The 57671-nt window shown below is 55.6% G+C and carries 50 protein-coding genes (2 of these 50 cut by a window edge); 23 read left to right on the top strand and 27 right to left on the bottom strand.

Going from position 1 to position 57671, the window contains the following annotated elements; genetic code table 11:
• Window positions 1-258, top strand: the 3' end of a protein-coding gene (gene rnr, locus ACR0J4_RS11305) for a ribonuclease R (RefSeq protein ID WP_170642576.1). It extends 2001 nt beyond the left edge of the window; 258 of the gene's 2259 nt are visible here — the last part of the coding sequence; the start codon falls outside the window, past its left edge; its stop codon occupies window positions 256-258.
• On the opposite strand, the gene ACR0J4_RS11300 is transcribed toward rnr, so the two are convergent.
• The 4 genes from ACR0J4_RS11300 to ACR0J4_RS11285 form a co-directional block, all read right to left on the bottom strand.
• Window positions 255-1367: a TfuA-like protein gene (locus ACR0J4_RS11300; RefSeq protein ID WP_170642575.1), complete on the bottom strand. Its 1113-nt coding sequence runs from the start codon at window positions 1365-1367 to the stop codon at window positions 255-257. The genes rnr and ACR0J4_RS11300 overlap by 4 nt on opposite strands.
• Window positions 1364-2572 carry a YcaO-like family protein gene (locus tag ACR0J4_RS11295; RefSeq protein ID WP_170642574.1) on the bottom strand — a complete coding sequence of 403 codons (1209 nt, stop codon included), beginning with the start codon at window positions 2570-2572 and terminating at the stop codon, window positions 1364-1366. Before ACR0J4_RS11295 ends, ACR0J4_RS11300 begins: the two co-directional genes overlap by 4 nt.
• 20 nt (window positions 2573-2592) lie before the next feature.
• Complete coding sequence (locus ACR0J4_RS11290; RefSeq protein ID WP_419739375.1) at window positions 2593-2889, bottom strand: hypothetical protein; 297 nt, start codon at window positions 2887-2889, stop codon at window positions 2593-2595.
• Between the two features lie 102 nt (window positions 2890-2991).
• Window positions 2992-6282 carry an adenylate/guanylate cyclase domain-containing protein gene (locus ACR0J4_RS11285; RefSeq protein ID WP_170642573.1) on the bottom strand — a complete coding sequence of 1097 codons (3291 nt, stop codon included), beginning with the start codon at window positions 6280-6282 and terminating at the stop codon, window positions 2992-2994.
• Between the two features lie 172 nt (window positions 6283-6454).
• On the opposite strand from ACR0J4_RS11285, the gene ACR0J4_RS11280 reads away from it, so the two are divergent.
• The 8 genes from ACR0J4_RS11280 to ACR0J4_RS11245 all read left to right on the top strand — a co-directional run bounded on the left by ACR0J4_RS11280 (window position 6455) and on the right by ACR0J4_RS11245 (window position 15891).
• Complete coding sequence (locus ACR0J4_RS11280; protein WP_480668577.1) at window positions 6455-7096, top strand: NADPH-dependent F420 reductase; 642 nt, start codon at window positions 6455-6457, stop codon at window positions 7094-7096.
• Between the two features lie 1273 nt (window positions 7097-8369).
• A complete protein-coding gene (locus tag ACR0J4_RS11275) occupies window positions 8370-9395 on the top strand; it encodes a LacI family DNA-binding transcriptional regulator (protein WP_170552113.1) in 1026 nt (341 codons plus the stop codon).
• 94 nt (window positions 9396-9489) lie between these two features.
• Window positions 9490-10791 (top strand): ABC transporter substrate-binding protein, encoded by a 1302-nt coding sequence (locus ACR0J4_RS11270; RefSeq protein ID WP_170471559.1) that lies wholly within the window; start codon window positions 9490-9492, stop codon window positions 10789-10791.
• 107 nt (window positions 10792-10898) lie between these two features.
• Window positions 10899-11765, top strand: a complete 867-nt coding sequence (locus ACR0J4_RS11265) for a carbohydrate ABC transporter permease (protein ID WP_170429079.1) — start codon at window positions 10899-10901, stop codon at window positions 11763-11765.
• A 12-nt stretch (window positions 11766-11777) separates the two neighbouring features.
• The gene (locus ACR0J4_RS11260) at window positions 11778-12608 is read left to right on the top strand and encodes a carbohydrate ABC transporter permease (protein ID WP_068333782.1); all 831 of its coding nucleotides are present in this window, start codon (window positions 11778-11780) and stop codon (window positions 12606-12608) included.
• A gap of 12 nt (window positions 12609-12620) precedes the next feature.
• Window positions 12621-13625, top strand: coding sequence for an ABC transporter ATP-binding protein (locus ACR0J4_RS11255; RefSeq protein ID WP_170642572.1), 1005 nt, complete (start codon window positions 12621-12623; stop codon window positions 13623-13625).
• Window positions 13622-14395 (top strand): L-iditol 2-dehydrogenase, encoded by a 774-nt coding sequence (locus ACR0J4_RS11250; RefSeq protein ID WP_170642571.1) that lies wholly within the window; start codon window positions 13622-13624, stop codon window positions 14393-14395. The genes ACR0J4_RS11255 and ACR0J4_RS11250 overlap by 4 nt, the downstream gene beginning before the upstream one ends.
• Window positions 14395-15891, top strand: a complete 1497-nt coding sequence (locus tag ACR0J4_RS11245) for a mannitol dehydrogenase family protein (RefSeq protein ID WP_170642570.1) — start codon at window positions 14395-14397, stop codon at window positions 15889-15891. The genes ACR0J4_RS11250 and ACR0J4_RS11245 overlap by 1 nt, the downstream gene beginning before the upstream one ends.
• A gap of 75 nt (window positions 15892-15966) precedes the next feature.
• Here the strand turns inward: ACR0J4_RS11245 and ACR0J4_RS11240 are convergent, their stop codons facing one another.
• The 5 genes from ACR0J4_RS11240 to ACR0J4_RS11220 all read right to left on the bottom strand — a co-directional run bounded on the left by ACR0J4_RS11240 (window position 15967) and on the right by ACR0J4_RS11220 (window position 21169).
• Window positions 15967-17460 carry a cryptochrome/photolyase family protein gene (locus tag ACR0J4_RS11240; RefSeq protein ID WP_170642569.1) on the bottom strand — a complete coding sequence of 498 codons (1494 nt, stop codon included), beginning with the start codon at window positions 17458-17460 and terminating at the stop codon, window positions 15967-15969.
• Between the two features lie 27 nt (window positions 17461-17487).
• The gene (locus ACR0J4_RS11235) at window positions 17488-18723 is read right to left on the bottom strand and encodes an FAD-binding domain-containing protein (protein WP_170642568.1); all 1236 of its coding nucleotides are present in this window, start codon (window positions 18721-18723) and stop codon (window positions 17488-17490) included.
• On the bottom strand, window positions 18720-18851 hold the full coding sequence (locus ACR0J4_RS11230; protein WP_170552600.1) for a DUF2256 domain-containing protein: 132 nt from the start codon (window positions 18849-18851) through the stop codon (window positions 18720-18722). Before ACR0J4_RS11230 ends, ACR0J4_RS11235 begins: the two co-directional genes overlap by 4 nt.
• A 2-nt stretch (window positions 18852-18853) precedes the next feature.
• Window positions 18854-20332 (bottom strand): cryptochrome/deoxyribodipyrimidine photo-lyase family protein, encoded by a 1479-nt coding sequence (locus tag ACR0J4_RS11225; RefSeq protein ID WP_480668572.1) that lies wholly within the window; start codon window positions 20330-20332, stop codon window positions 18854-18856.
• A gap of 417 nt (window positions 20333-20749) precedes the next feature.
• Window positions 20750-21169 carry a hypothetical protein gene (locus tag ACR0J4_RS11220; RefSeq protein WP_480668570.1) on the bottom strand — a complete coding sequence of 140 codons (420 nt, stop codon included), beginning with the start codon at window positions 21167-21169 and terminating at the stop codon, window positions 20750-20752.
• A 302-nt stretch (window positions 21170-21471) separates the two neighbouring features.
• On the opposite strand from ACR0J4_RS11220, the gene ACR0J4_RS11215 reads away from it, so the two are divergent.
• Window positions 21472-21660 carry a hypothetical protein gene (locus ACR0J4_RS11215; protein WP_170638051.1) on the top strand — a complete coding sequence of 63 codons (189 nt, stop codon included), beginning with the start codon at window positions 21472-21474 and terminating at the stop codon, window positions 21658-21660.
• Between the two features lie 239 nt (window positions 21661-21899).
• Here ACR0J4_RS11215 and ACR0J4_RS11210 read toward each other — a convergent pair whose 3' ends face one another.
• Window positions 21900-23039 (bottom strand): hypothetical protein, encoded by a 1140-nt coding sequence (locus ACR0J4_RS11210; protein WP_480668568.1) that lies wholly within the window; start codon window positions 23037-23039, stop codon window positions 21900-21902.
• Window positions 23040-23218: 179 nt separating this feature from the next.
• Between ACR0J4_RS11210 and ACR0J4_RS11205 the strand changes: the two genes are divergently transcribed.
• The 3 genes from ACR0J4_RS11205 to ACR0J4_RS11195 all read left to right on the top strand — a co-directional run bounded on the left by ACR0J4_RS11205 (window position 23219) and on the right by ACR0J4_RS11195 (window position 25840).
• Complete coding sequence (locus ACR0J4_RS11205; RefSeq protein WP_480668566.1) at window positions 23219-23800, top strand: PepSY domain-containing protein; 582 nt, start codon at window positions 23219-23221, stop codon at window positions 23798-23800.
• 37 nt (window positions 23801-23837) lie between these two features.
• Window positions 23838-24497, top strand: coding sequence for a response regulator transcription factor (locus ACR0J4_RS11200; protein WP_170642565.1), 660 nt, complete (start codon window positions 23838-23840; stop codon window positions 24495-24497).
• A gap of 74 nt (window positions 24498-24571) precedes the next feature.
• Entirely contained in the window at window positions 24572-25840 is a 1269-nt protein-coding gene (locus ACR0J4_RS11195; protein WP_170552088.1) for a sensor histidine kinase, read from the top strand.
• Window positions 25841-25983: 143 nt separating this feature from the next.
• Here the strand turns inward: ACR0J4_RS11195 and ACR0J4_RS11190 are convergent, their stop codons facing one another.
• The 10 genes from ACR0J4_RS11190 to dctP all read right to left on the bottom strand — a co-directional run bounded on the left by ACR0J4_RS11190 (window position 25984) and on the right by dctP (window position 34735).
• The gene (locus ACR0J4_RS11190; RefSeq protein ID WP_170552085.1) at window positions 25984-26595 is read right to left on the bottom strand and encodes a transmembrane anchor protein; all 612 of its coding nucleotides are present in this window, start codon (window positions 26593-26595) and stop codon (window positions 25984-25986) included.
• 13 nt (window positions 26596-26608) lie between these two features.
• On the bottom strand, window positions 26609-27325 hold the full coding sequence (locus ACR0J4_RS11185) for a HupE/UreJ family protein (protein ID WP_170552083.1): 717 nt from the start codon (window positions 27323-27325) through the stop codon (window positions 26609-26611).
• Between the two features lie 49 nt (window positions 27326-27374).
• Window positions 27375-27695: a hypothetical protein gene (locus tag ACR0J4_RS11180; protein WP_170552080.1), complete on the bottom strand. Its 321-nt coding sequence runs from the start codon at window positions 27693-27695 to the stop codon at window positions 27375-27377.
• 198 nt (window positions 27696-27893) lie between these two features.
• Window positions 27894-28703, bottom strand: coding sequence for a PhzF family phenazine biosynthesis protein (locus ACR0J4_RS11175; protein WP_170642564.1), 810 nt, complete (start codon window positions 28701-28703; stop codon window positions 27894-27896).
• 2 nt (window positions 28704-28705) lie between these two features.
• Window positions 28706-30112 (bottom strand): amidase, encoded by a 1407-nt coding sequence (locus tag ACR0J4_RS11170; protein ID WP_170642563.1) that lies wholly within the window; start codon window positions 30110-30112, stop codon window positions 28706-28708.
• A gap of 4 nt (window positions 30113-30116) precedes the next feature.
• Window positions 30117-30320 (bottom strand): hypothetical protein, encoded by a 204-nt coding sequence (locus tag ACR0J4_RS11165; protein WP_170552071.1) that lies wholly within the window; start codon window positions 30318-30320, stop codon window positions 30117-30119.
• 130 nt (window positions 30321-30450) lie between these two features.
• A complete protein-coding gene (locus tag ACR0J4_RS11160) occupies window positions 30451-31605 on the bottom strand; it encodes a M24 family metallopeptidase (protein ID WP_170552068.1) in 1155 nt (384 codons plus the stop codon).
• A gap of 152 nt (window positions 31606-31757) precedes the next feature.
• Window positions 31758-33053, bottom strand: coding sequence for a TRAP transporter large permease (locus ACR0J4_RS11155; RefSeq protein ID WP_170642562.1), 1296 nt, complete (start codon window positions 33051-33053; stop codon window positions 31758-31760).
• A gap of 1 nt (window position 33054) precedes the next feature.
• Window positions 33055-33666 (bottom strand): TRAP transporter small permease, encoded by a 612-nt coding sequence (locus ACR0J4_RS11150; RefSeq protein ID WP_170642561.1) that lies wholly within the window; start codon window positions 33664-33666, stop codon window positions 33055-33057.
• A gap of 64 nt (window positions 33667-33730) precedes the next feature.
• A complete protein-coding gene (gene dctP, locus ACR0J4_RS11145; RefSeq protein WP_170552059.1) occupies window positions 33731-34735 on the bottom strand; it encodes a TRAP transporter substrate-binding protein DctP in 1005 nt (334 codons plus the stop codon).
• Window positions 34736-34886: 151 nt separating this feature from the next.
• Between dctP and ACR0J4_RS11140 the strand changes: the two genes are divergently transcribed.
• From ACR0J4_RS11140 to ACR0J4_RS11130, 3 genes are all read left to right on the top strand, one after another.
• The gene (locus ACR0J4_RS11140) at window positions 34887-35633 is read left to right on the top strand and encodes a maleate cis-trans isomerase family protein (RefSeq protein WP_480668561.1); all 747 of its coding nucleotides are present in this window, start codon (window positions 34887-34889) and stop codon (window positions 35631-35633) included.
• 44 nt (window positions 35634-35677) lie between these two features.
• Window positions 35678-36373, top strand: a complete 696-nt coding sequence (locus ACR0J4_RS11135; protein ID WP_480668559.1) for a GntR family transcriptional regulator — start codon at window positions 35678-35680, stop codon at window positions 36371-36373.
• Between the two features lie 518 nt (window positions 36374-36891).
• Window positions 36892-38523, top strand: coding sequence for a bifunctional aspartate transaminase/aspartate 4-decarboxylase (locus ACR0J4_RS11130; RefSeq protein WP_170642559.1), 1632 nt, complete (start codon window positions 36892-36894; stop codon window positions 38521-38523).
• Between the two features lie 99 nt (window positions 38524-38622).
• Here ACR0J4_RS11130 and aspT read toward each other — a convergent pair whose 3' ends face one another.
• The 7 genes from aspT to ACR0J4_RS11095 all read right to left on the bottom strand — a co-directional run bounded on the left by aspT (window position 38623) and on the right by ACR0J4_RS11095 (window position 49368).
• Window positions 38623-40323, bottom strand: coding sequence for an aspartate-alanine antiporter (gene aspT, locus ACR0J4_RS11125; RefSeq protein WP_170642558.1), 1701 nt, complete (start codon window positions 40321-40323; stop codon window positions 38623-38625).
• Between the two features lie 181 nt (window positions 40324-40504).
• Window positions 40505-40966, bottom strand: a complete 462-nt coding sequence (locus ACR0J4_RS11120; protein WP_170642557.1) for a hypothetical protein — start codon at window positions 40964-40966, stop codon at window positions 40505-40507.
• Between the two features lie 232 nt (window positions 40967-41198).
• Entirely contained in the window at window positions 41199-44771 is a 3573-nt protein-coding gene (locus tag ACR0J4_RS11115; protein WP_480668556.1) for a hypothetical protein, read from the bottom strand.
• Window positions 44772-45431: 660 nt separating this feature from the next.
• Window positions 45432-46193 carry a proteasome-type protease gene (locus ACR0J4_RS11110; RefSeq protein WP_170642554.1) on the bottom strand — a complete coding sequence of 254 codons (762 nt, stop codon included), beginning with the start codon at window positions 46191-46193 and terminating at the stop codon, window positions 45432-45434.
• Window positions 46194-46204: 11 nt separating this feature from the next.
• Window positions 46205-47002 (bottom strand): transglutaminase-like domain-containing protein, encoded by a 798-nt coding sequence (locus tag ACR0J4_RS11105; protein ID WP_170642553.1) that lies wholly within the window; start codon window positions 47000-47002, stop codon window positions 46205-46207.
• Window positions 47003-47005: 3 nt separating this feature from the next.
• Window positions 47006-47947, bottom strand: coding sequence for an alpha-E domain-containing protein (locus ACR0J4_RS11100; RefSeq protein ID WP_170642552.1), 942 nt, complete (start codon window positions 47945-47947; stop codon window positions 47006-47008).
• A 2-nt stretch (window positions 47948-47949) separates the two neighbouring features.
• Window positions 47950-49368 carry a circularly permuted type 2 ATP-grasp protein gene (locus ACR0J4_RS11095; protein ID WP_170642551.1) on the bottom strand — a complete coding sequence of 473 codons (1419 nt, stop codon included), beginning with the start codon at window positions 49366-49368 and terminating at the stop codon, window positions 47950-47952.
• A 434-nt stretch (window positions 49369-49802) separates the two neighbouring features.
• Between ACR0J4_RS11095 and ACR0J4_RS11090 the strand changes: the two genes are divergently transcribed.
• The 7 genes in view from ACR0J4_RS11090 to ACR0J4_RS11060 are tightly spaced (each overlapping or abutting the next) and all read left to right on the top strand, a layout consistent with a single transcriptional unit that may run on beyond the window.
• The gene (locus tag ACR0J4_RS11090; RefSeq protein ID WP_480668553.1) at window positions 49803-50990 is read left to right on the top strand and encodes a hydroxymethylglutaryl-CoA reductase; all 1188 of its coding nucleotides are present in this window, start codon (window positions 49803-49805) and stop codon (window positions 50988-50990) included.
• On the top strand, window positions 50987-51898 hold the full coding sequence (locus ACR0J4_RS11085; RefSeq protein ID WP_170642550.1) for a UbiA family prenyltransferase: 912 nt from the start codon (window positions 50987-50989) through the stop codon (window positions 51896-51898). The genes ACR0J4_RS11090 and ACR0J4_RS11085 overlap by 4 nt, the downstream gene beginning before the upstream one ends.
• Window positions 51895-54351, top strand: coding sequence for a PEP/pyruvate-binding domain-containing protein (locus ACR0J4_RS11080; RefSeq protein WP_170642549.1), 2457 nt, complete (start codon window positions 51895-51897; stop codon window positions 54349-54351). Before ACR0J4_RS11085 ends, ACR0J4_RS11080 begins: the two co-directional genes overlap by 4 nt.
• Window positions 54344-55444, top strand: coding sequence for a DUF3419 family protein (locus ACR0J4_RS11075; protein ID WP_170552022.1), 1101 nt, complete (start codon window positions 54344-54346; stop codon window positions 55442-55444). Before ACR0J4_RS11080 ends, ACR0J4_RS11075 begins: the two co-directional genes overlap by 8 nt.
• Entirely contained in the window at window positions 55441-56760 is a 1320-nt protein-coding gene (locus tag ACR0J4_RS11070; RefSeq protein WP_170642548.1) for a hypothetical protein, read from the top strand. The genes ACR0J4_RS11075 and ACR0J4_RS11070 overlap by 4 nt, the downstream gene beginning before the upstream one ends.
• Window positions 56757-57602 (top strand): hypothetical protein, encoded by an 846-nt coding sequence (locus ACR0J4_RS11065; protein WP_170642547.1) that lies wholly within the window; start codon window positions 56757-56759, stop codon window positions 57600-57602. The genes ACR0J4_RS11070 and ACR0J4_RS11065 overlap by 4 nt, the downstream gene beginning before the upstream one ends.
• Window positions 57595-57671, top strand: partial view of an AMP-binding protein gene (locus ACR0J4_RS11060; protein WP_170642546.1) — the beginning only. The gene runs 1345 nt beyond the window's last position; 77 of the gene's 1422 nt are visible here — the first part of the coding sequence; the start codon lies at window positions 57595-57597; the stop codon falls past the right edge of the window. The genes ACR0J4_RS11065 and ACR0J4_RS11060 overlap by 8 nt, the downstream gene beginning before the upstream one ends.

Raw genomic sequence — 57671 nt, 5'->3', positions numbered from 1 at the left:
TTCGACCGCGAAGCGGGAACCCTCATGGGCTCGGATACCGGTCTGATCATAGCAATAGGCCAACGTGTCACTGTGCGATTGACCGAGGCGACACCGGTCACGGGCGGCTTGGAATTGGAGTTACTCTCCATTGACGATCAGGCCCTGCCCCGAGGACGCGGGCCGAAGGGACGCGCAACCAGACGCAAGTCGGTCAGCACCAAGCGCAAGAAGGACAAGATCAAGCGTAAGGTCGAACGAAAACGGCGTCAGCGCTAGCCTTTGTCCGCAGGTTGTGACGACCCCTGTGCAAAGACGAGCAAGTCTCGCATACGGTCGTTCAGGTGGGGCTCAATCTGTTGCCGCGCACGGGCGATCCGCGCGCTTTCCTCCAACTTGCGGGACAGGGCGTCGATATCCACGCCGTTTCGACTCAGCCAGTGCTGCAGCGCCTGCTGATCAAGCAGGCCGTGCCGCTGCCGAAACTCTGATACTGCAAGCACAAGGTCTTCGCCCGGAACGGGTTGCCCGGAGTGCTGGTCCAGCGCAAGAGCCAGCGCGTCGATCTCTGCGGCAAGGCGCAGCGCGTCGAACCGATCACCGGAGGCGGTCATGCATCGCGCAAGGACCTCAGGATCATTCAGCGGGTTATGAGACAGCACGCCTGTCAGAAGGGTTTCGAACGCATCCGTATGCCGGAACTCGAACGCTGGCGCGGCGGGAAGCGTATCGTTCCGCCAGTCGTTCTCCACACGCTTCAAACAGGCCTGTGCATCGCGGTTTTTCTGATCAATTCGACCCTCGGGAAGCCATGCCTCAAGGCGGTCTGCGGCGACCGGGTCCAAAGCTGCACAGTCTTCCAAGAGGCTGTCAAAGCTGCGATCGGGATAAAACCTGCGACGGGCGGCTGCGACAAGGGCATCCGCCAACTGCCGCTCAACAACCTGCGCGGCGACAGCGGCATCCAGTGTCCAGCGGATGTTCACCAGTGGCTCGGAAAGGTTGGCAAAACCGACCTCTTCAGGCGCATGGATCAGGGCGACCTCATCATCAGCTTCAAGCCGGAATTGGGCGAACGCGTCAAAGATCTCACCGACCCCGACCATGCCAAAACTGCCAAGCTCACACGCGCGCAGGGCTCCGATCGAGGCGGCGCCATAAACGGGGATACCTTCGGACAAAGCCCACAGGATTTCCTTGTGGTAGACGGCGGGCAAGGCCTCGAAATAGCCATCCAGCAGGATGATGGCACGTGGGCGGGCGAGCGCCGCCTTCAGCAGATCACCCTGCGCCGCAGGTCCAAGACCTCGGATCGGCAACCGGTCTTCCACGTCACACCGGCGCGGCAAGGAAGGACCGGCAAAGAGGATGATATCACCTTGGCTCATGACACCTTCCGCGCGCGCGCTCCGGGGCGGTATCCGGGCGCGTAGGATGTACCTTCAAGCCCCGGCGCAATGACCCGCATGACCGTTGCGGGCAGGTCGGGAACCGAAAGATCAACGGCAACCGGCACCTCAAGCCCGGCCCGTTCAAGCGCGGCCAGCATGCAGTCAAGGCTATCACGAGGGGAGCGGACCTGATGCAACGGCACATTGTCGAACCGGTGCGGCGTGTCCGCCTCAACAACCTCGACGCGCTGCGACCGGAGGGTTTCCGCATTGCGCCGCACTTCATAGTAGTCGCGAGTCCGATCATCCCGCGCGCCCGAAATAAGGGTCAGCCGACTTTGCGCCGCTTCGGTCAGGGCACGAGACAAGGCTATGCCCCGCGCAGGGTGGCATCCTGCCCCCGAGGCCGCCTGCAAGCCACGTCTCGTGTCATCCTGACGGTCGATGATTGTTGCAAAGAATGCGGGAATTCCAAGGTCCGAGGTCACGTCCCAGATCGCGCAAGCCACGCCTGCGGCGTCGAACCTATCAAGAAGCGATTTGCAAGTCGGGTCTGTGACGGAGTGCAGATTGACCCGGCAAGACGCCGTGATGCTGGGGTTGCGCTTCCACAAGGTCACCGCATCACGCTCCAGCGTTTCGGCCAGCGCCTGACAGGTAGCCTCATCAACGCTGCTGCCCGAGGCGAGGCCGGTCGACGACATCAGAAAACACCCCAATCCGGGCTGCAGGGGCAGCGTGTAATCCATATGGACCAGCTCGTAAGGAACCCAGACCGAATGGCCATCTGAGAGCGCCTTTCCCTCGGCCCAAAGCACGGGTTTACTGCGCGAAATGGGGTGTTCTGAGATCCGAGGCAGACGCTCAAGATCAATCACGTTTTCCGACTTCGCCAAGTCATCGGCGCTTGCCAGACGCAGGGGCAAGACCGTAGTTTCGGCGCAGCTGAGCTCGACCGCCTCCATCAAGGCCGAAACCTTTGCATCCGCGACGGTCGCGCCTTTGCCTTGCGTAACGGCCAGAGACCGCGCATTCGGACGATGCGCGGCGTAGACGGGAATGCCGATGCAATCCAAGCCGGTCAGTTCAGCCAGCCGGGTGACGCCAAGACGCTTCATATGGGGCAAGACGCGGTCCAGAACTTGTACGGACGGAACCGCGTGGGCAGGCGCTCGGTGCTGGTCTTCCCCCTCCTGCCCCATGTCTGTCTGCGGGGCTGATCCTAGCTGCGTGTGAATTTGTGCCTCTGTTTCAGCCCGTCGATATTGACCAGATAGCAGGTGCCTTCGGGTTCGAACTTGTCAGGCGGAAGGAAGTCTTTGGGCGGGATGGTGGCAAGGTTTACACCACATTCCAGAAGCTCTCGGACCAAGGCCCAGCCCTTGTCGTTCTGGTACTTCTCAGGATCAACCTGATAGGCTTTGTTGTCCCAGACCTCACGCGGGATATGCAGCACTGTGCCATCATCGCTTGCAATAATCAGGTCGTGTCTAAAGTTCTCAATATCGCTTTCGGACATTATGTCTCCTCCACTCAATACAGGCACGTTCACTACAGCAAATCGAACCCGGTGCCGCAAGCTTTCCCTCGGACTGGGGCAGTCTTGGGCCAATGGGCCGTGTTAGAGGAACCCAGAATAGCGTGCAGCGTCGATCAACGCGGCAATACGTCTTTTGATCAGGGGCACGTCATCTGAGCCTGTCAGGGTACCGATATCTGCCACGACATTGCGCAGCGTCTCGGGCAGGTTCTGCTGGCTGCTGTCCAGAAGTCGCGCGCACAGCTTTGGCACCTCGGAGAGGTCTTTCTGCGTCTGGCTGGATGCGATCAAAGGCAACAGCGCGGACCATTCAAACGGATAAGCGATCGAGGTCTTCTCGAACTGAAGCATCGCGTCGCGGGCCAGCTTGCACGCGGTACTGTCTGCGCTGCGCTGCCATGCCTCCCACGACAGGTTGGCGGTCGCCAATGCAATATACTCATGCATCTGTAGTTCCCGCGCCAACGCGATGCTTTCATGAGACAGGCGCGTGGCCTCGGATGGATTATGCATGCGCCGGTAGACGAGGGATAGATAAGTCATGCAGCGCAACTCGATCTTGCGGTGACCGGATTTGCGCGCGGCCTCCAGACCTGCGCTCATCGCCTCCTGTGCCTGAGATAGTCTGATGCTGTGCAGATTGACGAACCCAAGGATAAACAGGGCCGAGGCCACAACGGCAAGATTACCAGTTTCCTCAGCCGCAGACACATAGTTCGATGCGGTTTCAATCGTGTCCTCGGTGGGATCATAGCGCGACATTCTTAGGTCACGCAGCACCAGTTGATCGAAATACTCGGCGCGTTGTTCAGCGGTCATGCTGCCCACATCCTGCGCCAGTCCAGCCGCCAGTTGAGACATCGCCTCGCCGTCCCCGCTCCAGTAGTGAACGTTGAGTGTATTGAGTTGGATGTCGATCCACTCCCGCACCAGCTCGGCGTCGTCCTGCCACGCGATTTGATCCAGCGCGGCTTCGGCAGCGGCAAGTTCGGCCAGTGATCCCTCGCGATCCTGTTGCAAGGCATTTCCGGTCAGACGGTGCAACCGAGCAGTTTTCCGCGGGTTGTCTTGAACCAACCCTACGGCCTCACGATAAGCCGCAACCGCGCCGTCAAGGTCGTGAACCAATGTCAAGACGGTGCCAAGCTGTTCCAGTAGATCGGCACGCTCCGGCAGAGTGCCAGGGTGCAACCCGTCCGAAAGGGTGACCTGTTCCAGATGGTTCAACGCAGATTTGAAATAGGCCGTGGCCTCTGTATTCGCGTAGCGCGAACTTGCCTGCTCCGCCGCTTGCTGGAAGCACCGTGTTGCTTCAGCGTGGTTGCCAGACAAACCCCAATGGCTGCCGAGAACATGGGCGGGCGTGATTTTGCGAAACCGCGCACCAAGTACAGCCGCAATTCGCGCATGCACCATTGCACGCACGGATCGCAGCATGGTCTCATACGCGGCATCTCGCATCAGGGCGTGGCGGAACGAGTATCTACGGGCCGCAGCCGGGGGGGGAACAATAATCTGCGCAGATACCAACGTGTTTAAATGAGCCGACAGCGCATGATCGGATTCATCAATCACGGCAGACAGAACGTCGAAGGAAAAATCCCGACCGATAGCCGCAGCCGTCTGCAGTATCCGGCGGGATTCGGGGTGACGATCAAGGCGGGCGACCAACAACTCGTTCAGCGTGGTCGGCACCGCCGTCTCATCAATCGAAGCGCCACCCCCATCGGTCCGGTCAAAGGCGCCGGTTTCAATGAACGACTTAGAAAGTTCTTCAGCAAAAAGCGGCACCCCGTCGGACCGATCTGCGATCAATTCCAGCACCGGCATCGGCACCGGTTTCAGATCGTAGACATGCGCCGCAATCTCACCGATTTCCTCGTTGGACAGCCGGGTCAGTTCGATGCGGGTATTGACCTCCCACGAGGTTTGAAACGCGGGCCTGCAGGTCAGCAGCACCATGACCTGCTCATCTTTGAACGTCTCAAGCAGCCGTCCCAATAGCTCTTTTGTGGTCGGGTCGATCCAGTGAAGGTCCTCGAAGACAACCAGCACTTTCTTGTCGCGCACATACCATTCGAACAGAGCAATCAGCGCCTGAAACGTCATCTCTTTCCGGCCCAGCGCATCAAGCGGCAGCGTGGTGTCGCGCCCGTGTTCACGAAACTGCATCAAGGCATCCGCCAATGAGGCTGTCTTGCCCGGATCTAGGGTTGTAGCCGAAAAAATCTGTTCCAGCCGCTGGGCCGTGTCCCCGGCCGAAAGCTGCCCCCCACCCAAAACCATGGACCAGATTTGGTTCAGAACCGGATACAAGGCGTCATTGGTATGAAAGGGCGAGCATTGAAAGCGCAAAACTTCGCCCTCGGCCTCAAGCACATGCGATACGAACTCTTCCACCAGTCGGGACTTGCCAATCCCCGGCTCACCGGAAATGAGCGTCGACCGCGGTACGCCCTGCTCGACCTGCTCCCACGCGCTATCCAACTGGGCCAGTTCAACCTTGCGATTGATGATTGGCAGCTTTTCTTTTGACCGACGCTTGAAATCGGGGGTGGGGCCGTCCGTTGCGCCTTCGACGCGCCAGATACGTACCTCGCCGCGGAAGCCTTTCAATTTGTGATTTCCCAGATCGGTCAGATCGAATTTGCCTTCGACGATCTTCTTGGTTTCATCCGAGATCGCCAACGTGCCCGGTTTCGCCATCAACTGAATTCGCGCGGCCAGGTTGGGCGCCCGCCCGACGGCCTGATCTTCTTCGATATATGAGTTGCGTATCAGGTCTCCGACAACGACATTGCCCGTTGCGATGCCAATGCGGCAATTCAGCTTAACCCCATGTGGCCGGCCCAGAAAATGCATCGAGTCGGCGATGCTCAGCCCTGATCGGATCGCCCGTTCGGCGTCATGATCATAGGCCTGCGGCCAGCCAAAATAAGCCAGAACGCCATCGCCCAGATATTGCGCGACAAAGCCGCCGTATTCCTCGACGATCTCGGTCACGGCGCTTTTGTAGCTGGTCAACAGGGTCGAAAGCTCTTCGGCGTCCAGTTGTTCGGACAGTTGGGTCGAGCCGACAAGATCCGTGAACACCACTGACAGCTGACGCCGCTGTTGCGGCGCGACCGAGTGGCTGCGATCCGCCTTTTCCGCAAACGGTCCGTTTGCCAAGTCCGATGCCTGCCCGCTGCGCAGCAAGGCAATCGCATTTAACAACTGACGGCGATGGCCAACCGATGCGATCCCCATATCCCTGAGGTCTTCTGCAGTAATCGTCGGCAACAGGCTGCCATCCACATCATGGTCATGAAACGCCGTGACGTAGCGCTCCATTCCAAGCGCGCGCAGCCAATCGTCGAGATCAATTGCCATCGTGTTGTTTCACCATTCACCCTACCAACGGGCACTTGCGACACGACTGAAACACACCAATCGCCCGCCTGAAGCGCTGCAATCTGAAAGAGAGCGCAAAAAACAATTATCATCATGATACCGATTCCACTATCCTCGGAATCGCAACATTATCAAGGGGAAGAACGTCGTCGTGCCCAACTCAAGAAATTTGCTTATCGTCGGAACCGGCAATGTCGCCAACGCGCTTGCTCGCCGGTTTTCTGCAACGGATCATGTGGTTCATATCGGTTCGCGAGATACCGGACGTGGGGTCGAGGCCGCGGATCGGCATGGTATTAAAGGCGGCCTTGCAGCCGATCTAATTCAACACGCCGAGGTTGTGTTCATCGCCGTACCGTTCACGGCGTTGGATGATACATTGGAGGCTTTGGGATCACTGGAAGGCAAGGTGGTGGTCGACTGCACTAACCCTCTGACCGATGACTACATGGCTCTGACCCTGGGGCATTCCACGTCCGCAGGCGAGGTCTGCCAAGCGAAGCTGCCGGGCGTCCCGGTCGTCAAAGCCTTCAACGCGATCTTTGCGGATGTCGTTGACTCGGATCCGACCTATGGCGGCATCCGCCCTCAAGTATTCCTTGCCGGGGATGACGCTGGGGCAAAAGAAACGGTGGCCGAGCTGGTGCGTGCAATCAACTACGACCCGGTAGATAGCGGAGCGATGCTGAGTGCGCGGTATCTGGAACCTCTGGCCGAGTTGATCATTCAGATGGCCTATGTTCAGGGCGAAGGCACGCGGATCACGCCCGTCATCCTGCGCTCCGACGCATAGTCGCGCTTGAATACGCAGAGAAGCAGGCAGGCTCGAACGCTCTGCCTGCTTCAAAGGCCCATTGCAAAAGCGGCATACGCCGCGCATCTGGGCCGGAACTTCGGATAGCCGCTCGTTGACTTCCGACGTGATAGCCTCATTGACCGTGTCACCCGCCATACGGTTCTTCCCAGCTTCGCAAAACTCTTTCGATCAGAAGGAATACAGGCTTTCTGCGACATAGCAGCAGCACAGGGTGGCAGTACTTGTCTGTCCACCGAGGTCGGTCGAAATATAGTCCTGATTTCCTCCTCAGCTAAGTACCGCTTGGGTGTCTTTCGTATGACACCTCTGACCAGCTTTTCAGCCGCACTCTTCGATGCGAGATTTCTGGGACATATCAGAACAGTCCATCGCGCAATATTGGCCTAAACGGCAAGCCGTTCCGTCTCAATAGAAAGAGTGGAGCCTTTTGGACAGTTGTCAGCTATGCGGACTTAGCTGTCGTTGAGCTATTCAACTACGCAGATCGGAAAGTCGCCCGGATTTCGCCCACCACCCTTGTCCAAACAAATATCATCGTACATAAACTGGTGAAACTTCTGACCCGCCATAAATGACGATACTGCAACTAAAACTAATATTTGAGATTATCCACTTTTTCATAGTTTATTGCTAGCAGGGCACATCGAAATCGCAAGTCGCAAAATCGAGTGCAAATCTTCAAAGACCCTGACGTTCCAGTTATCTGCTTTGGGCTCGCTGCCGAAATTCAATTCGGTTCTCCGTCACGTAGATCTGCAACTCGTCGCCAATTTCATCAAAAAAAGGAACGTTATGCCGGTTGCCTGCGTTGCAAAAGCCCTGAGTTCCAATTCCTGCAAACATGCGAGCAGATCGAATGCGTTTGAAACGCGTTTATCTACGATGGTAGAAAACCGACCCACGTGCCCAAAGAAAATGACTGAAACAAGGTCATTCGATCGCACTGATAGTGCGATTGGCCCTGAAAGCTGGTTCAACTCATCAAGCGTCGCCTTCCACCAAAGGTTTGGGTGCTGCTCTGACCAGCCGGGGTGTTGCGGAGACGTTGTAGTCCCCATTGAGGACGTCGCGAAAATTCGATCAAACAAGCTTGACCGCCGATGTCCTGGTATCAATCACGAGATACATTCAAACCCTGTGCCCACGGAAACAAACAGAACTTGCCTGGCTATTGATCTTTTTAGCGCGCGCAAAGAATATGTAAAAGTAAGATAAGATCAAAGCGGCTGTGATCCGCAGGCAGACTGGCATGACCAAAATCAAGAATATGGAAGAGTTCGCGGCGCTCAGCGGAATATCGCGGCCAACGGTGTCCAAATACTTCCACGACCCCGATAGCGTTCGCCCAACGACGAGGGCGCGCATCGAAGAGGCGCTGGAGCGGTTTGACTATCGCCCGAATATCTATGCAGTGAACCAGAACCGGAAGCTGACCAAGAATATCGGCATCGTCGTGCCCTATCTGGCTGATCCGTTCTTTGCCGAAATCGCTCGGTATCTCGAACAGAGCTGTATCGCAGCCGGGTATCGGCCTTTCCTTTTCAGCGCTCACGGGGAACAAAAGCTGGAAAACGAAATTCTGGACGGTTTGCAATCCCTGAAACCTGCAGGCGTCTTGTTGGCGCCTTTGGGGCGTATCTCTGACAAGTCGGCGATCGAGAAATTCTGCGCCAGTGTGCCGACGGTTCTGTTCGACAGTAACCTTGACGGTTTGGGCGCGGCGTTTATCGGGTCCGACAACTTCAGCTTTGTGTCTCAGACTGTGGAATACATGACCCGCACAGGCGAACCGCCCTCGTTCTTCGAAATGCGGACACCTGCAAACCCCAATGCCAACAAGCGGCGTAAGGCCTATGTCGAGGTGATGGAGCGTTTGGGTTTTGAACCGCATGTGATCAAAATCGAAGGCACGGGCTGGGCCTTTGAAGAGATAGGCCGACAAGGTGCGCTCAAGGTTTTGGATGAACGCAAGTTACGTACGGATTCGGTTTTGTGCAGCAATGACCGATTGGCGATCGGCTTTCTGGCGGCGTGTTTTGAGCAGGGGATTCGCGTCGGGCGGAAAGAAGATTGTGCGCTGCGGGTGGCCTCGAACGACGATCATCCCTTTGCAAAATTCACGTGCCCTTCACTGACAACCGCGGCGCATGACTATGACAATGTAGCGGCCCGAAGTGTCGAAACGCTTTTTGAACTCATTGAAAACGGTGGAAAATTTGAGAAGCGGACGGAAACCCTCTTCCCGGCTCGATTGGTTCTCAGGGAATCCGCATAACGTCAAAAATTAACGCGCGTAAAGTTTTTATTGACGCCGCGACAAATCTTGAACTAGTCTTTCTGCACAGCATCCAAGCTCAGGGAGGACAGGGATGTACTTGAAACACGCACTTCGTGCGGCGACAGCTTTGACGTTCGTCGCGACGGCCGCGGCCCACGCACAATCCATCACGATCGCCACAGTAAACAACGGCGACATGATCCGGATGCAGGGCTATACCGACAAATTCACCGAAGCGACGGGTATCGACGTCGAATGGGTGACGCTGGAAGAAAACGTACTGCGCCAGCGCGTGACCACTGATATCACCACCAAAGGTGGTCAGTTCGACATCATGACCATCGGCATGTACGAGACCCCGATTTGGGGCGCAAATGGCTGGCTGGTGCCGTTGGACGGTCTGTCCGAAGAGTACGACGTCGGTGACATTTTGCCGGCGATGTCGGGCGGTCTAAGCCATGACGGAACGCTGTATGCGGCGCCGTTCTACGGCGAAAGCTCGATGATCATGTACCGTACTGACCTGATGGAAAAGGCGGGCATGGAAATGCCCGAGGCGCCTAGCTGGCAATTCATCAAAGAAGCAGCGGCGGCGATGACCGACAGAGACGCCGACATCAACGGCATCTGCCTACGTGGCAAAGCCGGTTGGGGTGAAGGCGGCGCGTTCATCACGGCGATGTCCAACTCCTTCGGCGCGCGCTGGTTCGACGAAGATTGGAAGCCCCAGTTCGATCAGCCCGAATGGTCTGACACGCTGAACTTCTACGTTGAAATGATGACTGAATCCGGTCCGGCAGGCTATGCTACCAACGGATTTAATGAGAACCTGTCATTGTTCCAGCAAGGCAAGTGCGGCATGTGGATCGACGCCACTGTTGCGGCGTCATTCGTGACCAACCCGGACGACTCGACCGTCGCGGACAGCGTTGGTTTTGCGCTGGCACCCGACACCGGATTGGGCAAACGCTCCAATTGGCTTTGGGCTTGGGCACTGGCCATTCCGGCCGGTACACAGCAAGAAGACGCAGCCAAGCAGTTCATCGAATGGGCAACGTCTAAAGACTATATTGAGCTAGTTGCTGAAAACGAAGGTTGGGCAAATGTACCGCCGGGTGCGCGCTCCTCTTTGTATGAGAACCCGGAATACCAGAAGGTTCCGTTTGCCAAGATGACGCTGGACTCGATCCTGTCCGCTGATCCAAACAACCCAACGGTCAAACCTGTCCCATATGTTGGTATCCAGTTCGCTGCGATCCCAGAGTTCGCGGGTATCGCGACACAGGTCAGCCAAGAGTTCTCGGCAGTCTATGCCGGACAGCAAACGGTTGAGGAAGCGCTTGCCAAAGCGCAGGCCTTCACCGCCGAAGAAATGGAAGCCGCAGGGTACTGAGGCATCCTCCCACGCGGGCGGGCAGAGAGCTGCCCCCCGCTCACCCCTTCCACAACCCACGTTTTTCTCGCAGGCTAAGCTACGCCTGAACAGAGAGGGTTTGCGTAATGGCTACTCAACACTCCCGATCCGTCGCGCGCCTGATGATGGCACCCGCAGTGGTCCTGCTACTTGGCTGGATGCTCGTGCCCCTGACGATGACGCTGTATTTTTCCTTCAAGAAATATCTGCCCCTGCGCGGTGGGGATCTGGGCTGGGTCGGCTTCGACAACTACGTCCGGTTCGTATCGTCCAGTTCCTTCTGGCCCGCGGTTCAGGCAACGCTTGTGATCGTCGGAGGGGTTCTTATCATCACCGTCATCCTAGGCATCCTCCTGGCGATGCTTCTGGACCAACCGATGTGGGGCCAAGGGGTTGTCCGCATTCTCGTGATCGCACCCTTCTTCGTCATGCCCACCGTGTCCGCCTTGGTCTGGAAGAACATGTTCATGGACCCGGTGAATGGCCTGTTGGCCCATCTGTGGCGCTTTTTCGGGGCTGAGCCGATCTCATGGCTGTCCGAGGCGTCTATGACCTCGATCATCATGATCGTCTCATGGCAGTGGCTGCCCTTTGCGACGCTCATCCTGCTGACCGCGATCCAGTCGCTGGATAGTGAGCAGTTGGAAGCCGCCGAGATGGACGGTGCCCCCGTTCTGAAGCGCTTCTACCACATCATCCTACCGCATCTGAGCCGCGCGATTACCATTGTTATCCTGATCCAGACGATCTTCCTTTTGTCGATCTTCGCCGAGATCTTCGTGACCACCGGCGGCGCATTCGGCACCCGTACACTCACCTACCTGATCTTCCAGCGTGTGCTGGAGAGCCAGAATGTTGGTCTCGGATCAGCCGGAGGTGTCTACGCAATCATTTTAGCCAACATCGTTGCGATCTTCTTGATGCGCATCGTCGGCAAGAACCTGGACGCGTGAGGAGGTAAGACAATGGCCCGCGCAGTCACAACCCGCCGCAAATCGCTGAATACCGCCCTCGCTTGGGCCGTTGGTTTGCTGATCTTTTTCCCGATCCTTTGGACCATCCTGACCAGCTTCAAGACCGAGGCGCAGGCGATCGCCAGCCCGCCGCTGTTCCTGAACTTCAACTGGACGTTGGAAAACTACGCCATCGTGCAGGAACGCTCGGACTACATGCGGTTCCTGTGGAATTCGGTCATCATAGCCGGGGGCTCGACCATTCTGGGCGTCATCATCGCCGTCCCCGCTGCATGGGCGATGGCATTCGTTCCGTCCAAGCGCACCAAGGACATTCTGCTTTGGATGCTGTCCACCAAGATGCTGCCTGCGGTCGGCGTTCTCTACCCGATCTACCTGCTGTTCATTAGGTTGGGTCTGCTGGATACGCGCGGAGGACTGGTCGTCGTGCTGATGCTCATCAACCTGCCGATCATTGTCTGGATGCTCTACACCTATTTCCGCGAAATTCCCGGTGAGATCCTGGAAGCCGCACGGATGGACGGGGCAACGTTGAAAGAGGAAATCCTCTACGTCCTCACCCCCATGGCCATCCCCGGTATCGCCTCGACCGTTTTGTTGAACTTCATCTTGGCGTGGAACGAGGCGTTCTGGACCCTCAACCTAACCGCTGTCGACGCTGCTCCGCTAACGGCGTTCATCGCCAGCTATTCCAGCCCAGAAGGTCTGTTCTTTGCCAAGCTCAGCGCGGCCTCGACCATGGCGATTGCGCCAATCCTAATCCTTGGCTGGTTCAGCCAGAAACAACTTGTCCGCGGCCTGACCTTCGGCGCTGTGAAATAAGGAACACGACACATGGGACGTATTCAACTCAAGTCCGTGACCAAAAGCTTCGGCGACGTGCAGGTCATTCCACCGCTTGACCTGACCATTGAAGATGGCGAGTTCACTGTCTTCGTCGGCCCCTCGGGCTGCGGTAAGTCCACCCTGTTGCGTCTTATCGCGGGGTTGGAGGATATCACCTCGGGCTCCATCGACATTGACGGGGCGGACGCCACCGATGTGCCACCCGCCAAACGAGGGCTGGCGATGGTTTTCCAGTCCTATGCGCTCTACCCCCATATGACCGTGCGCAAAAACATCGCCTTTCCCCTTCGGATGGCGAAGCTGGATCAGGCCGAGATCGACAAGCGGGTCGAAGGTGCCGCCGGCGTTCTAAACCTGACCGACTATCTGGACCGCCGCCCCGGCCAGCTATCGGGTGGACAACGCCAGCGCGTTGCCATTGGCCGCGCAATTGTCCGCGAACCGGCAGCGTTCCTGTTTGATGAGCCGCTGTCAAACCTCGACGCGGCACTACGCGTTGGCATGCGGTTAGAGATCAGCGAGCTGCACGAACGCCTGGCGACCACGATGATCTACGTGACCCACGATCAGGTCGAAGCCATGACCATGGCCGACAAGATCGTCGTCCTTCAGGCTGGAGTGATCGAACAGGTCGGCAGCCCGCTGGAGCTGTATCGCACACCTCGCAACCTGTTTGTTGCGGGATTCATCGGCTCCCCCAAGATGAATTTCATCGAGGGTGAAGAGGCCGCAAAACATGGCGCGAAAACCATCGGCATCCGCCCGGAACATATCGCTGTTTCGGAAACCGAGGGCGAGTGGTCCGGGGTTGTCAGTGTCTCGGAACATCTGGGCTCGGACACCTTCTTCCATGTCCACGACACCGGACTGGCCGAGACGATCACGGTTCGCGCCGATGGCGAGGTTGGGTTCCGTCACGGGGATCGTATTCACCTGACGCCACGGGCCGACGTCATCCACCGCTTCGATGAAAAAGGACTGCGGATCGAATGACCCGTCTGAATGGCAAAATCGCTCTGATCACTGGGGCCGCGCGCGGCATCGGGCTGGCCTTTGCCAAATCCTATGTCGCAGAAGGCGCACGCGTTGCCATCGCGGATATCGACATCGAACGCGCCCAACAGGCCGCAGCCGAAATCGGCGCGTCCGCTCTGGCCGTCGAAATGGACGTAACGAACCAAAAGAGTATCGACGGCGCCATTGCCCACACGGCATCGCATTTCGGCCCGATCGATGTATTGATCAATAACGCGGCGATCTTCACCGCCGCCCCGATTGTCGAGATTGAGCGCGCGGACTATGAGCGTGTCTTTGACATCAACGTTGCCGGTGCCTTGTTCACCATGCAAGCCGTCGCGCGCCATATGATCGCACATGGCACCAAAGGCCGGATCATCAATATGGCGTCGCAAGCCGGGCGGCGCGGTGAACCGCTGGTCGCCGTCTATTGTGCCAGCAAGGCCGCGATCATTTCCCTTACCCAATCTGCGGGCCTGAACCTGATCGCGCACGGGATCAACGTGAACGCGATCGCGCCAGGTGTGGTGGACGGCGAACACTGGGACGGCGTCGATGCGTTCTTTGCCAAACACGAAGGTAAACTGCCGGGACAGAAGAAACGCGAAGTGGCCGCTGCCGTTCCCTATGGCCGCATGGGCCGGGCCGAAGACTTGACAGGCATGGCAGTGTTTCTCGCCTCGGACGAGGCAAAATACATCGTTGCACAAACCTACAATGTCGACGGTGGAAATTGGATGAGCTGATGAACCCAGTGGCACACTCAAACCCTCTGATCCAGCTGCGGCAAGACAGGCTTGCAGACCTCCCAGCGACTGTCGGCACCCCTAACTATAAGCGTTCGGAGCTGACGCCGGGCATTGTTCATATCGGTCTTGGAAATTTCCACCGCGCCCACCAGGCGTGGTACATTCATCAGCTCTTGCAGCAGGGCCAAGCCTACGATTGGGGCATTATCGGAGCCGGAGTGCGCAGCTACGACGCTGAGATGCGTGAGAGGCTGTTGGCGCAGGATTGCCTGACCACGTTGATCGAGTTGGATCCACAAGGAATATCCGCAGAGGTCATAGGCCCGATGATCGACTATCTGCCGATTGAGGCAGGTAACGCAGCACTCATCCGCCGGATGGCTGATCCGTCTATCAGAATTGTGTCCCTGACTGTAACCGAGGGCGGCTATTTTCTGGATGCCAACACCGGCGTGTTCAACTTGGATCATGAAGACATAAGGTACGACGCGAAGAACCCGCATGAGCCACGCACAGTATTCGGTGCGATGGTCGAGGCATACAGGCAAAGACGTGAGAATGGTTTGGAACCGTTTACCGCGCTGAGCTGCGACAATCTTCAGGGCAACGGCGCAATACTAAAAACCTGCATTGTTGGTTTGGCGCGTCTGGTCGACACGGAGCTGGCCGACTGGATCGCCCAAAAGGGCGCATTCCCAAACTCGATGGTGGATTGCATCGTGCCCGCAACGACTGAGCAGGTCATTTCGCAATGCAGGGTGCTTGGAATAGACGATCGCGCTCCGGTCTCGCATGAGAATTTTCGACAATGGGTCGTCGAAGATGATTTTTGTGCCGGGCGACCGCCCCTCGAACAGGCTGGGGTAACGATGACCCACGATGTTCACGGATATGAAATGATGAAATTGCGCATCCTGAACGGAGGGCACCAGCTGCTTGCCAATATTGGGGAAATTCTGAACGTACCGACGATTTCAGACTGCATGCAGGATCCGGACATCGTAGCGTTTTTCAAGAAGGTTCAGACAGAAGAGATCTTGCCCTATGTCGAAGCCGTTCCAGGCACCACGGCAACTGAATATCTTGGATTGGTTGAAAAGCGATTTGCAAACAGCACCATCCGCGACACGACACGTCGCGTGGCATTTGACGGGTCTTCACGACATCCGGGGTTCTTGCTGCCGTCGTTGCGCGATGCCCTTGCCTCAGGCCGTTCTTTGACTGGTTTGGCTCTGGCCGAAGCGTTCTGGTGCCGGATGTGCGCGGGCGTTCGCGAAGATGGCTCAGAAATTGCGCCAAACGACCCCCAATGGGAGCATTTGCAAAACACCGCTCGGGCCTCCAAGGCCGACCCAAAAATGTGGATCGAGCAACGCCAGTATTATGGTGAGCTAGCTGGCAACACGAGGTTTGCAGAAGCGTTTTCCGCTTGGCTGTCCACAATCTGGCAAGTTGGTTGCCGAGCAGCGGTAACCGACTATGCCACCACATAGGCAAAGCGACACTAATCGTGACACGCAATGGGCGTAAACTTCCCTAACCCTTATTGAGCGGAACCGTAGTTGCACTCAGTTCAATTCGGCCAGAAAAGAGTTGGCCTTTTCCAGATGCTTCTCTTTTGTTTCCAGCAACATCCTATCGCCTGTGCGGCACATCATGGCCCAACGCGGATTTTTTGAAAGCGTGTCTTTGTGTTTGAAAATGAAGCGCCAATATAAGCCGTCCCAAATCTCGGCCCATTCGCCTTTGCCCCAATGACTCATCTTCCGAATGTAATTTGATCCTGAAAAATAAGGCTTGGTCGTGATCAGCCCACCATCCGCGTTTTGGCTCATTGCATAAACGTTTGGAACCATGACCCAATCGTAGCTGTCTACGAACATTTCCATGAACCACAGGTAGACGTCGTCTGGTTTGATTTCACACAAGAACATAAACCCGCCGAGAACCATCAGCCTTTCGATGTGGTGACAGTAGCCTGTCTGCAGGATTCGCCTGATCGTGTCGTCAATCGGATTTATCCCAGTTGTGCCGTCATAGAAAGAGGAAGGCATTGGTCGGTTGTGACGCCAATGATTGGTTGTACGCATACGTACGCCCAAGTCCTCATAGGTGGCGCGCATGAACTCTCTCCACCCTATGATCTGACGGATAAACCCCTCTACAGAGTTGAGGGGCGTATTCTTACGCTGGGCATGGTCCAGAGTTGCGTCAATGACTTGCTGTGGCGTGATCAAGCCAATGTTCAATGCAGGCGTAAGGACAGCATGCCAAAGCCAGCTTTCGCCCTCAACAATCGCATCCTCAAAGTCACCAAACTGGTCGAAACGCCGTTCCAAAAACTGGTGCAGCCACGCCAGTGCAGCAGCGTGCGAAGTTGGATAATAAAGGGTATCGATATCTCCTCGCGCGTCGGGAAATTCAGACAGAACATTGTCTTTCGCCGCTTGGTCCACTCTGTCGTACTGCGGCCAGTCGATCCAAGGCAAGCTTTGTAGCAGGGCTTTTGGAACCTTTTTGCGATTGTCTTCGTCGAAACTCCACTGGCCGCCCAAGGGCTGATCGTTCTCAAGCAAAATGTTCAATCGGCGTCGCTGGCTTTTGTAGTATTCCGCCATAAACCAACGTTTGCGGCCGGCAGACCAGGCCTGATTGCTGGCACGTGTGTTCAGAAAGCCGGGCGAAGGAAGGAATTCGATCGCAATTCCTGTTGCTTGCGATGCCTCACTCAAACGCTTTTCAACGACTGAATCGACGGGATCAGCCATCACGACCCGAGAAATCTGATCCAGAGAAAGCCGTTCGAACAAATGAAGGCACGCTTTCGCAGAGGGCTCATACTCAAAGAGGTCCACATGAAAGCCCTTGATCTCGAGCTCTTGGCGAAACCGGGCCATGCTCGCCCTATGGAGCCAGAGCTTCTGCTTGTGCATTTTGGCGGGATACTGTGGGTCTCCGAAGAACAACGGGTCTTCAAACAAGATCACCATTTGCAGCGGCACCTCAAATGCGGGGTGTTCTGCAAAAATTTGATTTGGAAGCACAATTGCGGCGTATTTCACGGCGTTTTCCCGGTTTGGTTTACACGGCTAGCAGGTTAAGTTCAGGAGCTGCATTATGGACGGGATCTTCTTCTTGAAGCCAAAGAACCCTGCTTTGGCGTGTGGCCACGCGTGCGCATCATAACGGCGCCAGAAACGATGCAGATGAATGCCGGCCTCGTTCAGCTTTGGTTCGGCACGGTCCAAGCGCACCCGTGTCGGACCGATAGGACAATAGGGAGTGACAATCGTATCAACATTGTTTGTTTGGGCAGCCTTGATCAGGGGCTCGGACCAATCATCCTTGACCTGTCCAATATCTCCAAACGGCGAGAGTGCGCTATTCATTGCGTGTTCGACAAAAGCAGATGGCAAGTCACCGACCGGAGCTGGCGAACGACCATCTGTGGCCAGCAGACCGACCACGCCTGCGGGACGCAATGATGTGATATCTGCTGCGGCCATGTCTTCCTCTGTCATCAGGAGTAGATACGGCTTCGAGAGGGGTTGCTCTGCCTGCGGGCGGATTTCGATGCGTGGATGATCTGCTGCCTCAACCAGCGGCTCGGCGACGTTGGCCAAGCCTTGGGGTTGAAACCGTCCATCTGTGTATTTCGCGATATTGTCGGCGCGCGCGAGATAGGTTTTTCCCATTGTGTGGAGACCCGCCACCCAACGCCAACTTAGGGTATTTGATGCCGGATCGCCGTCGACAAGGTGGCGCATGAAGACATCTGCGCCCAGTTCCCAAGGGAGTCTGAGCGTGAAAATCCAAATTGAGGCCACCCACATCCTCACGTGGTTATGAAGATACCCTGTCGCGTTTAACTCGCGCATCCAGTGATCAAAACACTCGATACCCGTATGTCCTGAGACAGCATCCCGATACGCCGCATTCAATGTTGCATCGTTTTCCAAACGCTCCAATTGTGCCACCAAGTTTCTTTGGTAGCTAAACCAAACACTTGGCCGTTGCTCCAACCAGCCTTTGAAATACGTGCGCCAAAACACTTCGTGAATGAACTTGTCGGCAAGCTTTTCACCATGTGCGGACAGAACCCGTGACAGAACCTCTTCCTCAGTTAGCAAGCAGTGTCGTAGCCAGGGCGAGAGAGTCGATACATTGCCGCGTCGATTGGGGCCAAAGTCATAATTTCGACTTTGCGCATAGTCGCGTCCAGCGCGGGGTAAAAATTGCTCCAGACGCCTCAGGCCTGCGTCGCGCGTAGGTTCGAACTGCAGCTGTACAAAAGCCTTATCCACCACAGGAACTTCCAAAGTCATGCAGCAGCCTTGCAGCGTTTCGAGCAGTATTTAACGTCATCCCAGACCTTCTCCCATTTCTTGCGCCACACGAAGGGACGTTGGCAGACTGGACAGATCTTTTGCGGCAAATCCGCCTTCTTGCGCATTTTCACGTGAGGTCTCCGAACGGCAGGTCAAGTTGAGCCGCATTCTGCGGTGTTCTGGATTTTCTTTTACGAGAGCGTTCAGCCTTTCGGCTTGCGTGTTTGGTGGCGATTGCGTGCGCTCGATCGCGAAATTCGGGCCCGCGCCTCACCGCCCAAACCTTTTCTCGCGCAGCCTTTGCCGCCGCCAGATGGTCAAAGACGCGCATAGGATATTTTCGGTCAAGAACCGCACCCGCATTGTCCGCATGCCAAGGTTCATGCAGGTGTGCATCCGATATCTCTGCCAGTTCCGGCACCCACCGACGAATGAATATGCCGTTCGGATCCTGATCCAGGCCTTGTTTGACGGGGTTGTAAATACGGATGGTGTTGATGCCCGTTGTGCCAGATTGCATCTGGACCTGACTCCAATGGATACCGGGCTCATAGTCGGTGAACATCCTTGCCAGATGCAGGCCCGGTGAACGCCAATGCTGCCACAAATGATAACTCGCAACTGCCATCACCATGGCTCGCATGCGGAAATTCAACCAACCTGTCGCGCGCAGAGATCGCATGCAGGCGTCCAAGAAAGGATACCCTGTCTCACCTGTTGACCAGGCTTGCAAAAGCGCCGCGTCCGGTTCCTTGGGGCGCAAGCCATCATAGAGCGGGTGAAGGTTTTCGAACTCTATTTGCGGTTCGTCCTCCAGCTTTTGAATGAAATGACAATGCCAGTGCAAACGCGCTGAAAAGGATCGCATCGATTTCTGCCATTTCCCTGCGCCCGCGGGAAGCGAGCGCCGGGCATTTTCCGTCTGTTGTGCAATTTCGCGAACAGAGATCGCGCCCCACGCAATATAGGGAGACAGCCGCGAACATGCCGTCGCACCACTCAAGGGACTGGACATTGCACGCTGGTAGTCAATGCTCCTGTTGTTCAAAAAGCTGTTCAAAAGCCCTAGCCCCACTTGACGCCCACCCTTCTGCCGACCCGTACATGCGGCCCCTGCAAGGCCCAGATCTTTGCTGCTTGGGAGCGCACCAAGCTCTATGGGCAAGGGCGCAAGCTGCGGTGCTTTTTCTGTAGGTTGCGACATCTGCGCGTCCCAATGGTTCGCCCAGCCGTCTCGTGACTTCAGTCGGCGGATAACACTGTGGTTCTGAATCTCATGCCAAGGGACACCTGCGTCACGACACCAGGCAGCGACATCTTGATCCCTGCGATAGGTCCAATCGTTGCCCGTCTCCTCGTGTGACCATAGGGCCTCCAGAAAACCTTGTTTTTTCAATTCTGTAAGTGTCTCAATCGCCGTCCCGATACGAACAACCAGTGGCTGTCCTAATTGAGCAGTCGCCTCCCGCAATTCCGCAAGTGTCTCGGAAACAAAGCTCCATTGTCGTTCTGAGGCATCGGGCTGTATCCATAGTTCAGGTTCAACAACATACAACGGCAGCACGGGACCAACCTTGGCTGCCTGAGCCAAGGCCGCATGATCCAAAACACGGAGATCTCGCTTGAACCAGACGACTTGCAAATCCGTACACCTCACCCAAGCCATTCCTTGAGTGCATACGCGTCATGGGATGCAACGGATCAGAAAAAGTACTGTCTTTGCAGAATGGTCGCGACGTCTTTGCCTGCATGTCGGCGACTGCAGGTAGTGCCCGTTACTGCGCTTTCCCTCGGTTTAGTTGCTGGCAATAAAGCGCAACAAAATTGCTCACTGCCAGACATCGAAGGACGGCTTAGTCCGCGTCCGCAACCTACTCCACAATCTTGCGGTTGTAACGAATGTCAGTTTTGGCGGGTCGCATTGTAGCAATTGAGGTTGTTGGCCCATGGCAGGAAAAGGCCGCACGTGACGGAAAACGGATCAGCCGATTCTCCCCAGTTTTCTTTTTACGCCATTTCGCCGTCAGTTGAGAATATCCGCTATTGCACCGATCAGGTTCAGAACTTCGTTCGTTCGTCGATCTACCTCGTAGACATAGTTTCCGGCCCGCACATAGTAACCTTTTCTTTTCAGACCATATCTGTAGGGATCGTTGATGCGCACATAGCCATCGTAGATGTAATCCCCAGCTCGGTATCGTTTGACTTGTCCGGGGGGGACGCACGGAACTGCTTTTTTGGCTAAGCCCGGCGGGCAATGTCCTGCTTTTGATTTCACTAAAACAGGCTGCATAGCATTGTGCGACCCAACAACCTGTCTCAGATCAAGAGACTGGATTTCAAAACTCGCACTCGCAACCGGCCCGGTTTGCATTACGAACGCCGTTGCTGTGATTGCTAAAGCCGTTTTCATCCTTTTGCCTCCTTTAACTGCGTCTTCCATTTATGATCCCCGTCGGGATTTGGCCAATGCAATAGGCGGAGACTGGCTTACCGCTGAAGTCTCCCACTATGACGCGATGGTTCGTTGGCACGACAGCCTCAGCTAACGACCTTTCAAACCGCAAAGTTGGAATGGGGTAATTGAAGGAGCGCACGGCCGGACAATTCGTTTGTTCTTATTTCGTAAACAACATTAACCGAACGTGAACAGTGTATTCGCAGTGGGTTCAAACAACTTTAGGCATACTGACTAAGTTGGATCGAACGAGACGTATATCGTTTGACGAAAACAAGGGGAACAAAATGGTCAAGCCTGCCTTTATGACTGAAGATCGCAGCACTGAAATTGCGATGCGGACCTCTAGCGAATCTGCTGAAGAGCGCCTGCAAACCACGATGAATTCGAGCAATAGCCGCTTCCCTCCTATTGAAAATGCACTAACAGAGATCATAAAAAACAAGCGGCTATCCGAGGCTCACCAGAACTTCTGAAGGCAAACCAGCTGACCCCCCCGACAATTCTCGATATTCGTCCTAAACATCGGAATTGTAACATAAATCCCGTCCCAACTTGGGGCGGGATTTTCTTGCTGCGCATCGCAATCATCAAGAGTTTGCGCCTAGCAGGCCGACTTAGTCGACCTGCCAACTTGGTATCCGAAAGGTCTATTGACGCTCCCGCCTTCAGTTCATCCTGAAGTAGAGGCTGGCGATGGCCGGGAAGCCTCAGGTCACAGTCCCAGCAGGGCTTTGACCTGTTCCTCGACTGCATCGGTGACAGGCTTGTTGGCAGCAGCTTCCAGGGCCTCACGTTCAGCCAGATCTTGCTCTTCTACAAGTTCTGTCAGTTCTTCCACCTCTTCAACAGCTTCGTTGTATTCAATGGCTGCCTGTCTCTCGTCATTCAAAGTCTGGGCTTCATCAATCGAAGCGTCCAAATCAGCTTGGGCATCTTCTAGCTGTGCTTCGATATCCGGATCGCTACCACCCGCGTCCTCCAATGCCTGTTCAAGCTCTGCGACCGTGTCCCGGTTGGTTTGAACCTCACCCAATGCGACTTCCAAGTCATCCTCGATTTCTTGAACTGTACGATCTGGCTCTTCCAGTCCCTCGAGAAACTCCAACTGTTCTTCCAGTTCCTCACGCAAGGGTTCTCCGGCCAGCACAGTGTCGCGGTACGTGGCAATTCTGCCAACCCGTGAATTGGGCGCAGCATTGGCGAGGGCCGTTGGACTTGCATTGGCCGCGTTCAGTGCGCCCAACTCGGACGGGTGTGCACCAAGCAGCGCAGCCATACGATTACCTTTGTTGCGGGAAACGGGACGCTTTGACTCTTCTACAATGACAGTCTGACGAACCGTTTTTTGCACCTTGGCCTTCTGCGTTCGAAGGGTTGTCGTGGCAACCCTTGAGGTGGTTGCCGTTTTGCGAGTTTTGCCATTCCCGTTGAACAGATCTTTCAGAGAGAACCCGCCGCCTTTTTTCGTACCGGACCGAGCAGACTGAGACTTTGTTTTCCCTTGCCCGAATATCCCGACTCTGGTGCCGCCACGGCTTTTGTCGGCCCCGTTGCCACGGCTACCATTTCCAGCCGAGCTGTTGTCTCCGCGATCTCCCTGAGCGCCGTTGCCATTCCCGCCGCCGTTTCCATTGCCTCCGCCATTGCCGCCGCTGTTGCCGTTTCCGCCGCCATTGCCGTTGCCGCCGCCGTTACCACCACCGTTTCCACCGCCATTGCCGCCACCATTACCGTTGCCTGGTTTGGCATAAGCAAAATCAGGAGCTGCGACGGTGGCTACAATGGCCGTGGACCCCAACAAGGCAATCGCGATCGTCGAAGCTTTAAGCAGTCCGCACTTGGTGGTTTTCATTTTCAATCTCCTCAAAACCTTCAGCAACGACAATCAGCGTGCTGAGGTTGACCACAGTGTTTCGGCAGTCTGACTCGCAGTCGAATCAAAGCCCTTGCCACTGATTTAACTTGAGGTCGCTTGAACGCAGGGCTAACTGCTTGTTCATCATCGGTTCATGTCTGGCCTAGTAGTCTTCAATGAAGGTGTTTGAGGGTGTTATGCAGGCCAAAGCGTTTTTTCTGGTTGCAGCTTTGCTAACCGCCTTGTCCGGGGGACAAGCGGCGGCAGATGCACGCGAACTCAAGCAGTCTGAACTGCGCATGGCGACGTTGTCAGGCAGTGCGATACGGCTGAACCGTGTGATCAAAGGCGTGAAAAAAGCATTCGGCGGAACCCCTGTTGACGCGCGCGCATTCAAAACAGACAAGATCTACTATCGTATTCTGGTCAAAAAGCCGGGCGGAAAGATCGTCAGCGTGATCGTGAACGCGGAAACCGGCACAGTCGTCTCAAACCGCTCGAGTACCGGTCGCGAGATTTCAGAAGCCGCACGCAATTCAACCAAATCCAAAAGCAACAACGGTCAGAGTGCCTCTGCCACCCGTGGAAACAGTGCAGGTCGAAGCAATGCGGGCGGCAACGGCAGCGGCAATGGCGGTGGCAATGGCGGCGGCAACGGTGGCGGCAATGGCGGCGGCAACGGTGGCGGCAATGGCGGCGGCAACGGTGGCGGCAATGGCGGCGGCAACGGTGGCGGCAATGGCGGTGGAAAAAATTAGAGTTAAGATCGCGCTGATTTAGCTGTAGTCTCTGGATATGCGAATACTCCTTGCTGAAGACGAACCCCAGCTTTGTGAGCAAGTCAAAAAGCTATTGGGTGCGGAAGGTCGCGTGGTCGACGTGGCCCACAATGGTACAGATGCCCTGCATCTGGGGTCGACTGAACCGTACGACATGATCATCCTCGACATCGGCCTGCCTGAGCGTGACGGCATTTCGGTCCTTCGCGAATGGCGCAGTGCGGGCGTCAAGACACCGGTTTTGATCCTGACTGCCAGAGATGGCTGGAGCGAACGCGTCGACGGCCTAGATGCCGGCGCGGATGACTATATGACCAAGCCGTTCCACATGCCTGAATTGGCGGCACGGGTACGGGCCATCTTGCGACGTCAGAGCGGTCAGTTGAACCCCGTGATAGAGATGGGAGAGGTTTCTCTGGATACGCGGAATGGTCGGGTCACCGTTGGGGGCATACCTGTCGATTTGACCGCGCAGGAGATCGCCGTTCTGACCTATCTGGCGCATAACATCGGTCGCATGGTGTCGCGTACTGAGCTGTCGGAACACATTTACGAGTATGACGGCGACAGAGATTCCAACACGATTGCAGTATTTGTGACCCGCCTGCGCAAAAAACTGGGCTCCGATTTGATTACAACCGTCCGGGGTCGCGGCTATATGATTGATTCCGCCTAATGCTCTCGTTGCGCCAACGGGCCTTACTCGGAGGTATCGCTTCGGGAGCGCTGTCCGTAGGCGTCGGTACGCTGATGGTGTTTTCCTACATCAACACGCGCGTTCTGGAGCAGTTCGACGCAACGCTACAAGACCGGCACACGCAGGTTGTTGTTGGCCTCAGCGCCACCACGGATGACCCTGAAACCCTGCGGCAGTTGGTATTCGATCCTGCGTATAGCACGCCATATTCGGGGCGGTATTGGCAAGTAACGGACAGTAACGGTGAAATCTATACATCTGCTTCACTCTTCGATGAAACGATCGCCGAGCCTCCTCACGGAAATGACGAAACAATCATTTGGAACACCTTGGGTCCAGATAGTGAAGCCATTCGCAGCGTTTATCAAAAGATCACGTTCGAAGACGAAACGGAGTGGGGTGTTACTGTCGCCGAAAGCAGGAGCGAACTGATCAACGAACGGGGCGCTGCGCAAAGATACCTGCTCCCGGTTTTCGGATTGGTTGGTTTGATCGGAGTGGCAAGTTCTCTTTTGTTGATGTCCGCCATTGTTGGCCCGCTCCGGAAGTTGCGCGCCGATGTCGCCCATCGCTGGGATCGAGGCGATGAGCTGGCTCCCGAAGACTACCCGGAGGAGGTTTCTCCCCTGGTGGAAGATCTCAACAAACTGCTGCATCGAAACCGCGAGATTGTCTCAGGTTCGCGAAGGCAAGCAGCGGATCTGGCACATGCCCTCAAGACACCGACGGCCATCTTGCGAAACGAATTGGCAGAACTCGCAGACGCCGGCGCACATACGGAACCTGCGGAAGAAGCCCTAACCCGAATTGACGCCCAGCTTAGCCGTTCACTTGCGCGCATGCGCGCATCAAACACTGGAGAGTTAACGCATTCCAGGACAGATCTTTCGAATTCGGTGGAACGGCTGTCCCGGTTGTTCTCGGTGATGGCCGAACGCGAGGGGAAGACGCTTGTTTCGAATTGCGAGCCTAGTCTTCACGTTCGCATGGACCCACAGGACATTGAGGAAGTGATCGGAAACCTCCTCGACAACGCCCTCAAGTGGAGCCGGACGACATTCCAAATCACCGCCAGGCGCACGGGCAGCAGCATCAAACTTCGCGTCGAGGACGACGGGCCCGGAATCCCAGAGGAGGCCCGGCTTGAGGTTCTGCGTTCCGGCGGTCGACTCGATACTTCAGTAAAAGGAACAGGGCTGGGGCTGCCTATTTCCGTTGATTTATTGGCCGCCTACGGTGGAACGCTGGAACTTGGAACATCGAAGCGCCTGGGGGGCTTGGCCTGTGAGGTGAATATTGGGCGCGAGACACATAGCCAATAGATGAGCAAAGTGGCGACAGTGTCCTACCGCGTCGCCACACGGCGCCAAGACGGGCGTGGACAGTGTGTTGACATGATGCAGTACTAAACTCCCTTTGCCTAAATGGCCCGCCGCGCAGAAAACCTGCGCGACGGGCACCTCATTTAATCGACGATCTCGCTGTAGTCCCCACGGACTTGAACCATCACAGATACATCACCAGAGTCTCGGTTGCGCCAGAACCAACCATGTTCACCGGCAAAGGCCGCTTCGATGGTGCCTTCGGCACCGGTCGACCCACGCCCCTTTTCATAGGTGATCGACCGACCGCCACCGTGACCATGTAGGTCGAAATTCACCCGACCGCCTGTAACGACCATACGGTACTCAGCCGTTGCGCCTTCTTCCATGACCAGCTTCCATTCAGCCGACTCTCCGGGCGTCAGTATAAAGCTGGTTTCGTCCTGCCAGACCTCGGCCTCCTGCGCATGAGCCGACCCGACAAACAGGCCAAAGACGTCGTTCAGCAGGCTCGACTGATCCTGGCTTTCGAGTTTGCGGTCTGCTTCGGCTTCGTCTGCAAGTTGCGATTTAATCTCGCCCATCTCTTGCAGCCCGAGCACGCGGCCAACGCCAGTCGGGTCGATCCCGTATTCGGCCGGCAGAACCACCGTGACAAGGATCGCGACGGCAGACGCACCTGCAATGACGGTCGAGCGGATAAGCTGAGCCGAGCTTGGCAGTTCTTCAAGACTTGGTCTTTCTGTGTTGAACATTTTCTGAACTCCGTTACGCGACAACAAAATAGCCGGTGATCTGATAGCCCATCAGGATGAACCCGAGGGTCATCATGATGACGTTTACGCTGTAAGCTTGCTGGAAGAAGTACGGGCTTTTGCGCCAGAACCCCATAACGATAAGGATGATCGCAAGGGCCGTAAGCTGGCCAAGTTCCACACCCACGTTGAACGCCAACAGATTGGCAAGAAGCCCTTCCGGAGCGATGTCGTAGTCGAGGATTTTGGTCGCCAGACCCATTCCGTGGAACAGGCCAAAAATCAGCGTCGCAACTTTGGTATTTGGCTGGAACCCCAACCAGCGCTGGAACGCACCAAGATTGTCGAGCGCCTTGTAGACAACCGAAAGGCCGATAATGGCGTCGACGATATATGCGTTTACGCCCCAGCCAAACCAAACGCCCAACAGCATTGTTGTCGAGTGACCGATCGCGAAGAGGCTGACATAGATGCCGACATCTTTGGCTCGGTAGAGAAAGAACACGACGCCAAGCAGGAATAGGATGTGATCGTAGCCTGTGACCATGTGTTTTGCGCCAAGATACATGAAGGGGATGATGTTCACGCCCCAGATTTCTTGGATGTAGCCCGCATCGCCTTCAGTGACGTTATGAGCCAGCACCTGAGACGTGCTCAGTGCCAGATTGGTTATAATGAGGGCCAGCAGGAGCGTCGCGCGCCTGTCTAGACCCCGTGAGATTAGATTCATGGATGTTCTCCGTTGTTATGTGATGTCGAAAACCCCGATTGGGGCGACGTCACACGCGCGGAGGCCGGTCTATACCGTAGTTCTTGGTTGGGCCGTCCGGCACTCGGTCGAACGCCCTGTCATCAGAAAGCGAGGCTAGTGACAGCGCATTTTCCGGTTCCGGTATCACCATTTGGCTGTGGTCGTGATCTGCACCATCATGACTGTGCCCGTGCATCGCCCACAACAAATCTTCTTCAAAGCCATGGGTATGCCCGTGCTCTGCAATGATCTGCAAATGCTCCTGCACGGTTTCAATCACTGTCGGAGCATGGCCCACGTTTGGCTGAAGCGACCAAAAGATCAAAGACAGGCAGATCAAAGCTGCCATCGCATTCTGCGTATATCTTTGAACTGCTCTCACGTTTTCAGTGCCTCTGCGGCGTTTCTATATCCCCCCCAAGGGTTATCTCGACTTGTATGTCAAAACCACCAAAAGTCGCAAGCCATCCAGCACGATCAGCGCGGCAGAAACGTGCCTAAGAGCCTCTGCGGTCCGTTTGGCGCCCAGGGTCGGTTGGCAGTAGCTCTATTGAACAACCAAGAAACCTTCCAACGAAGTAACAGCAGTTCCTTCAAGGATGACGCGGTTGCCATCCGCTTCACAAGCAATGACTCCGCCTCGCGCAGAAAGCTGACGAGCCAACAAGTGTTTTTTCTCCAGTCTCCGAGACCAGTATGGCGTCAAACAGCAATGTGAAACGCCTGATACGGAATCTTCTGGCACACCATTTGCCGGGGCAAAGAACCGTGAAACGAAATCAAATTCCCCTGTCCCTTGCGCCGATATGATCACTGCGGGTAACGGTAGTTTTGCCAAAGCGGCAAAATCCGGAGCACAGCTCAGAATATCATTTTCGCTCTCAAAAACAGCCAGATAGTGCTTTGCAGCCAATAAAGCTGAAGGCTTCTTCCCAAGTGCTTCGATCAGACCCGTGGGGGCATCGACCACCTCTGGCACAAGTGCGGGCATATCCAGACGCAATCCGTTTTCCCCACGTCGAACAATCATCCGGGCGGATTTGGAATGGAAGGTGACCGCATCCAACCCGACCTCGAGATTGGAGAATACGATGTGAGCAGCCGCAAGGGTCGCGTGTCCGATCATATCCACTTCGCGCGCTGGGGTGAACCAACGTATGTCGAATTCGGCATGCCCTGCGCGATGGCGCGCATTTGCTCGCGGAACAAAAAACACCGTTTCAGATTGGTTCAGCTCACTCGCGATGGATTGCATGACCTGTACAGGCAGCCATTGATCCAGTGGGCAAACGCCAGCAGGGTTTCCGCTGAGCGTACGGTCTGAAAAGGCATCGACGATAAAGGTTCGAAGTTTCATCCCTAGCCGTCTACATTCGGGCGCGGGATTGTGAACGCCCCGTCGTTTTCAATGGCAAAGGCGGCACGAAGAACCGTGCTTTCTTCGAAATACCTGCCAACCAGCTGCAACCCAATCGGCAATCCTTCCGAGTGCATTGCACATGGCATCGTCAGCGCAGGATGGCCGGACATGTTAAAGAAGGTAGTAAAACGCGTAGTGGCATTGCCAACTGCTTCTTCCACACCGTCACGGGTTGTCTTCACGGTTCCCAGCTTTTGCGCAATTTCCGGCGTCGCCGGCGTCAGGATCAGGTCGACCTCATCAAACAACGCGTTGGTCTCTTGCCGATAGAGTTCTACGAAGCGCTTGGCCCGAATGTAGTGTTCCGCCAGGAGCGTCTGTCCCAGCGCCAATCCGGCGCGAAAATCCTGCCCATAAAGCTCGCCCCGGTCTTGCAAATAGGCCGAATGCGCGCTCAGAGCTTCCGGCATCTGAACGGTGAGAGACACGGCGCGGCTATGTTCAAGATCCGGAAAGGTCACTGGGATCAATGCCGCGCCCTTCGCAGTCACAAAGCGTTTGACATCTTCCAATGCTGTCAAGATTTCCGGATCAGTTCGCTCGAAATAGAAATTTGTGGGAATGCCGATGCGCAACCCAGAGATATCGCCATCGAGCGCTGCGGCATAGTCTTCGACCGCAAGGTTTTGCGAACCCGGATCACGAGGATCGTAGCCCGCAATGATCCCGAGTAAATCAGCGCAATCTGTGACGTCTCGAGTCATGATGCCCACATGATCTAACGTCCAGCAATATGGCACCACACCCGTCGTCGGCACTCGGCCAATGGTTGGTTTCAGTCCGACTAGCCCGTTCAACGCCGCAGGCGCGCGCACTGATCCGCCAGTGTCCGTACCCAGGCTGGCAGGGACCAAGCCGAAGGCCACCGCTGCCGCTGATCCGCTGGACGATCCTCCGGCCAGTCGGCTTGGGTCATAGGCGTTCACGCAGGTTCCATAGACCTCATTTTCGCCGGTTGCGCCGTAAGCAAACTCATGAAGATTGGTCTTGCCCAGGCTCAGCGCGTTTACCTCTCGCATACGGGCGATGACAAAGGCGTCCTCCGATGCAATTCTGTCATGAAACACGCGCGATCCAGCTGATGTCAGAACCCCTTCGATGTCGAAAAGATCTTTGGATGCGTATGGAATACCCGCAAAACGCGCCCGCTCCAAATCGTCGCGCGTGAGGGCTTTGGCCACCTGGCGCGCAGATTTATCTGTCACGGTGATAAAGGCCTTGGAACGGTCATTGTGCCTTGCAATCCGCTCGGCAAAAACCGCGACCAGTTCAGTTGGCGTTATTTCACCGGCATCAAGCCTGGACTTAAGACCGCGGACAGTGTCAAACGCTATTTCATTTGTCATCTGTCTATCGCTTCTGAACAGTCAAGGCCGGAGGTATCGTGCCAAGGTCGATCTTGCGAAGGACCTCCAACTCGTCCAACAACTCCTGAAATCCGGTAATGATGCCTAATTTCGGGTCTACAAGTTCGTCTATTTCCGCATCGCTCCAGTCGTGCGAGGCCATCTGACTGCAGATACCTGTCAGAGTCTCTTTTTTCAGTTTTTGCATGTTACCCATCCACGCAGGTTCCGATGAATCCTCCGGCGCGCCAAGACGCGCGCCGCACTCGTGCGTCACAGTTGCGATAGTTCAACCATTTGGCAATCTGCTGCCCTGACCGATACCACCGTCTGTAGGCCTATTTACTAAGCAGGATCTCACGCGGATAGTTGGTGATGTAGTCAAACCCGGTTTCCGTCACGACCACCGAGTCACCAATCCGACCTGCAGTGACACCATCGACAGAGATGCCGCCGTCGACCGCAAAGGTCATGCCCGGCTGCAGAACTGTCTTATCTCCGGCTTTGAGCTCCGGCGCTTCCAGATATGCAACACCGATGGATCGACCGGTACGGTAGCCGGTTTCATAACCGCGTTCCTGATAGACTTCGTTAGCGGCTGCAGCGACGTCTTCGGCCAGAACGCCCGGGCGGATCGCGTGGATCGCGGCTTGCTGTGCGTCAATCGCAGCCTGCTGCACCTCGCGGTCCAGGTCTTTCACTTCTCCGATGTGGAACATACGGTCAAAGCCCAGCTTGTACTGTTTGAACTGCGCCATGTTGCAGAAGCAGAAATAGACGGGATCAAACTTTTCATATGCTTTCACACCGGCACGACCATGCACCATCGAGGTTTTCTTACCGCTTTGAACAATCTGCAGGTTGTGGATCATGGGCGAGACGAAACTGTCCCAACCTTTGTCAGTCAGGAAAGTGGCCGCCTTGCGCGAACCTACATCAATTACCGCCAGCGCGCTCTCGTATTCCTGTGCGCCTTCTTTCAAGGAATTGTGCGCCGCAAGCATCATCGCACCAGCGATCTCTCCAGCCTGTTTCATCACTTCTATTTCGAAGGGAGATTTGATGGTCCGCATCGCGCCCAATACCGGAGAGATATCCTTAAGAGGAACGCCCGGATAAGTCTCGTCCAGATGATTGCGGACAATTGCGGGGATCGACCCCTTTTCAACCCAGATCTCGGATGGCCTACCACCCAAAGCAACGGCCAGCGCGCGGCCCCATGTGCGTTGTCCGATATCTTCCCAGGTGCGTACGTCTTCGACCCATGTCATCGCACCGACCATCTCCGACTCCATCAGCGGCGTGATGACGACAGGCGAGTCATCCGCGTCCACCACCAACATCGTGGGGCGCCCGAACTCGATCCCCAGGTAACCCCAGAAACCTGCCAGGTAGGCCATTGAGCTTTCATCGGTAAACACGGCCTTTTGGATGCCTGCATCCTTCATGCGGCTCTGCAGCTCAATCGTTCTTTGTTTCGCGTGTTCAAGCATGTGCCTTCATCCTTCAAGAAAAGCCAACGGCATGACACCAAAACCGATGGCAGGGTTGATCCTGAGGCCGTCCTGTCATTGTCGCACGGACGGCCATTTCGAATGTGAATTTCAACACCGCCCGCCTTCCACGCGGGCGGCGTCGTCGCGCCTCAGTCTAGGAGACCCGGTAAGAAAAGAGCGACCGGCGGCACGAAGGTAACAACGAAAACCATCGGCAGGTGACCCAGCAGCAGGAACTGCAAGGTCGGGCCGACATAGTTTGACAGGGGTTGTCGTGTGACGCCCCCGGCCATGTAAAGCAGCGGTGCGCAAGGTGGAGAGATGTTGCCCAATCCCAGGTTTGTACCGACAATGGCAGCGAAATGGATCGGATCCAAACCAATCTTCTGCGTTACCGGCAGCAGGATAATCGCAGCCAGAACTCCACCCGATACGTCGTCGATGATCATGCCCATGATCAGCAACAGCAGATTGATCAACAACAGGATGACAATCTTGTTTTCCGATATGGTCAGCAACAGATCGGCAAATTGGGTCGGCACCTTGGCCAGAACCATGCCGCGGCTCATGACAAACAGGAAAAACAGAACCATCAGGATCGCGCCGGTTAGACGTGCGGCTTCGACTGTTGAGGCAAACAGTTTGTCGAACGGCAGCGTACGGTAGATCAACAGACCAACGGCCAGAGTATAGACCAGCGCCATCGACCCTGCTTCGGTCGGAGTGGCGATGCCGCTGTAGATGCCACCCAAAATGATCACCGGCATGATGATCGCAAGGCTCGCACGTTTACCGGTTTGACCGATTTCTTTCACGGTGCCGGAAAAAGAAAGTCTCTCTGCAACAGTGATCGTCGTGTTGTTGCGCAGGAACCAGAAATTCAGCGCGCAGTAGGTCGCGGCCAGCAGGATCCCCGGCCCCATGGTCGCCAGAAAACACTTGGCCACTGACTCGCGGATCGCAATCGCGAAGACAATCATTGGAATGCTGGGTGGGATCATCAGCGCTAGAACCGAAGACACAGCAACAAGCGCAGTCGCATGGCCCGGGGGATACCCTTCCTTGATCATGCGAGGGACCATGATTTTCCCGATGGCTGCAATCGCAGCAGAGGCCGATCCCGAAATCGCGCCGAACAGCGCACAAGTCACAACAGTAACTGCGCCAAGCCCGCCCTTGGTGCGTCCGACGAAGGAATTAACGAAATCCAGGAGTCGCTCGGATATCCCCGACGCGCCCATCAGGGTGCCCGACAGGATAAACAGCGGAATGGCAAGCAGCGAGAACGCACTGACCTGCGAATAGCCGAACCCGGCATGAAACGAGATGTCTGTGCCCTGCAAAGTGCCAAAGACAAGCGCACCGATGCCGAAGGCAAAGCCGACGGGCACCTCGATCAGCAGCAGGACAATGACAATTGCGATGGCGACGAAAAACAGCGTCATGTCATTCTCCTCCCTTGCCAGTGTTCAGGGCGCGGGCTTCGAGAAAGATCTGAAGCAGCATGTAGAAACCCATCAGCACGAAGCCGAAGACCATGCTGAGATCCCACATGTATTTTGGGAATTTCATGTACGAGCTTTTGCGGTTCAGGTTGATGTTGAACTGCGCAAAATCCCAAGCATATTTGGCAAAAACGACCAGTGCGACCAGGCACAGGATTGATCCGAACAAACGGAGGGCAAGCAATGTCTTTCGATTTCGAAAGACCAGCGACATCACTCCACCTTCGATGTGGTCACGCTCGCGCGAGCAGTACGCCATTCCGATGAAGTAGATCCACAAGGCCATCATCGGTGCCAGCTCTTCGATACCGAGAAACGGAGACGAAATGACATATCGCATGAACACCTGCGCGGCCATGACCAAGCCAAGGGCAAGCATTGCGAAAAACATGATGACGCGCATCAGCCACGCAACTTTGGCTTCCAGCGAGTACAGTCCATCCAGGCCGCGATAGACAGGCAGTTCGCGATCCTCTACCGCAGGCACCGGTATGATCGGCGATGGCACCAGAACATCGTCCAGACTGTCCGTGTGCAAGATATCCTTGGTCATTTTCCCTCCCATCCCCAAAAGGAAACACGCGCAAAGCTTGGTTTGCGCGTGTTCGTAAGTGGCGCTATTCCACGCCCGCCGCCTGTTTGATGGCACCCATCACTTCTACGCCGATGATCTCCTCCATGTAGGGGTATTCAACTGCGACAACCTTTGAGCGGTAGGCATCCAGCTGCTCGGGGGTCAGTTCAACGACTTCAATCCCGGCCGCTTCGATCTGCTCGAACCACTTGGGGCTTTCGGACTCGGCGTTTTCCCAGGCCCAGGTGACGGCTTCGTTGGCGGCCTCTTTCACCCAGCCTTGCTGCTCCGCTGTCAGGCCATCAAACCAGGCTTTGTTTGCAGTCCAGAAGGTGTGTTCAAAGTTCTCGCGCGTGAAGACGTACGCGCTCAACACGTCCTTGAACAACAGAACTTCGGATGGCGGCGAGTAAGCCCGACCGTCAATCGCACCGGTCTGCAATGCTGTATGAACCTCGGAGAATGCCATCGGAACGGCCGAAAAGCCGGTTGCCTTGTAGCGCTCGATCGCCATGGGCATACCCGGAACGCGCATCTTGAAACCTTCTGCATCGGCCGGGAAGTCTACGGGAACTTCAACGCCCTTGCGCACAACGAAACCGGTGAAGTCAGTTGGGATCGTACCCAGCAACTCCATGCCCAGGTCGTTCATGATGTCGTTGTAGACTTCGTTCATCGTCGAACCAGGACCGTAGACTTCCTTGCCCGACTCCCAGTCGTTGGCGACATAGCCCAGAACGGACACGTCCCAGCGCGGATCAAGCTCGGAATGGTTCCACGACATGGTCATCTGAACAGCGCCTTGAGCAACCTGCTCAACGATCGATGTCCAATCACCCAGATCACCACCGGGGTGATAAGAAACCGACATGGTTCCACCAGAAAGCTCGTCCAGCCGTTCGATGAACTGTTCGGATACTTTGTGGAAGATGTGTTCCTGATCCATGACGTGGCCCAGGATGATGTCCTGAGCCGATGCACTAGACGCGGTGAACCCGGCAAAGCCGAGTGCGACAGCCCCAGTTTTCAGAAATTTTGACACCTGCATTTACGAAGGTACCTCCCTTTGATCGAATCTCGGCCTGTGCTTGAGGAACCCCAATCAGGCTGGCGGGACAGTTGACCTGTATACAGCTTAATGTCAATGATCAATTTTAGTCGCTATTTTCACATAAAAATGAGGTAGGTGCATGCATGTCATGAGAATTGATCCAGAATCCATGTTCGATGAGGGCCGCCACAAACGGGCAAAAATAGGATTCGTTCTACTCGCGACCGAGCAGACAATCGAAGACGATATGATGGAACTGATACCAGAAGGCGTCGGTGCACATTTCACCCGGGTGGCCATTCCAGACAGCATCACAGTTGACAGTCTGACCGCAGTCGGGGCTGACTTGGCACGCGCTGCGTCAACCCTGTTGCCAGATGGTAGTCTGGATGTGATCAGCTATGCCTGCACGTCCGGCAGTTTGGTCCTAGGAGAAGAAAACGTATTTCGCGAACTGCGCAAAGGCGCACCCAACGCGATCGCGACCTCTTTGATCACCTCTGCCATTCGCGCCTTAAAAGCACTTTCGGCAGAAAAGATCGCGGTGTGTACACCTTACCTTGAAGACGTGAATCAGAAAGAAAAACAGTATCTTGAAGAACGAGGCCTCCACGTCACGAAGATACGCGGCCTGAATCTGGAAAAAGACAGCGACATGATCCGTGTGCGCCCGGACGTGATTGAACAGTTGGCCCATTCGGTCGATTCCGGGGCTGCCGATGCCGTGTTTATTAGCTGCGGTGCTTTGCGGTCACTCGAAGTCATCGAGCGGCTCGAAGACGCCCTGAACAAACCCGTAATTTGTTCCAATCAAGCCATGGCATGGGATGTCTTGCGTAAAGCGGGTGTTGATGACCAAATTGCTGGGTACGGTCGGTTGTTGAGAGACTACTGATTGGTAGTCTAAGACAGCAAAGAGCACCCAGAGGGATCAGAACCGTGACTATCGCAGATTCAGGAATTGCGGCGCCCTCAAAGGCAACCGTAGACGAGATCCAAGAACAAATCTTGGAGCGCATCTGCTTCGCGCACTACCCTCCGGGCACTCAACTGAAAGAGGCTGCGCTTGCCAAGGAATTCGGAGTCAGCAGAACCCCCGTCAGAGATGCCATCGCGCGCATAGGGCATCTTGGATTGGTAGAGACACGCAATGGTGTTGGCACCGTTGTCATCGAGCTTTCGGCAGAGCGGGTCCGCCATCTTTACGAAATGAGGATGGAGCTTGCCCAGATGATCGGGGCCTTGTCGCCGATCACTGTCACAAAATATCACCGCGAAGAAGCGCGTTCGATCCATGAAAAAGCCGTCGCGCTGCGCGAGCGGCTGGACTCTCAGGAATACGTAAAACTGAACCAACGCCTACAGACCCTGATCACATCTCTGATCGGAAACCACTCTCTGCGCGAATTCTGGAACCAGGCATATTTCCAGTCGTCCAGCGTCTGGCATCGCATGGAACAGATTGTTGGCGTAGTTGCCTACGACTCATTGGTGCGAGAGACCTCTGACTTGGCCAACGCACTGGAGCGTGAAGACGTCGCCGCCGTCGGATTTCTGCAGAGAGTCTACATCGGATATGCTTTTCAACTGATTGAGACACATCTTTTGAAGCGACAAGAAGAACGTGAGTTTTGAGTCGATTGCTGAATGCTCGTTGGAATTTTCTTAGAACTTCAGAAAAATTGGTTTCGGCAGATCACCTGGCCTTTCCCATTGGCACAACCGCATTCTGGTTAGATTTCGAACCATTAGGAGCAAACGCTTCTGTTCGCCAAAAATTGTACGTTGGACATGACGGAGATAGAAACACCTCAGTGCGGGTGTTTTGTGAAGCGACTGTCAGTAGAGTCGCACGCTACCTTGCGCATCTCGTCAGCCCCTCAAAAAGCGACAGTTGATCATACGCGCGCAGAATGTTTGGGAGCTCCCTTTTCGGGCATTGCAATTTCTTATGGGATGTTAGCTCAGAACCTCAGCGCAATTTCTATCACTCTGACGGCCTTGCAAGTAAGTTACAGCCAAGTCTTCTAATGACGCCACGCAATCCTCGGTTGCGCACTGTCCCCTTCAATTATCGTTGTTTTCATTGACACATTGCCTTGCATGCGATCCGCTGAACTACGTCATCTGTTTTAACGCAAGGATTTGAAGTCATGCCAGAATCGCTCAATCTGCACAAATTTGAAAACCTAAGTCCTTTCCAAATTAAAGACGAACTTATCAAGTTGGCGCAAAAAGAGGCGCGGCAGATGGCTCTGCCATACCTAAATGCCGGTCGAGGGAACCCAAACTGGATCGCCACCAAAGCACGGGAGGCATTTTTCTTCTTGGGGCAGTTCGCCATGACAGAAGCTCAGCGCCATCGGAATGAGCCGGAGGTCGGTTTGGCTGGGATGCCGCAAGGGCCAGGCTGCTATGATCGGCTCAAAACGTACTGCGCGAAATCGTTTGAAGAAAACGGCCCTCCTGGTGCAGGTACTTTGGTGGCGGTCGTTGATTTTGCGATTGAGAAATTTGGGTTTACGCCAGACGATTTCGTGCTCGAGTTGACCGATGGTATCGTCGGCGACCATTACCCAATGCCCGACCGTTGCATGGAACACAACGAAGCGATCGTCCACGAATACGTTATGTGGGCGATGTGCGCGGGGCACCGACCGGATGCGAAGTTCGATATCTACGCAGTCGAGGGTGGAACCGCAGCGATGTGTTATATCTTCAAAGCGCTCAAGAACCAGAGATTGCTGAATGCCGGTGACACGATTGCGTTGGGTACACCGATTTTCACGCCCTATCTGGAAATGCCGGTCCTTGAAGATTATGGGCTGAACACTGTGGATGTCTCTTCGAAAGAAGAGGACCACTTCCAACTGAACGACGAAGATTTCGAAATTCTGTCCGACCCAAAAGTCAAAGCACTCTTTCTGGTTAACCCAGGCAATCCGTCTTCAGTCGCTATCAGCCCCGAAGTCTCGGCTCGGCTTGTTGAGTTCGTAAAGACCCGCCGCCCGGACCTGATCATTTTGACTGACGACGTGTACGGGACCTTCGTTCCAAACTTTCAATCTATCCTGGGGCATCTGCCTGAAAACACGATCGGGGTTTATTCCTACTCCAAGTATTTTGGTTGCACAGGGTGGCGTTTGGGCGCGATTTTAGTGGCTGAGAATAACATCTTCGACAAGATGATTGCGGATGCTCCGGACGAAACCAAAGCCGTCGTCAACGCGCGCTACGAAACGCTGACGCCTGACCCATCCTCGTTCAAGTTCATCGACCGGATCGTCGCCGACAGCCGCGATGTTGCGCTGAACCACACTGCTGGTCTGTCGCTGCCGCAACAGGTGATGATGACCTTGTTTTCACTCGTCGAGCTTATGGACGAAGAGAAGGCCTATCAGAAATTCTGCTGGGGTATTCTGAAACATCGCTTTGACGAGTTGGTCGACGGGATGGGTATAGAAGTTCCCGACAACCCGCTGTTCGACAAATACTACGGTATTATCGACTTTGAGTTCTGGCTTGGCAAATACGTGGGCGAAGAGGTGGTCGAGTGGATAAAGGAGAACGTTCACCCGCTGGATATATCCTTCAAACTGGCGCAGGACCACGGGATCGTGCTGCTCAATGGATCGGGCTTTGACGCGCCTAACTGGTCGGCGCGGGTATCCTTCGCCAATTTGGATGATAGTGCTTACAGCCAGATCGGAAGAGCGGTGCGCGCGGTGGCCACTGGCTACGTGCAGGCTTACCGTGCCTCGAAAGGACTGCCTTTGCACGGTTGACATCTAGCTACTGCGTAGCGCAACGGATCAGCGTGGTGATTGACACACATGCTGATCTCACCCTTCTAAGCTAGGACCCTGGCTATTGTGAGGTCTGACTTACGGAACAAAAGCCACAACCAAAGGCCCCCAGAGAGTCAGGAAAATATTGGCCACGGCATAGGTCATTGTGAAGGCCGGTGTCGGTGTCGAGTTCCCGGCTTTTTCCAATAGTGTCGCAAAACCGGGATTGCCCGAGCGTGATCCTGTCACAACCGCACAGGCTTCAACCGGGTTCTTAATACGCAGAGCGAAATAATTGATCGGGAACTGCACGATCATCGGCATCAGTGTAACCACAACACCCAAAAGCAGAAGTATGATCCCATATTCCTGAATCGCCTCCAGCGCGGGTTTGCCTGCATTGAGGCCAACAACACCGACAAATACAGCTAAACCAAAGCTCTGAAGGAAATTAGCAGCTCCACGATTAATACCGCCGATCTTGGGTTGCCGGATGCGCAAATAGCCGATGGTCAATCCTGTAACCAGGCAACCGAGGCCGGACCCCAAAGCCACCTTCGTTCCGGCGATGACGAAACTGATCTCTCCGATCAGATAACCGATGGCCACACCGATCCCCAATGCAATGAAATTGGTGACTGAGGCCGAAGGCGGCACATAGCCCGCAACCTTGGAAACTCGGTTCAAGTCGTCCTTGTGACCGACAATACTTATCTCGTCACCTGCGTGAATCTCAGTGTTGTGCAGGACGGGTACATCATGGCCCATGCGAGTGATCTTTGAGATATGAACACCGCGCCTTTGATCCGCCGTCAGAGCCTCGCGCAGCTCTGCCAAGGTTTTGCCGGTCAGTTTGCGGTTGGTGACCACGACGTTGCGACGTTCCTCCACAACCGTCAGTTCAGGGGGATACTCTCCGATTTCGCCACTGGCGCTCCCCTCGAACTGGGTCAAAGTCGCGACGAGCCCGGAGACGACCACAACGTCTCCGGCATTGACGATCGTTTCAGGGGTCGGATCCACAGGAGCGCCATCGTGGAGCAACCGTTCGACGATCAGATCGCCATCATAGCCGCTTTCAATGTCCTTGACGGATTTTCCGGCAATGCTTGCATCGGCATTTACTTGATAGGCGCGGGCGTCAAACCGATTCATAGGAAGGAATTCTCCTTCCTCTAGTTTGGGACCACCACCCCCGAGTTTCTGAGCCAATTTTATCGCTTCTTGCCGCAGATCGACACGCATGATGATGGGAATGATGCTAACTGCCAATATCGGGCCGATTGAACCAAAGATGTAAGTAACCGAGTATCCTACGGCGATGTTGGTTTTCAGCTTTTCCGCCTCATCAGCGGCGAGCCCAAGCAGATCGATGGCGTTTCCAGCGGTGCCAATGATTGCAGATTGTGTCAGGCCGCCAGCGGCCAACCCCGCAGCCAGCCCTTTGTCCAAGCCCGCCAACCGAGCAACAACGATAACAAAAAACAACCCCCAGAGGGTCATCATAAACGCGGCCAGTAACTTGGTCAGCGCAGTTCGGTTCAAGGCGGCAAAAAACTGAGGCCCGCCGTTGTAACCGACCATGAATATGAAGAGGGAAAAGAATACATTCTGAACGTCGGTGCTAAGGTTGATACCACCGATCTGGCCAATGAAGACCGCCACCAACAACGTGCCCGCAATGCCCCCCAATTCGAACTTGCCGACCCGAAACTTTCCGACGCCGTATCCAAGACCCAGACAAAGAAACAATGCCATAATCGGGAAGGCGCGAAGCTGTTCTGTAATCAATTCCATTATTAAATCTCCAGGGTTCAAACGCTGGTCATTTCTCATCAAGATACAGCGCCCTACTGTATTGAAAACAAAAAAATTTAGACAACCGACGTCGTTCGGGCTCTATGAAACCATTCGGAACAGTTTCTCTTAATGTTCGGCTTAACTTGAGATCAAAAAATTAAAATGTAGGTCACGCGATTCATTCTTTGCCTTTTGGGGAAAGAGCCTTTGCCATTTCGATGGAGAAGCCAAGCATGCGCTGCAAGACCATCTCGGTTGGTAAAGAAAACAAAAGCAGAGTGGCCATCCAGAATGGCGAAAGCGCGAAGGGGCGCCGATGCAGCTGCAATGCCCCAACCAGCGCGAAAACATCCAATGCAAGCGCGAGAGCGCTTAGGATATTGACCGCCAAAACCTGTCCTAAAAATCGAACCAAAGCTGCCAGTAGCAACAAGGCAATCGCTGGTATCTGCGGGCCTGTACCTTTCGGACGGCCGCTCAGAACGCTCATGCCGGCCAAACCAAAAATCAGCAGAATATAGATGTATCCGTACGATCCGTAGGCCGGACTAAGCCAGCTTTGTGCAAGCCATTGCAAAGGCTGCGCTGCAAGAATTGCGAAGGCGCACAATGCCAAGTTATCTGCGGTCAAACGGTTCATGCCGCCAGATGTGACCGGCGAATGCGCATTTCCACTGCCCAAGATGTGCAGATTTTGATGAGACACTCTTAACTGAGGTCTTTGTCGCTTTTCTCAGTCCTCAGCACACTGCGCGTATTGCCTCATGCCATGTAGGCTCTGTAATCACTTCTAACGCGCGCCGGACTTCAGGCGTCAGCCCTGGATGCGATCATTGGAACATTGTGTTCTGCAGCGCATCAAAGGTGGTCAACTAGCGGGCACCTGTAGAAAACTTGACGACTACCGGGTTCGCACCTTTTGCGCGCAGTTCCGCCTCATGCTCACCCGGTTTGAGTGCGTCGACCCAGGCATCCAGATCTTTCGCGACCTTTTTACCGTCCAGATACCATTCAACAGGTTTTACTGTTGTTCGCCCTGTGAATGTGCCCCAGAGGTGTAGCGGTCTGTCTGCGCGCACCACCTGACCCACTAAGGGATGAATGATGGCAAGCTCGGGCGGGGCCGCGGGCAGTTTAACTGGCTTGGTGTCGGCCGTCGCGGTGGAATAGCCGTCATGCGCCAGAACCCTGATCCTGACTTTTTCGGCTGGAATGATGGCTGGGTCAATCTCCACAGTGTTGCCCGTCACGCCAACCGTCAGGCCGTTCCAGCGTTCGCCATCAGCGGACCATTGCAGCCAGATATCAGGGGCATAGCCTCGTTTGGCTCCATTCGTTTTCCAGGAGACCTTTAGACCAGATTTGCCAATACTGGCTTCGGCCGATGCTAGTTGAATGGGCCGCGCCGGGCGTTTGCGTTCCCATAGGGTCGTATCGCCCTCGCAAATTCGAATTGCAGTTCCGAGGTCGACATCACCCATTGCCGCAATGAAGTTGTAGGGCGGTTCAGCCGGATCCTTCTTGCCGCCCCCGCCGCAACCGCAGCTATCACCATTGGCGTCGTGCGTATCCATAGTGAAGACGGGCGCAGATGAGATCACCTCGTCATTGTCTCCGAGCAATTGGATGACAAGATCAGTGCGCGCGCCAGACATCCTTACGGGCCGCGTTGGAACCCGTACGAGGCTTGCGACCGATGCTTGCATGTCTTTGTCAACCGCTCCGACAATTGTGACGAATGGACGTACTTGGTCTTGCCGGTCGACTTCCATGTCACCTGCCCCTGTCGCATTGCCGCCAGAGACGCCTGTTGCCAGTGCGACAGGGTCAAATTCGGCACGGTTCAGCATGTAGCTATGCGTAAAGATCGAAACCCAACGCGGGCCGCAATAGCCCATCAGATCCTCGCTGTTGGCCGGTCGGTGTATGGTCCCGTCATTTGTGTCGAGACCGTATTCGCCGATGCTCGCATCTGAATAGACTGTATTGCCGCTGGAATTGGTTGTTGTCATACCAGTATCGTAGGGCTCGTACAGCGGATAGCTCGCGTTCGGTGTGCCAACCGCTCCGCATGGGGCATGCGGCAGGCCCGCCTGATGGCCCAATTCATGCGCGAGCGTAACCGGATTGTTGGACAGGCCGGCACCGTTGCCGCCGCTGGCACATCCTGTGTTGCCATGCGAGCGCGGGATCGCCGCATTCACCAGACCATAGTAAAGCCAGTCGCCTTGATTGCCGTCATTCGTGCGGGCATTGGCCACGAAATTGAGGATTGGTGTCCAGTTGGGATCGCATCCGCCTGCCGGGAACATATTGTTTGTCAGCCCCTGTGTTGTGGTCTGACTGTCGATGATCCGCACGTTAGGCGTGCTGCCCACGGGGAAGACCCGAAGCGCAAAACTGGTGTCAGCGGCCACCTGTGCTGCGTTAGGTGCTGGCAAGGTAATATTCGCTCCGCCACCCATTGGCGGGCCTTGATAGCCGATCGTGACAGCTGCAACGCGCAACTCTTGCTCAAGGTCGACATCGACAAGCTGTTGGGCTGTGTCACTACCGCCATAGCAATCATCCGGCGAAGAGACGGTGATCGAAAGACGCAATAGCCCTGTCATAACACTGGCCGGGATGATGAAGTTCAGAGTCGCGTCGATATCGCGCCGCTCTGCGTCATAGCTGGAGAAACTGTCCTGGGCCGTCATCGGGGCATTGAACGGCGGGATATTGGCCACCGAGGACCAAACTCCGCCAACCCGGCGTTCCACTTGAAGTGTGCCGCCGACATTGCCGAGCTGCCCGTTGTCGAAACTCGGATCCTGCCCGCTGCGCAAATATGTTCGCACCCAGGCCGATTTATTAGCCACCAGTTGCAACGAGTTGTCTGGGCCGCGATCAGCCGGATCCGTCAGATGCTGGGCGGCACGGTAATACTGGATCGCCTGCGTTACCTCTATCCCGTCAATGGACAGGTCCGGTGGGTTCTGGAAGACAAGGTCCAGACCCTGACTGACAGTAGCTGGTTTGCATTGCCCGGTCGCGACGATTTCGACACGTACCTTTGTCGTCTGATTGAAATCGGTTTGATCAAAGTCCCAACGCCCCAGATCAGGGGCTGGTGCAATCTGTGCAATGACAGCACCGGTTTCGGTGTTCACGATGCGAACTGTCACGGTGTCTGCGGCACAGACTTTCCAACGAATTTTGAGGACCTCGCCAGGCAACAGACAGTCGTCATTTTGATGCCCTTTGACAATGAACTTGAGGATATCAGCGCTTGTGCCTTCGAACTCAGCCAACATCTTTCCGCTTATGCGGTAGTCCAGAAAACGATCACAGACGTTGATGGTCTGAGCAGGCGGGATGATCGTCAATCCGCACCCCGCACTAGTGGGCACGACCACGCAGATGCGTTTGTCCGACCACGAGGTCGGCTCCATGATCGGGCCGGGATTCATCGTTCCATGCTGAGTGAACTGCACTTTCCCAGCAATATCGCCAAAGCCGCATCCGCAAATAGCGACAGTATCACCAGGGCAAGCACGCTCGGGGTTGATCTCAGTCACGGTGTAGCAGTCGATACTGCACCAGTTCCGATAGGCATCTGTGATGCAATCCAAAATGGGCTGACGTATACAAAGGTGGCAGCAAGGCACCTGACCGCAGTGGGCTTTACCAGTGCAGATACACAGCACGTATTCTAACAAATCAATAAAATGCCGCTTTGAATGAGGTTTTTTGCAGATCAGGTTGACGGCTGCTTCGTGTAGCGCGGTTAACGCTTGGAAACGACATAGTTGCTCTAACAACGCGCCGACATACTTGACCATTGTTGGTCGGTGACCGCAGGACACATGCATGGCAGCGAAAACCATCAGGCTTATGTCTTCGTCGGCGATCAGGGATTTTCCCGTCGGACAGACATGGTCGGAACAGCAGGCCGATTTGTGTTTGGATTTGACCGGTTTGCAGTCGTCGTCGTTGCAGTCATCGTCAAAAATGTCCTGCAACACGCTGCCAGCATCCTCGCCGGACGCGCCGTTGCAGCCGCAACCCGTTGGCGACGTGGCGCAAAGGGCATTTAGCACATCCACAAATCGCCCCTTGGCAGCAATATTGCCGTTCAGAACATGCCATGCGTCATCAAGCGCATTGCCGAAGATCGCAAGCGTCGGTCGAACGCACTCAGAGAGGTCCAAGCGCTTTCGCTGCAGCCGCCCGGCATCCACAAGCTCAAGTGCTTCCTCTATGTCATCCAAGATACTGTCCGGTAAAAATGGCTTGTCGGGCACGACCCAGCTTAACGGGCGGTTCAGGTGGCAGATGAATTCTTCTGCCGGAACGGCAACGTCGAAATTGATGCCTTCGCTGCAGGAACAGTCTTCCACCTTGAGCCGGGCCTTGTGAATGCGCCTTCCATCGCGATCGCGCAGCTTCATCCGAAATTCCATGGGGCCTTCGCATTTGCAATCATCAGGGATTTTCGACGGATCTACTGTGAGCACAAACCGGCCATCAGCGGCCGTCAATACGCACCCCAAGTCGATCTTACAGTCATCTCGCTTGTGCCAGGCGTTGCCAAAAACGGCGCGAATCTTGACTAGTAGTCCGTGTACGGGTTGGCCGTTTTCCTTCTGAGTGACACGACCGAAAACAAATTGAAAGTGACTAGGCATAGCTGAAACGAGCCTCCGATTTAAATATGAACTTCTGCTGATTTCACTTGGGAATTGCGCCAAAAAGGACGCTTTGCACCAATGGCGACCAAGTTTGATATGCAAATGTAAAATAGGTTTAATGTTAATTAAATATGCTTTTATTCTGCGCCAAAATCCCCAAAATGTCAATCAAATGCCGTCCCCGGCGGCGCTCCGGGCGGCATTTGGAGCCGTGGGCACGGCACCCCTTCTGAACGGTGACAGATGTGGAATGTCGCTCAGCTCTAAGGTGAAGGTCGCGTTTTAGGGGCAATTTTACCGCGCATGCAGCCCAAAACACCGACGGCTCTTTGCAGTAGTTTGTCCAACCTTCAAATTGCTGCGGCGGCGGCCGCAACAACAGACATTAGTGCGAGGGCGTGAACTATGAGCAGGCGATGACCTGGGCGCGGACTAAGCCGAGGATCGACTATTTCGCTCGGACACCGCCTTGTATTCTGGAAGTTTCGACAAGGCAGACTTCAAGGCGTCGCCCCAACCTTCAGATATCGTTCGAAAGTACTGATCGTCACTTTCAAACCTGGACCTCGTGCCAGCCTCAAGGCTGTCTTCATCGTAAAGCAGTAGATCGAGCGGTGCCCCAACAGACAAGTTCGCCTTGATCGTTGAATCGAAACTGACGAGCAAGAGTTTCACGGTCTCTGGAAAGCTCATTTCGGGATCGTAGGCCCGCACCAGAATTGGGCGGCCGTATTTTGTCTCTCCGATCTGAAAGAATGGGGTGTCGTCGCCAGCCTCGATAAAGTTACCTTCAGGATAGATCAGGAACAATCGAGACGGCCCACCCTTAATCTGCCCACCCAGAATAAGTGTCGCGTGAAAAGCGCTGTCAGCTTGTTGCCCAGAGCGGGCATGCTCTTCGATGACATCGTTCAGCGTAGCCGCGACCAGTTGCGCGACCTGAAACATTGTCGGCGCTTCCAGAATCGAGGGAGAACGATCTTCCGGCGCCTTTGTACGCTCCTCAAGCAGGCTTACTGTGGCCTGAGTGGTTGCCAGGTTGCCTGCGGTCAGCAGAGTGATCGACCGCTCACCTTCCACCGTCCAGTTGAACATCTTGTTGAAGGTCGAAATGTTATCGACGCCTGCATTCGTCCGCGTATCGGACATGAACACCAGTCCGCGGTTCAGCCGCATGCCCACAGCATAGGTCATTAAGTTCTCCGTTACTGCTGTGCGACTTGCAACTGCACTGTCAATTGCTCGCCCGCTGTCCCAATTCGGTTCCCTATTACCGGCGCAGCTTGGGCATAGTCCAGGCCGGTTGCAACGCGTACATAGCGATGATCCGGCGAAATCCCGTTGGAAACGTCAAATCCCACCCATCCGAGCCCGTCCAAATGAACTTCGGCCCAGGCATGCGTCGCGTCCTGCAGCTCGGTTTCGTTCATCATCAGGTAACCCGAAACATAGCGAGCCGGCAGTCCGATCTGTCGAGCGCAGGTAATGAAAATATGCGCGTGGTCCTGGCACACGCCGCACCCCGCTGAGAGGGCCTCTTCAGCGCTCCAGCCTGGGTGCGAACTTCCAACTTCATAGGTGACCCGAGATCGAATTACTTCGGACAAGGCGTGCATCTGCTGAAGCGGTTCTCCTTGGGACAGCGAACCGATCACATCAGCAACCCCTTTTCCTGACGTTGTCTGAGGCGTGCTCCGATTGAAAAGCCATAACGGTGTCGACCCTTCGTGGCGTCCCAGCACACCATGTGTGTCTTCCACCGCCACAACGCCTTCGGATATCAAGGAAATGCTTTGGGTATTTGCTTCGAAACTGATCAATTCCACTGTGTTGCGATGGTAGTCTTCAAAGCTCAGCTCCTTGACCCCTCCGATGACTTCAGTGCTCCAGCTCTCGATGGTTTGATTTCGAAATGACTTTGGCGTTTTCCTAAGCTGCTGCAGTCCAAAGGGGACCGGCGCGTCGAAATCGTATCGTGTCTCATGGCGAACGTGCAGTTTCATGGGCTACTCATAGAACCGGTAGTCAATCTCGATCTGGCGACTTAAGTTGCCGAGATCTTTCAGAAAATCCTGAATGTATTCATGCAACCCCAACTCAAAGATATCAGATATCTTCTGGTCCAGATATTTCTCGTACAGTGCATTTGACGCGGCGCATGACGGACCCGCAAAGCCATAGTCTTTCTTCAGGTAGGACAGGTTTTCTTGAATCTTTCTACAACAAAAGTGAAGACTGCGGGGCATCCGCTCATCCAAGATCAAAAACTCAGCAATGTCAGACGGTCGGGTTTTCTGACCGTGGGTCATTCGATAACCGCCGCCAGCTCCGACGGAGCGAAGGATGCTTTCCCACTGGATGTTGTCCAGTGACGAGCCGACTGAGAACGCCGTGGGCAACAGAACGTAGTACTTCACGTCCAATATGCGCCCCGTGTTATCGGCCCGTTCGACAAAAGTGCCGATGCGGGTGAAATCGAAAATATCATTGCGCAGCATGGTGCCCAAAGTGGCGCCACGGACCAGGGCGGCCTGGTGGCGAATAAGCTCCAGCATGGCGGGCAAATCGCGCTCATTAACGCGGCGCTTCATCGCCTCGTCAATTTGCATCCAACTTGCGTTTACCGCGCTCCAAACATCGTGGGTAAGTGCGGTTCGAACAAGGCGTGCGTTGTTCCTTGCCTGTTTGATGACCGACTTGATCGAGGATGGGTTGTCGGCATCGCGCAACACCCAATCCACAGCGTTGTCTTTTGAAATGTCATCGTACTTGGCGTGGTATCCATCCAAAACGCCAGCCGTTTTCAGTACAGAGCCCCATTCTTCGGCAGAGTTCTTGGAACGGGTCAACGCCATCCTCTGACCTGTTTCAAGCAGCCTCGCCGTGTTTTCCGCCCGTTCGAGGTAGCGGGACATCCAGAACAACCCGCCAGCAGTTTTTCCCAGCATGGTCAGTCCTCCAGAACCCAGGTGTCTTTGGTCCCGCCGCCCTGACTTGAGTTCACGACGAGCGACCCTTTCTTCAACGCCACGCGTGTCAAACCGCCGGGCGTGATATTAACCCCATCTGGGGACACCAAAACAAAGGGGCGCAGATCAACGTGCCTGGGTGCGAGCCCCGAGCGCGCAAAAATTGGAACCGTTGAAAGCGACAGAGTCGGCTGTGCTATATAGTTCCCGGGTCTCTTCTTCAGCTTTTCACGGAAAGCTGAAATCTCTTTCTTGCTGGCCGTAGGGCCAATCAACATGCCGTAACCGCCAGACCCATGTACTTCCTTGACCACGAGGTCGGACAGGTTGTCCAGCACGTAGGACAGAGACTCTGGATCGCTGCAACGCCAGGTGGGTACATTTTGAAGCAGAGGTTTTTCGCCCGTGTAGAATTCAACGATTTCAGGCATGTAAGAGTAGATTGCCTTATCATCCGCAATACCTGTGCCCGGAGCGTTCGCAATAGTGATGCCCCCCGCGCGGTAGACGTCCAGAATGCCAGGAACGCCCAGCGCGCTGTCAGGGTTGAAATTCAGCGGGTCTAAGAATTCGTCATCGACCCGGCGATACAGAACATCGATAGGTTTATAGCCGCGAGTTGTGCGCATACAAACGCGGCCGTCGACAACCCTCAGATCGTGTCCTTCAACCAATTCCACGGCCATCTGGTCCGCAAGAAACGCGTGTTCGTAATAGGCTGAGTTGTAGATACCGGGGGTCAAAACGGCGACCGTGGGTTCTCCCTCTGCACAAGCCGGTGCGCAGGCTGCAAGAGACCGCCTCAAATTTCGCGGGTAGTCAGAAACATTCCGTACATTTGTGGCACTGAAGAGCTCGGGGAACATCTTTAGCATCGTTTCCCGGTTTTCCAGCATATAGCTGACACCGGACGGCGTGCGCGCGTTGTCCTCAAGCACAAAGAACTCATCCGGTCCAGTTCGTACCAGGTCAACGCCGACAATATGCGTATAAACCTGACCAGGCGGCGAGACGCCGAGCATCTGCGGCAGGAACGCTTCGTTTCCGGCGATCATCTCGGCCGGTACACGTCCGGCCCTTACGATTTCTTGGCGGTGATAGATATCGTGAAGAAAGGCATTGATTGCCCGCACCCTTTGTTCGATGCCGCGTTCCAGCCGCTGCCATTCTCGTGCGGAAATGACGCGCGGCACGATATCAAACGGTATCAACCGTTCCTCTGCTTCCGCTTTTCCGTAGACATTAAAGGTTATGCCCGTCAGCCTGAAGACTTCCTCAGCCTCGCGCTGCTTAGCTCTTAGCCGTGATACATCTTCCGCATCAAACCAACGACCGATCTCTTCGTATGGACCTCTGAGCGACCCATCGCTGTTGAACATTTCATCAAAATACTCACTCATGCGAGAAGTTTGACGATCAATTCGGGGTTTTCAAGTCATTCGGTCCTTTTTGGTAAGCACTTCTGGAAGAAACGCCTATTTTTCAAGCGAGTTGGTGCATCCACCAATTTGAACAACGCCGCTGGTTTTAAGTTCGAATTCATGCGGCTTCGTCGCACAAATCGAGGAGAAGGCTTGCTCCCCCTTTCCTCTGACAGACTTATCCTTCGGGCTCTTTGACGAATGCGAGACCCCTTTGAATCAAACACATGATCAGCGAACATTTGGCTGGATTTCGATCCCGCGACTGATACCTTGCCCTCGCATCGGTTTTTAGCTGCACAACATATGTACGAAAAGTCTATTGGAGCACACTTTTGGTCATTCCTTTTCACGTTCGGGAAATGCTTCAACGCATTAAAGCGCGATTTGACGCCGATCAGATACCCCAGCAGATGGCGCCAAGCGACGCGGAGTTTTCAACACTGCGCCCCTCCCGCAAGCCGACCAAAGAGATGGTCGAACGCTTTTGGGGCAAATTGAAACCCACAGCCAGCGCTGAGGATCAAGCACAGATTGCAGATCCGGCGACCATCGAAAACGCCGAAATCTACGGGGCCAATATCGAGAACTTCGTTGGGACAGTTAAGCTGCCTGTCGGAGTTATTGGCCCCTTGCGCTTAAACGGGATGAACGCAAACGGGGATTTTCACGTCCCCCTCGCCACCACCGAGGCCGCGCTGGTCGCGTCTTACGCCCGGGGCGCTTACGCCGCCACCCGTTCGGGCGGCGTCAGCACTGCCGTTCTTTACGAAGGTGTGCTCCGTACACCAGCCTTTGTATTTGAGAGCCTGCTAAAGGCTGGGCAATTCGTGGATTGGGTGGTGACAAATGTCGACATGCTCCAATCTGCGGCCGAAGCGACAACCCGTCATGGCAAGCTTGTCTCACTGGAGCCGTTCATCGACACCAACGTCGTTTTCCTGATTTGTCGGTATACCACAGGGGATGCTGCGGGTCAGAACATGGTGACCATCGCCACCGACGCCTTGTGCCACGCCATCGCAGATAGCTGCCCTGTCGCGATTGAAAACTGGTATGTCGAAGGTAATTTCTCGGGCGACAAAAAGGCCTCGGCTCTGGGGTTGGTGACGGGGCGCGGGCGCAAGGTCAGCGCTTCGGTCACGCTTCCGGCTGAGATTGTCGAGAAGACGCTGGGAACCACGGTCGAAGCGATGCTGGACTATGGCCGTGTCGCCAATCTGGGGGCGCATTTGTCGGGCCAATTCGGCGCGCAGGCACATTATGCCAACGGGCTGGCGGCGTTCTATATCGCAACCGGACAGGACGCGGCCTGCGTTGCCGAAAGCGCAATGGGCGTCACGCGTATGGAACCTAGAGGCGACGATCTGTTCTGCTCGGTGACGCTTCCCAACATCCTTGTCGGTTCAGTCGGCGGCGGAACCGGTTTACCCAGTCAGACAGCTGCGCTGAATATACTTGGCCTCAAAGGCGACGGATGCGGCACAGCCTTGGCCGAGGTGGCCGCAGCCACATGCCTGTGCGGCGAAATCTCCATTGTTGCAGCAATAGCTGCGGGCCATTTCACCCGCGCCCATGAAAGTCTGGCCCGCCACAGATGAGCATTCAGAACCGATTCTGGATTTACCAGTCCGAACGATTTCCGCTGAAGAAAACCGTCCCTCTGCTGCTGGTGTTTTCCTCGGCCAGCATTTGTGTATCCGCCCGTCTGGCCGACCGCCCCCTGCCCGAGTGGCCCGCCTTTGCTGCGGGTTTTGTGCTCGCCATGGCGTTGTTCTTTCAGATGCGGGTCTGCGATGAGTTCAAAGACGCCGAGGATGACCGGCGGTACAGGCCCGACAGGCCAATCCCACGTGGATTGGTCTCATCAGGTGAAGTCTTGAGCCTTGGCTTGCTGACGATCCCTATGGCGCTTGCCGCGGCCTGGCTGTGGTACCCGCCTGTTTTGTGGCTGTTGGGTGCGGTCTGGATTTGGCTCGCGGCAATGACGGTGGAATTTGGCGCCCCGGTCTGGCTGAAGGCCCGACCGGTTCTTTACCTGCTTAGCCATATGGCCATCATGCCCTTGATTGACCTGTTGCTAACCGGTCTCGAGTGGCTGCCAGCAGGTGGGGCAGCACCCTCGCTCTGGCTGTTCCTGGCACTGTCCTTTGTGAACGGCTGCGTCCTTGAGATCGGGCGCAAATTATGGGCCCCAGAAAACGAAATCACCGGGGTCGACACCTACTCCGGCCTATGGGGTCCGCGTCTGGCGGGACGTATCTGGATCGGCTGCGTCCTGGTTTCCTACGCCCTGCTTGTCGGCACTGGCAGCGCCACCGGAGTCGGCTGGCCCACCGCCCTGATCGGCGCGCTGGCACTTGTGCCCTGCGGATTTGCCGCCCTCCGCTACATTCAGAAACCCATCGCAAAAGCTCAACACAGGATGGACACGGTATCCGGCCTATGGGTGTTCTTCTGCTATGCTACGGCTGGTTTCCTACCCTTCTTCATCGGAGCCGTTGCATGAGTTTCGTCATTGCGCAATCGGATGCCACCGATGTCTCGGTCGTCGGTGGGAAAGCGGCAGCCCTTTCGCATCTGGCGCAGCACGGGTTTTCCCCGCCCTTATTCTTTGTCATCACCAACGATGCGTTTCGTATGGGGCAATCTGGACCCATCGCGCAAAAGGGCCTGCAATCCGCTATGACCGCCGCGCTTGAAACACTCGGACCCGGACCTTACGCGGTGCGCAGTTCCGGCCGGTCCGAAGATGGTGTGGACCACAGCCATGCAGGACAGTTCGAAACGGTCCTGAAAGTTCCCGGCAAAGATGTGATCGCAGCGGCCAAGCAGGTCTGGCGATCCGGTTTCTCAGCCACGATTGAGACTTATCGGGCGGTCAAATCCGGCGGTGAGGCCGAAGCCCCTGCGATCATCGTGCAATGCATGATCGATGCAAAAGCGGCCGGTGTCGCCTTTTCCGCCGATCCGGTCAGTGGTCGGCGCAATGTGGTCGTGATCTCGGCCATTGACGGGCTTGCGGAGCAGCTTGTGTCAGGCGAAGCGGACGGAGAAGACTGGGTCATTGGTTTGGATGGCACACCAGAAAACACTCTGGACACGCCCGCGCATTTGACCCTGCCCGAGGCACAATCCATTGCAGCCCTCGCCCGAAAGGCCGAGGCGCTGTTCGGTTCCCCTCAGGACATCGAATGGGCGATCGATGCGCAAGGGCTGCATATTCTGCAGGCCCGACCGATCACCACGACCCTGCGCCCGGCGCCGCTTGCAGATCAGACTCTGACCATTTTCGACAATTCCAATATCGTCGAAAGCTATCCGGGGATCGTCAGCCCGCTGACTTATTCCTTTGCTCTGCATGTATATTCTCAGGTGTATCGAGCTTTCGTAAGGCTGCTGGGCGTGTCCCGGCATACGATTGCCCGGAACCCAACCGTGTTTGACAACTTGCTGGGCCGGGTGGACGGGCGCGCCTATTATAATCTGATCAACTGGTATCGCGCGCTGGCGCTGCTGCCCGGGTTTTCGCTAAACCGCGACTACATGGAAACGATGATGGGCGTTTCTGAACCGATGCCACGTGAGGTTACGGATGCTCTTGCCCCGCCGCCCGCCGCCGGCTGGCGCAAACTTGTGGAATACGCGAAACTGTTAAAGGTTGCGGGCGGCCTTATCTGGCAAGCCGTCCGACTGCCACGGACCCGGCGTGATTTTTATCGCAGGTTGAACGACATCTTACAGACAGGGCTGGATGTGGATGCCTCAAATGCGACCGAACTGGCCGCCGAGTATCGTCGCATTGAAAGCACCCTGCTGGATCGTTGGGATGCCCCGCTGATCAACGATTTCCTGTGCATGATTGCTTTTGGCGGCTCTCGCAACCTGTTGCAAAAGTGGCTGGGCGAGGACGGGTTGACCCTGCACAATGACCTCATGATCGGGCAAGGCGATATCGTTTCAGCGGAACCCGCGCAACGCATTGCCCGAATGGGAGAACTGGTCCGGCAGGCAGGTCTTGCCGAGCCGCTAAAGGCCAGTGCGGAACTGTCGGTTTTGTCCGGACACCCCCAGATCGAAGCCGAGATTGATGCCTTTCTTGAGAAGTTCGGCGACCGGTGTACGGAGGAACTCAAACTGGAAAGCGTTCCGCTGCGCGACGACCCGACCAGCCTGTTGCTAGCGATTGCAGCCAGCGCCGAACGTCCCACGACTGGGCGTCAGGAAGGTACTGAGCCGGACTGGAAGGCGCTGTTTCCGTCAAACCCCTTCAAACGGCATTTGGCCAAATGGATTTTGGGCTGGACCAAGGCGCGCGTGCGCGACCGGGAAAACCTGCGCTTTGAGCGCACACGTATCTTCGGCTATGCCCGGCGTGTGTTTTTAGGCATCGGCCGGGAATTCGCCGCCCGCGATCTGCTGTCCTCACCTAGGGATGTATTCTTCCTGACAACACATGAAGTTCTCGGAGCGGTTGAGGGCTACAGCCTGTCACCTGACCTGAAGGGCATCGTCGCGCGGCGCAAACACGAGGATGAAACCTCCTATCGACGCCCCGACCCGCCAGAACGTATCGAAATCCGTGGTCCCGCTATCGCACCGATCTGGTCCAAAGATGTAGAAGCCGAGGCAGATACGGCACGCGTGAAACACGGCACGGGTTGTTCCGCAGGACTGATCAAAGCGCGCGCGCGTGTGATCCGTGACCCGCGCACCGAAGCCCTGAACCCAGGAGACATTCTGGTCGCCCGCCACACCGACCCGGGCTGGATTGCCGTATTCTCGAACGCCTCCGCCATCGTCGTTGAACGAGGGTCGCTGTTGTCACATTCGGCCATTGTCGCGCGTGAGTTGGGCATTCCTTGCGTTGTCGGCCTGAAAGGTGCCACTCGTTGGATCGAAGATGGCGAAATGATCCGTGTAGACGGCGCAAGTGGCACTGTGGAGCGGTGCAATGGATAGCAGCGAGATCGAGAAAAAAGCGGATTTCGACCAAATCCGTTATGCCCAACTGTGGGAAGACGCAGATGTCCTCACCTCAGCCCTGGGTGAGTGTGCAGGAAAGACACTTGTGTCCATCTGCTCAGCCGGGGACAATGCGCTTGCGATGCTGACACTCGATCCCCAGCGTGTTGTGGTTCTGGACCTGTCACCGGAGCAGATCGCCTGCCTCAAGCTTCGGATCGCGGCTTATCAGGTTCTGACCCATCCCGAATTCATAGAACTCACAGGCTCACGCGCAAGTACGCGACGGGGTGCACTGTTGAACCGGGTTTTAGAGGCCACCGATGCTGAGACGCGCGCCTTCTGGAAGGCGCTGACCCCGGAGGTTGAAAAACATGGTATCGGCGGTGTCGGCAAGTTCGAGCGCTATTTTCGCATCTTTCGAACCTGGCTGCTGCCGCTTGTGCATTCTCGTAGAACCATTGACGCAGTGTTCGTCCCCCGCTCGCCCAGAGAGCGCCAGACTTTTTTCGACACACGGTTCAACACGGTGCGATGGCGGCTTTTGCTGAACCTCTTCTTCTCGCGGTTCGTCATGGGACGCATGGGCCGCGACAGTGCGTTCTTCGACCATGTCGAGGGCAGCCCCGCCCAGCATGTCGCTCGCCGTATCCGTCATGCAGGGGTTACCACTGATCCCTCGCAAAACCCCTATCTGCACTGGATCCTCAAAGGCAATCACGGCGACGCGCTGCCGATGGCCTGGCGGCCCGAGCACTATGAGACGATCCGATCCCGGTTGGATCGTCTGGACGTCCGCCTCGGATCGTTGGAGGCTTTTGTATCGACCGGTGAGAAAGCCAACGGTTTCAACCTGTCCGACATCTTTGAATACATTTCCCCCGAGACCTTCCCCAAGGTCTACGGCTCTATCCTGACTGCTGCTGAACCAAACGCCCGATTGGTCTATTGGAACATGATGGCACCCCGTCGGGTTCCGACTAAATACTTAAAACGCGTCACAACCTTGACCGACATCGAAACACAGCAGAAAGCCCGCGACATGGCATTCTTCTATTCCGATTTCGTCGTCGAAGAGGTTCAGCCGTGACTGTTCTTGGGCAGATCCTGATGGCGGCGGGGTCCGTGGTCGCCTTGATCGGCGTCATGATGGTCATACGGCATCTGGCCAAAACGGCGGGGTTGAGTGCCGAAGTACAGCGCAAACTTATGCATGTCAGTACCGGCCTCTTTGCACTGCTTTTACCTTGGCTCTTTCCCGATCGTTGGCCGGTTTACATGCTGATTGCAGCCACAATACTGGTGATGCTGGTACTCCGCCTTCCGCGCTTTTCATCGGGTCTGGGCGCGACTCTGCATGGGGTAGAGCGTACGTCCTACGGTGACTTTCTGCTCGCCTTGTCGGTTGGGCTTTGCTTCCTGCTGGCTGGGGAAAAGACACTGTTCTACATCCTGCCAATTGCTGTTCTGACACTGGCGGATGCCGCCGCTGCGCTGGCCGGAACTACCTATGGAACCAAACGCTACGTGGTGGAGGATGGCGACAAGAGCTTGGAAGGCTCAGTCGTGTTTTTTGTCGTAACGCTGTTGGTCGCGATCATCTGCTTCTTGTTCATGTCGAGCCTCCAACCGTCCAACATCATGATGTTGTGCCTTATGGTGGCGGGTTTTGGCACGTTGGTCGAAGCGCAAAGTTGGCGCGGGTTTGACAACCTGTTCCTGCCGCTTGGCTTGTTGATTTTTCTAAACGGCCACTACCACAGCTCTTTGGTAGAACTCGCCCTGTTGGCTGCCCTGTTCTTTGCTGCTCTTGCCAGTTTCGGCGTGGTGGGAACTAAGCTGGGCCTGACCAAACATGCGACCCGTGTTTATGTTGTTGCGGTTTTTTTGCTGCTGGCCGCCGCAAAATTGCAGAATACTGTACTCCCGATCATGGTTCTTGCTGCGCATGGATGGGCGCTCACTGCTTCTCCTTGTGACAGCAAGTACCCTGATCTGGATATCATCGCCGCCTTGGGACTTTTGGGGTTTGGTTGGCTTGCGATGGGACATGCAACAGGATGGGATGCGATTTCTTTTTTTGGGCTAAGTGCTATGGGGCTGGCCATGGGGCATATTGCAGTGGCGCTGCGTTCTAGCCCAATCGCGATACCGCTTGCTGCAGCTGTTTTGTTCGCTATACGGACTTGGGTTGTTTACCAGAATTCCGAACAGTCGAACTGGGCCGAGCCTCTGACGGCTTTGGCACTGTTTTCACTCTTTCTTACAGCCGCAGTGCCGTTTGCTCGACCACAATGGTTCGAAAAAGACAGAGTGTCTAGACTCACGCTGTTGGCCATGACCCTGCCCTTGTTTTACTACTTTTGGAGCGTTGTTGGATCGCTTGGCGTAGGGGGTATTTCATGACCAAAGAGACCATCAAAACAGCGGATGCAAAACTGACCGTCTACCTGAACGGCCCGAACTGGGAGAGCGCGCCGACAGCAACTTTCGGTGAATTTTCCTGTAAAACGCCTGAGGCTGGTGACGAGATTCTGCGCGAGGGGATCGAGCGGGTGCAAGATGCGGGCCTCGACCGCGTTATTGGGCCGATGTCCGGCGATACCTGGCACAGCTACCGGTTCGTCTCGGACAGCGATGGGTCCGCTCCGTTCCTTATGGAGCCCGCCAACAAACCGCATGAGCCCGAGGTTTTCCGGTCGGCAGGGTTTGCAGAGATCAGCCGGTATTTCTCGGCCCGGATGCCGCTGCAGGCCACCGCTGCGACCGCGCCACCGGACAGCGACGGATTCGTGGTGGAAGCTTGGGACGGAACGGACCCCGAGGCCTTGTTTCGTCAGGTCTTTGAACTCTCAACCCGGGCGTTTTCAAACAACGCGTTCTACAAGCCGATATCCGAAGCGGATTTTCTGGCCATGTATATGCCGGTCGTGCCGATGATGAAGCGCGACCTGATCCTGTTTGCACGCCGCAAAGACGGGACATTGGCCGGGTTTCTGTTCGGCATTCCCAACTATGCCGAAGGCCCCAATCCGACATCCGCCATCCTTAAGACCTACGCCAGTCTCGAACCGGGAGCTGGGCGGCATTTGGCCCACAGGTTTCACAAGACGGCATTCAGCATGGGGTACGACACGGCTATTCATGCGCTGATCCATGATGACAACACCTCGGCTGACCGCAGCGCCGCCGAAGGCGCAACGATCTTCCGGCGCTATACCCTTCTTGGGCGCAAGCTGAATGGCTGACCTGTTGTCCCATTTCGCCGCTGCGGTTGAGCGGGTTCCAAACCAGACCGCAATTGTGGACGGCAAGGG

The organism is Ruegeria sp. B10, assembly GCF_056539825.1.
Note: the sequence above shows the minus strand (reverse complement) of the source record. Positions and strands in the feature narration are given on the sequence as shown.

Bases quoted from the DNA above. Each gene is read 5' to 3' on its own strand.
- ACR0J4_RS11215 (WP_170638051.1), top strand. From the start codon at position 21,472: ATGGTCAAGCCTGCCTTTATGACTGAAGATCGCAGCACTGAAATTGCG.
- ACR0J4_RS11285 (WP_170642573.1), bottom strand. From the start codon at position 6,282: ATGGCAATTGATCTCGACGATTGGCTGCGCGCGCTTGGAATGGAGCGC.
- ACR0J4_RS11300 (WP_170642575.1), bottom strand. From the start codon at position 1,367: ATGAGCCAAGGTGATATCATCCTCTTTGCCGGTCCTTCCTTGCCGCGC.
- ACR0J4_RS11270 (WP_170471559.1), top strand. From the start codon at position 9,490: ATGTACTTGAAACACGCACTTCGTGCGGCGACAGCTTTGACGTTCGTC.
- ACR0J4_RS11090 (WP_480668553.1), top strand. From the start codon at position 49,803: ATGGCGCCAAGCGACGCGGAGTTTTCAACACTGCGCCCCTCCCGCAAG.
- ACR0J4_RS11200 (WP_170642565.1), top strand. From the start codon at position 23,838: ATGCGAATACTCCTTGCTGAAGACGAACCCCAGCTTTGTGAGCAAGTC.
- ACR0J4_RS11205 (WP_480668566.1), top strand. From the start codon at position 23,219: ATGAAGGTGTTTGAGGGTGTTATGCAGGCCAAAGCGTTTTTTCTGGTT.
- ACR0J4_RS11115 (WP_480668556.1), bottom strand. From the start codon at position 44,771: ATGGAATTTCGGATGAAGCTGCGCGATCGCGATGGAAGGCGCATTCAC.
- ACR0J4_RS11260 (WP_068333782.1), top strand. From the start codon at position 11,778: ATGGCCCGCGCAGTCACAACCCGCCGCAAATCGCTGAATACCGCCCTC.
- ACR0J4_RS11180 (WP_170552080.1), bottom strand. From the start codon at position 27,695: ATGGCAGCTTTGATCTGCCTGTCTTTGATCTTTTGGTCGCTTCAGCCA.
- ACR0J4_RS11250 (WP_170642571.1), top strand. From the start codon at position 13,622: ATGACCCGTCTGAATGGCAAAATCGCTCTGATCACTGGGGCCGCGCGC.
- ACR0J4_RS11255 (WP_170642572.1), top strand. From the start codon at position 12,621: ATGGGACGTATTCAACTCAAGTCCGTGACCAAAAGCTTCGGCGACGTG.
- ACR0J4_RS11085 (WP_170642550.1), top strand. From the start codon at position 50,987: ATGAGCATTCAGAACCGATTCTGGATTTACCAGTCCGAACGATTTCCG.
- ACR0J4_RS11220 (WP_480668570.1), bottom strand. From the start codon at position 21,169: ATGGAAGACGCAGTTAAAGGAGGCAAAAGGATGAAAACGGCTTTAGCA.
- ACR0J4_RS11170 (WP_170642563.1), bottom strand. From the start codon at position 30,112: ATGACAAATGAAATAGCGTTTGACACTGTCCGCGGTCTTAAGTCCAGG.
- ACR0J4_RS11185 (WP_170552083.1), bottom strand. From the start codon at position 27,325: ATGAATCTAATCTCACGGGGTCTAGACAGGCGCGCGACGCTCCTGCTG.
- ACR0J4_RS11295 (WP_170642574.1), bottom strand. From the start codon at position 2,572: ATGGGGCAGGAGGGGGAAGACCAGCACCGAGCGCCTGCCCACGCGGTT.
- dctP (WP_170552059.1), bottom strand. From the start codon at position 34,735: ATGCAGGTGTCAAAATTTCTGAAAACTGGGGCTGTCGCACTCGGCTTT.
- ACR0J4_RS11160 (WP_170552068.1), bottom strand. From the start codon at position 31,605: ATGCTTGAACACGCGAAACAAAGAACGATTGAGCTGCAGAGCCGCATG.
- ACR0J4_RS11275 (WP_170552113.1), top strand. From the start codon at position 8,370: ATGACCAAAATCAAGAATATGGAAGAGTTCGCGGCGCTCAGCGGAATA.
- ACR0J4_RS11110 (WP_170642554.1), bottom strand. From the start codon at position 46,193: ATGACCTATGCTGTGGGCATGCGGCTGAACCGCGGACTGGTGTTCATG.
- ACR0J4_RS11065 (WP_170642547.1), top strand. From the start codon at position 56,757: ATGACCAAAGAGACCATCAAAACAGCGGATGCAAAACTGACCGTCTAC.
- ACR0J4_RS11105 (WP_170642553.1), bottom strand. From the start codon at position 47,002: ATGAAACTGCACGTTCGCCATGAGACACGATACGATTTCGACGCGCCG.
- ACR0J4_RS11155 (WP_170642562.1), bottom strand. From the start codon at position 33,053: ATGACGCTGTTTTTCGTCGCCATCGCAATTGTCATTGTCCTGCTGCTG.
- ACR0J4_RS11120 (WP_170642557.1), bottom strand. From the start codon at position 40,966: ATGAACCGTTTGACCGCAGATAACTTGGCATTGTGCGCCTTCGCAATT.
- ACR0J4_RS11245 (WP_170642570.1), top strand. From the start codon at position 14,395: ATGAACCCAGTGGCACACTCAAACCCTCTGATCCAGCTGCGGCAAGAC.
- ACR0J4_RS11175 (WP_170642564.1), bottom strand. From the start codon at position 28,703: ATGAAACTTCGAACCTTTATCGTCGATGCCTTTTCAGACCGTACGCTC.
- ACR0J4_RS11075 (WP_170552022.1), top strand. From the start codon at position 54,344: ATGGATAGCAGCGAGATCGAGAAAAAAGCGGATTTCGACCAAATCCGT.
- ACR0J4_RS11235 (WP_170642568.1), bottom strand. From the start codon at position 18,723: ATGACTTTGGAAGTTCCTGTGGTGGATAAGGCTTTTGTACAGCTGCAG.
- ACR0J4_RS11130 (WP_170642559.1), top strand. From the start codon at position 36,892: ATGCCAGAATCGCTCAATCTGCACAAATTTGAAAACCTAAGTCCTTTC.
- aspT (WP_170642558.1), bottom strand. From the start codon at position 40,323: ATGGAATTGATTACAGAACAGCTTCGCGCCTTCCCGATTATGGCATTG.
- ACR0J4_RS11190 (WP_170552085.1), bottom strand. From the start codon at position 26,595: ATGTTCAACACAGAAAGACCAAGTCTTGAAGAACTGCCAAGCTCGGCT.
- ACR0J4_RS11080 (WP_170642549.1), top strand. From the start codon at position 51,895: ATGAGTTTCGTCATTGCGCAATCGGATGCCACCGATGTCTCGGTCGTC.
- ACR0J4_RS11230 (WP_170552600.1), bottom strand. From the start codon at position 18,851: ATGCGCAAGAAGGCGGATTTGCCGCAAAAGATCTGTCCAGTCTGCCAA.
- ACR0J4_RS11195 (WP_170552088.1), top strand. From the start codon at position 24,572: ATGGTGTTTTCCTACATCAACACGCGCGTTCTGGAGCAGTTCGACGCA.
- ACR0J4_RS11265 (WP_170429079.1), top strand. From the start codon at position 10,899: ATGGCTACTCAACACTCCCGATCCGTCGCGCGCCTGATGATGGCACCC.
- ACR0J4_RS11150 (WP_170642561.1), bottom strand. From the start codon at position 33,666: ATGACCAAGGATATCTTGCACACGGACAGTCTGGACGATGTTCTGGTG.
- ACR0J4_RS11165 (WP_170552071.1), bottom strand. From the start codon at position 30,320: ATGCAAAAACTGAAAAAAGAGACTCTGACAGGTATCTGCAGTCAGATG.
- ACR0J4_RS11210 (WP_480668568.1), bottom strand. From the start codon at position 23,039: ATGAAAACCACCAAGTGCGGACTGCTTAAAGCTTCGACGATCGCGATT.
- ACR0J4_RS11100 (WP_170642552.1), bottom strand. From the start codon at position 47,947: ATGCTGGGAAAAACTGCTGGCGGGTTGTTCTGGATGTCCCGCTACCTC.
- ACR0J4_RS11290 (WP_419739375.1), bottom strand. From the start codon at position 2,889: ATGTCCGAAAGCGATATTGAGAACTTTAGACACGACCTGATTATTGCA.
- ACR0J4_RS11140 (WP_480668561.1), top strand. From the start codon at position 34,887: ATGAGAATTGATCCAGAATCCATGTTCGATGAGGGCCGCCACAAACGG.
- ACR0J4_RS11095 (WP_170642551.1), bottom strand. From the start codon at position 49,368: ATGAGTGAGTATTTTGATGAAATGTTCAACAGCGATGGGTCGCTCAGA.